The organism is Palleronia caenipelagi (genome assembly GCF_007004065.1).
GTDB classification, from domain to species: domain Bacteria; phylum Pseudomonadota; class Alphaproteobacteria; order Rhodobacterales; family Rhodobacteraceae; genus Palleronia; species Palleronia caenipelagi.
Genome location: NZ_VFSV01000004.1, coordinates 56,585 through 113,290 on the forward strand (window position 1 = coordinate 56,585; position 56,706 = coordinate 113,290).

A 56,706-nucleotide genomic window follows, 5' to 3' on the forward strand; every position below is an offset into this window, starting at 1 on the left:
GAATTCGACCGCACGACGAAGGTGGCCGAAGTCACGGTGGCGTTCCTCGCCGAGTTGACGTCTGCTGTGCGCAATGCCGAGGGCGAGATCGTCGAGGGCGACCCCAACGCCATTATCCGGCAGCGCGATGTGTGGACTTTCTCCCGCACCATGGGCAGCGACGATCCGAACTGGCAGCTGATCGCAACGGGCGGCTGATGCTGGCGCCGGAGCGTACATCGTCGTTTTTGGCGTTTCTGAATGCCATCCAAGGCGGTCTTCGGGCCGCCTTGTTTGCCCTGTGCATGGATCAAAGCGCCTGATGTCGCGCCGCCACCGTTCTCTCAGGCCTGAGGAAGAGGCCCTCTGGAAGCTGATTACGGACCGGACCAAACCGATGCATCCGGACCGAAAGCCTCCTGAGGTCAAGTCACCTATCAGAGCGAAGACTGAGGCCCCGGACGGCACACCCAGGTCTTCCGCCGCGCCGCCGCGCCCCATTGAGCCTTTTCAGCTCGGCAGTGACGCCCGGCATAGACCGGAGACCCGAATGGCGATGCCGGATATCGCCGAACAACTGGCCCGGACTCCCGTCCAGATGGATGCTGGCCGGTTTCGTAAGATGCGATCGGGCAAGCTGGAAGTTGAGGGCCGGATTGATCTGCATGGCCTGACCCTCAGTGAGGCCCATCCTCGCCTGATGTCGTTCCTTTTTTCTTCCCATGCGGCAGGGAAACGGCTGGTTTTGGTCATTACCGGAAAAGGGAAAGATCGGGATGACGGCACGGCTATCCCCGCCCACCGTGGGCTCCTGCGGCATCAGGTCCCGCACTGGATCACGACCGGTCCAGCGAAGAGCATTGTCCTTCAGGTGACCCCTGCTCACCGCCGCCATGGCGGCTCTGGTGCGCTCTACATCTATCTCCGGCGTCGATAGCGTTTCACGTGAAACGTTGACCCAACTTGCCTGACTTTTGGGGCGATAATGTGCGCCCTCAGCGCCCCTCTCCAACGTACGGAGGTGCTTTCTTGAACTCTGATGGCGCTTTGTCCAAGAGATCAGCTCCTGATTTGACTGCAAACCTAATGAAACTCCACGCTCTATCCGAGCATCGGAGCGATGTTCTCGCGTGCGATATCTCTTGGTGACAATGGACAGGCGATCGTATGCTTCCGGCATTCGGTCCTCGATCCAGGTGGTGAACTCGGGAGTGGACCGCGCGGCAGGGAGGCAGCCGACATGCAAAAGACCATATTCACGGGCACGATGCCGGCGCTGATGACCCCTTGCACTGCAGACAGGACGCCCGATTTCGACGCTTTGGTGCGCAAGGGCCGTGAAATGATCGAGGCAGGTATGTCGGCCGTGGTCTATTGCGGCTCCATGGGAGATTGGCCGCTCCTCACCGATGCCGAGCGCATGGAAGGGGTTGCGCGGCTGGTAGCGGCTGATTTGCCCGTCATCGTTGGCACTGGCGCGATCAATTCGCGATCTGCCGTGGTCCATGCTGCCCACGCGCAGGAGGTGGGTGCCGCCGGGCTCATGGTCATCCCGCGTGTACTGTCGCGTGGATCATCTGCCGCAGCTCAAAAGAACCATTTCAAGGCAATCCTCAGCGCCGCTCCGGACCTTCCGGCGATCATCTACAACAGCCCGGTCTACGGTTTCGCCACCCGGGCCGAATTATTCTTTGCCCTGCGTGGCGCGCACCCCAACCTCGTGGGCTTCAAGGAATTTGGTGGGAAGGACGATCTGCGCTATGCGGCCGAGCATATCACTTCGATCAACGACGGTGTCACACTGATGGTCGGGGTGGATACGGAGGTCTATCACGGCATCGTGAATTGCGGTGCGACAGGCACAATCACGGGGATCGGAACGGCTCTGCCCCGGGAGGCGCTGCTGTTAACGGCCCTCGCGCGGAAGGCCGCGGACGGTCACGCCGAGGCCCGGAGGCGCGCATTGGAGCTTTCGGAGGCGCTGGGGGTTTTGGCCAGTTTTGACGAGGGCGCGGATCTGGTCCTCTATTACAAGCACCTTTTGGTTTTGAATGGTGAGGAGGAATACCGGCATCATTTCTACGAGACTGATGCCCTGAGTGACGCGCAGCGCGGCTATTGTGAGCAGCAATACGCGCTCTTTCGTCGCTGGTTCACCGACTGGTCACGGCAAGGCGGGATTGTCGCGGAATGCATGTGATCGACAGCCACACCGGAGGCATGCCCACGCGGGTCATTCTGGACGGCGGTCCAGATCTGGGCTCCGGGGCTCTGGCCAGCCGGGCGCGACGGCTTGCGCGGGATCACCGCGCGTTCTGTGATGGTGTCTTGCGGGCTCCGCGCGGGCAACCGGGTATGGTCGGGGCGCTGCTCCTGCCGCCAGATGACCCGGATTGCGCCACAGGTGTTATCTATTTTGACGCTGGAGCGGTGCTTGGCATGTGTGGCCACGGCACCATCGGGCTGGGCGTCAGTCTGTCATTTCTGGGCCGGCTCAGTCCCGGCGCAATTCGTGTCGAGACACCGGTGGGCGTGATCCCCCTGACGCTTCTCGATAGAAACACCGTCCAATTGACCAATGTCGAAAGCTATCGGCTGCGCCAGAGCGTTCCGCTCGATGTGCCGGTATACGGTCGCATGACGGGTGATCTGGCCTATGGTGGCAACTGGTTTTTCATTGTCGATCCGAGTCCTGTTCCCGTTCAGCCATCGAATATTCGCGTGCTGAACGATCTGGCTCTTGCCATTCGCGATGCGTGCGAGTCAGCAGGGATTACGGGCGCGTCGGGGGCAAAACTGGATCACGTTGTCTTGCAGTGTCAGTCAGATGATCCAACCGTTCACGGGCGGAACTTCGTCCTGTGTCCCGATGATGAGTACGACCGCTCCCCCTGCGGCACGGGCAGTTCGGCGCGGCTGGCCTGTCTGGCCGCTGACGGGCGATTGGCTCCGGGTGAGGAGATCGTGCAGGAAAGCGTCATCGGCAGTCGCTACCGCCTTTCTTATCAGCCGGGTCCGATGGGTGGCATCTTACCCACCCTGACCGGCAGCGCGCATGTCATGGCCGAGGGTCGTCTGATCTTTGAGCCGGGTGACCCGTTTCGAGAAGGCATCCGCTATGCGTCCTGAAGCCAATATCGTGGTCCTCGGTGCCGGGATCATTGGCATCAGCACTGCGCTCGAATTGCAAAAGCGCGGTTTCGCCGTTCTGGTCATTGATCGCGATCCGGTGGGTATCGGCACCTCCTCTGGCAATGCGGGAGGCTTCGCGTTCAGCGATATCGAGCCGTTGGCTACCCCCGGCATCATCCGTAAAGCTCCGAAATGGCTGCTGGATCCGTTGGGGCCTTTGTCGATCCCGCCGCGCTATGCTTTTCGAATAGCGCCATGGATGATGCGGTTCTGGCGTGCAAGCTGGCGTGATCGCAGCGCGGCTTCGGCCGTGGCGCAAGCGGCCCTCATGGCACATAGTCGCGCGGCTCTGGAGCGACAGATTTCTGATGTTGAGGGCGAGGATCTGATTGAGCGACAGGGGCAACTCAACCTTTATGAGGGGGCAGCCGCATTCCGTCGCAGCAAACCGCTTTGGGAGGCGCGAGAGGCTCATGGCATCCCTTTCGCGCATCTTACCAGCCCTGAGGCGATTGCGGAGATCCAGCCCGGCCTCGACAGCCGTTTCACCCATGCCGCGTTCTCGCCCACATGGATGAACACGGTCGACCCCCGCCGCTGGCTGTGCCGTCTGGCGCACCGGTTTGAGGCGCGTGGGGGACAGATCATGCGCGGTGAGGTCCAGACGATCACTCCGATATCTTCGGGCATCCGTTTGATCGTTTCGGAGGGCGCTGTCGAAGCGTCCCGCGTGATCATTTCCGCCGGGGCGTGGTCCCATCATCTTGCACGACAGCTTGGCCACAGGATCCCGCTTGAGACGGAGCGTGGCTACAACACGACCCTGCCTGCGGGCGCGTTTGACTTGCGGACGTTCCTGACCTTTGGCGCCCATGGGTTCGTTGTTTCGCCGATCAATGGGGGCATTCGAGTGGGTGGCGCGGTAGAGCTGGGCGGGCTCGATCTGCCTCCGAATTACCGCCGCGCTGAAATGCTTCTGACCAAGGCTCGAAGCTTCCTGCCGGGGTTGAAGACCGAGGGCGGGACTCAGTGGATGGGGTATCGTCCGTCGCTCCCGGACAGCCTCCCGGTGATCGACCGTGCACCCGGTCTCCCGCAGGTCATTTACGCCTTTGGTCACGGTCACCTGGGCCTGACCCAGTCCGCAGGGACCGCGGAGCTGGTGGCTGATCTGGTGATGGAGCAAACACCCGCGATTAATCTGACTCCTCTTGCCGCGACCCGCTTCTAGCCTCTGACCGTGCTAATTCATCGGTGGCCTCTCAAAACAGAGGACACCGATGGTCCGGGCGTACTGATCGTCGGCGTGCAGGACTTCGTGTTGAATACACCCCCTGAGCAGGAGCACAGCATCCCCCAGTGCCATCTCTACGGTGAGCGTCCGTTGAACCCGACCTATCGCGTTTCGATTACGGAGGCTAAGTGTCCACGATCTCTAGTGGACACGATGAGGCACTCTATGAGCAGGCGGAAGAAGCTATTTTGGGCCGACGAGGAGAAGCGGGGATGTTGTCACGTTAACAGTTGCAGGTTTGCGAACTTGCCGAGATCGGCATGGTCGGCCCAGATGTCGACATCGCTTATCAGCTACAAACGCCACCGCTTTCCGCCCGAAATCATCGCCCACGCGGTCTGGCTCTACGTCCGTTTCAATCTGAGCCTGCGCGAAGTCGAGGAGATGCTGCTCGAGCGCGGGATCGACGTCTCATACGAGACCGTCCGACGCTGGATGGTGAAGTTTGGTCCCGGCATCGCCCGAAATTTTCGCCGCCGCCAGGCGCACCCGGGCGACTTTTGGCATCTGGACGAAGTCCGTGTGGAGATCTCGGGTCGTGTGTTCTGGCTCTGGCGCGCTGTGGATCAGGATGGGATGGTTCTGGACGAGATCTTGCAATCCAGACGTGACAAACGGGCGGCGAAACGGCTTCTGAAGTCGCTGATCAAGCGCTACGGAAATCCCCGGCGGATCGCGACGGACAAATTGAGATCGTACGGCGCGGCGAAACGCGAGGTGGCGCCCGGTCGCAAGCACCGGTCCCACAAAGGTCTGAACAATCGTGCCGAAAACAGCCATTTGCCGTTCCGCAAGCGAGAGCGATGCATGCAGGGATTCCGATCTCCGGGAGGCTTGCAACGATATGTGTCCTGCCACTCAGCCGTACGCAGCCGCTTCTCCGCTCCCGCCCGCCGCCGTTCCGCAGTTCAGATCAGATACCACCGCCTGGAAGCCTTCGACGCGTGGAAGGTCGCTGCGAGCATCGCTAGAACGGCGAACACAATCGCCTTCATGCGGCTCGCCACACTTAATGTGACAACACCGCCGCAGCAGTTCGCTCTGCCGGAAGCGCCCGTGTCGGTTCTTTGAGAACGTAGAATGGTCGGGGATCTTGTCCGAAAGATCGAGGCGGCAGAACCACCGGTACGCGAGGTTCAGATGGACCTCCTCGCACAGCCTGCGCTCGGAGCGGATCCCGAAGCAGTACCCCACCAAAAGCATCCGGATCAGTAGCTCAGGATCAACGGAAGGGCGGCCAGTTTGGCTATAGAAATCGGCGAGATGGGACCGGAGACCGCTCAGGTCGACGAACCGGTCAATCGATCTCAGCAGATGGTTCTGAGGGACGTGATCTTCCAGTGAGACCTCGTAGAACAGCGCCAGCTGCGCTTCCTGCCTCGGTCCCATCATCGCTGATCCTCCCGCTCTACAACAGAAGTGAATCAGCGAACGACACCTCAATCAAGCAAGAGTTTTTCAACAAAATACGCCAACTGCTGATATTGGTCGATTTCGCCCATCATCGCCCGAATGCCCGTCTCAGCATTTTCCAGACCGCCATCGGCCACGGTGGCAGTGACCTCGGCGACAATCGCTTCCTGTCGCGCCCAGGTCTCTGCGGTCAGGCGATCCGCTATGAACCCGGAGCAAAGGAACGCCAGCGGAATTCCGAGCGCCAGAAAAGCCCCGTACACCCCGAGGCTGCGGGGCACGCCGCCGAGTGGCCTCTCCCGACCGCTCGCCAGCACCGCGGCCCAGACGAGGCTGGCCCCGCGACCAAGGCGAACCCCACCGCGGCCAGCGGTCCCATGGCGACCGCCAGCACGCCCGAGACCAGCATCACCGCGAACACGACGCCCGCGATCCGCTCGATGGTGTCGTCGATGGGCTCCAGCACTTTCAGCGGTTGCGCCGATCCCTGCCCCACCACCGACACCCCGACCTCGACCTCCTGCGCTGAGGAGAGGAAGGCGTTGAGCGTCCGAAGGGTGACGTATGTCGCGGAGGCCCCGATCGAGATGCGCGTTGCATAATCCACCGCCCGGGTGGTGCTGGGCAGGGTCCGGGACGCGAACGCCGCCCCGATGGACAGGGCGGCGATCACGATCAGTGCGATGAGTCCGGCTTTGCGGCGGTCAGCCGTCGGCGCGGATGGTCGCGTTTTTGGGGTCATAGGGCGAGTCCTCGGTGACTTCGGCATCATAAAGCTCGCGGAACATCCGCACCTTGAGCTTCGTGCCCGGCACCGCGAGATCGGGACGGACATAGCCCATGCCGATAGATTTGCCAAAGGCCACGGAATAGCCCCCGGAGGTCAGACGCCCGATCTTTTCGTCCCCCAGATAGAGCGCCTCACGCCCCCAGGGATCAGCGTCCTCAGGTCCGTCAATCAGCAGCGTCACGCATTTTGAACGGATGCCGGTTTCTTTCATAGCCGCTTTGCCGTGGAACTCCTTGGACAGATCGACAAAGCGCGGCAGATCGGCCTCCAGCGGCGTCGCGTCGCGGCCCAGTTCGTTGCCAAAGGCGCGGTAGGATTTCTCCTGCCGCAGCCAGTTCTGCGCCCGCGCGCCGACCAGTTTGAGCCTGTGCTTTTCACCCGCGGCCATCAGCTGATCCCAGAGATAGCTTTGCATCTCGATCGGATGGTGCAGCTCCCAGCCGAGCTCGCCCGTATATGCGACGCGGATGGCATGGACCGGGCACATGCCCAACTCGATATCGCGCGCCGACAGCCACGGAAAGCGCTTGTTGGACAGGGCCGTCTCGGGCTCGGGGTCCTTGATCAGCTCCTTCAGCACATCACGGGATTTCGGCCCGGCGATGGCGAACACGCCCCACTGGGTCGTCACATCCTGCACAACCACCATCTGGCCGGTCTCGGCCATGAAGTCCTCGGCGGCCTTCATCAGGTAATCGTGGTCATAGGCCTGCCAGGCACCAGCGGAGACGAGGTAATACTCCGTCTCGCCCTTGCGCACGATGGTGTATTCGGTGCGCGTCGTGCCTGCGTCGGTCAGCGCGTAGGTCAGGTTGATCCGGCCGACCTTCGGCAGCTTGTTGCAGGTGAAGTGATCGAGGAAGGCCGTGGCGCCGGGGCCATAAACCCGATGCTTCGCAAAAGCGGTGGCGTCGACCAAGCCCACACCCTCGCGGATCGCTTTGGCCTCCTCGACCGCGTATTGCCACCAGCCGCCCCGGCGGAAGCTGCGCGCCTCGAAGTCGAAATTATCCGCCGCGTCGGTGGGGCCGTAATAGTTCGGACGCTCAAACCCATTCACGCAGCCAAACTGCGCCCCCAGCGCCTTTTGCTGGTTATAGACCGGCCCGGTGCGCAGGGGACGGCAGGCTTCACGCTCCTCATCGGGGTGGTGGAGGATGTAGACATGCTCATACGCTTCTTCGTTCTTCCGAGCGGCGTATTCCGTGGTCATCCAGTCCTGCCCGTAGCGCTTGGGATCGAGGGAGGCCATGTCGATCTCGGCCTCGCCCTCGACCATGAGTTGGGCGAGATAGTAGCCCGCGCCCCCGGCGGCGGTGATGCCAAAGCTGAAGCCCTCGGCCAGCCACATATTCCGCAACCCCGGCGCGGGTCCCAAGAGCGGGTTGCCGTCCGGCGTGTAGCAGATAGGGCCATTATAATCGTCCTTCAGCCCCACGGTTTCCGAGGACGGAATCCGGTGGATCATGGACATGTATTCCTCCTCGATCCGTTCCAGATCGAGCGGGAAGAGGTCGGCGCGGAAGCTGTCGGGCACGCCGTATTCGAACCGTGCGGGCGCGTTACGCTCGTAGGGGCCGAGGATCCAGCCGCCGCGCTCCTCGCGCACGTACCATTTCGCATCGGCATCGCGCAGAACCGGGTGCTCGCCGTTCGTCTTGCGGTATTCCACAAGCGCCGGATCGGGCTCTGTGACGATGAACTGGTGCTCGACCGGAATCGCCGGGGTCTTGATCCCGAGCAGTTTCGCTGTGCGCTGGGCGTGGTTGCCGGTGGCGGTCACCACATGCTCGGCCTCAACGACCATCTGCTCGTCGGTGGGCACGAGGTTGCCGCCCTTTTCCGCCATCTTCGTCAGAGTGACACGCCACGCGTTCCCGGTCCACTCGTAGCCATCCACCTGCCACTTGCGCTCGATGGTCACGCCGCGTTGACGAGCGCCCTTGGCCATAGCCATGGTGACATCGGCAGGGTTAATGTAGCCATCGGTCGGGTGATAGATCGCGCCCACGAGATCGTCGGTGTGGACCAGCGGCCAGCGTTCCTTGATCTGGCCGGGGGTCATCCACTCATAGGGCACACCCACCGTCTCGGCGGTGGAGGCATAGAGCATGTATTCATCCATCCGCTCCTGGCTCTGGGCCATGCGCAGGTTGCCGACCACAGAGAAGCCCGCGTTCAGCCCGGTCTCTTCCTCCAGCGTCTTGTAATACTTTATCGAGTAGTCGTGGATGTGGGTCGTCGCATAAGACATGTTAAAATACGGCAGCAGGCCCGCCGCATGCCACGTGGAGCCACTGGTCAGTTCGTCCCGCTCCAGCAGCACCACATCCTGCCAGCCCGCCTTTGCTAGATGATAGGCAATCGAGGCACCCACGGCACCGCCACCGACTACAAGAGCTTTCACATGGGACTTCATCGCCCGCCTCCCTATGACTTTGGGCCTGCTCTAGCGAGTCAGACGCGAAAGACGAAAGGTATGTCCGACGCAACGGTGCAAAAAACCGACATGGGGGCTCGGGTCTGTTTCTTTGATGCCTCTGAACAGTATGAAAAAGTGGCGTTTAATATGACAGACTTGCAGCAGTGCTAGGGCGCAGCTAAGACAATTTTACTGAACCTCAAAGTAGAAATGGTAACTCCATGAACAAGTTTATCGTGATTTTAGTGGCATTCACCACAATCGCCGGCTGCGGTGGCACCAGCACCAGAACAGCCGATGTAGGAAAAACGATTGTTTATCCTGACGGTAGCGGGGAATTCGTCTTTCATGGGGATCAGGCGGTCGGTCGCTGAAGCTGCCATCCTGACGCAACAGCCTCTCGCAGCACAGACGCTCGTCCTCTGCGAATCAAGCATAAGAGACTGGTGCGTTAACCAAATCTTCTTGAAGGGGTGATCGGGAAATATGCGATCGCCCCTTTTGCGTTAAACGGCCGCGTTCAGCCTCAGCGGCCCACATGCGCTGCAGAGCCGAGCAGAGGTTCTCTCGGCTCTCGCGGACAACCCAGAGTGCGCGACCACCAGACAGCGCAAGTGACATATCGCTACCTACGTCTCAGGGCGCGGCGCATCGGATCCATAGGGCGGCTTTTGCAGCGGCAGAGGCGGGAACCAGTCGGGCACGACCCCCTCGGACGCGCGGGTTTCCAACGGTGCTATCCAAGTGTCCGCGCGGAACAGATGGCGCTCAGTCTCCGTCAGGTCCACCTCGGGGTCGATCATTGGCTGGGCTGGGCGTCCGTTGAATGCCACGGTGTAGCGGGCATAGACCTCGGCTTCGGACCAGCCCACAACTGTGATCAGCCGATGCTCCAGCCAGATCGCAAACTCGCGGGACAGATCTGGCCGGGTCATCACGTAGCGCGCTTTTCGCTTACCAACGATGACGATGGGATCCAGAAAAACCTCCTCGCCTGTCTGAGGGTTGACCGCCAGATAGCCGCCCTCGGCCGCGCGGTCGTAAACCCGCATTCTCCAAGAGAACCGATGCCCCTCGCCGGTCCAGCCCACGAGGTTCGGAAACATCGCCTGCCGCACCGGCAGAAGCAGCTGGATCGCAAACCAGACGATCAGCAACGCCAGAAAGCCCATGCGCACGGGTGCAAATGCCGCGGGCTCTGTCCGCGTCGGAGCAGGATCTGTGCCGCCCACAACACCCGTGATCCGACGCCAGAGTTGCGACGGCCAGTCGGGGTCGAAAAAGATCAGCGTGATCGCGATGGTCAGCCACGGAAAGATCCCGATGTTGAACATGGCCGCGTTCGACATGTGAAAGAAAGTGTAGATACAGAACTGGGCCAGTCGCGTCTTGCGCCAGAGGAGCAGCGGCGCGCCGATCACATGCAATGCCACGACGCCCCATGACGCCAGAACGATCATCCCGTCACTGTCGAACAGCGGGCCGTAAAAAACGTCGCCCTGATTAGCGGGCAGCCATTTCAGCAGAGGTTGCCCCCGCAGCCAGTCATCCGTGATCTTTACCAGGCCGGCATAGATCAGAATGATTTCTGTTTGCAGCTTCAGCGCAGCAACGGGCCAGCGGGGGATCCACTCCGACCGTTTCACCAAACCGAACAGCGCATCAAGCGACCACATCCTGTTCGCTGGCGCGAGAGCCAGGAAAAACGCGTAAAGCAGCACCATATAGTTGTGGTTCAGGTACTGTGCCCGGTCGAGCAGGAAAAAGTACCCAAACGACAACAGGAAGGCCACGATTGCGACGCGATAGAACAGCCCCAGTGTCACAAGCGCCGCCGACAGCCCGACCACCCCCCAGGCGACGTAAATCCAAGGCTCGGGCAGCGGTTTGACGAAGTCGAAATACGGAAAGTTGACCGGACTCAGCACATAGTAGCGGTAAATGCGCTCCGCATCCACGTAGCGGAAGTAGTCCCAGACGAGGATCAGACCAAAAAGGATCCGCGTTACGGCGAGCGACTGACCGGAAATCGGCATCGAAAGCCACGCACGCAATCTGTCAGTTTTCTCGGAGAGGTGCATCTTGAGGCCGTCCCGCTTCGTGTTGGTCGTCGACTCAGGGGTGTAACCGACCATCCGCGACTTTCAACCGCAAAGGGTGCCGCCCCCTGCCCCGATGACAAGACCTCAAAATCTTGATAACGGCGTCGCATGACCAACCAGCACCTCCCTGATCCGACCGGCGCCGCGCCTCTGACCATCGTCTACGACGGGGATTGTCCATTTTGTGCCAGCTATGTGCGCATGGTGCGTCTACGGGAAACGACCGGGCCTGTCGAAATGGTGAATGCGCGGGAAGACCATCCCATCCTGTCCGAGATCCGCGCCCGCAACCTGGATCTCGATCAGGGTATGGTCGTGCGCTATGGGGATCAGTTCTACTACGGGTCCGACGCGATCAGCGCCATTTCACTGCTCTCCACGCGATCGGGCCTGTTCAACCGGGCCATGCGCGCGGTGTTTGAGCATCCGGGGCGTGCGCGGGTGCTCTATCCGTGGATGGTCAAGGGGCGCAACACGACGCTGCGCCTCCTGCGCCGCAAACCGATCAGCGCCTCCGTGGATCGCTGACCGGAGCGGCTCAGGCCCCGTAAGGTACCCAGATATTTTTGACCTGAGTGGCCCTGGCGAGGAAGTCGCGGCTTTGCCCTTCGGACCCAGCCCAATCGCGGGCGCCGTCGGCTTCGGTCCAGACCTGTTTGAGGTTGCCGGCGCTGTCTGCCTCGACCTGTTTGCGCGCGCTGCCCACATACCACAGGGCATCCACCCCGTCATGCTGGGCCAGCACCCGCGCCAGCTCATCGCGCGGCCCGGTGACGATGTTCACGACGCCCGCCGGGATGTCCGACGTCTCGATGACCTGATAGAGATCGGTGGCGCTGAGCGGGTGGGTCTGAGACGGTACCGCCACGACGCGGTTGCCCATGGCAAGCGCGGGCAGCATGAGTGACAGGAGCCCCGCCAGCGGCGCCTCCGTCGGGGCGACCACACCCATGACGCCCAGAGGCTCGTGCATCGCCAGCGTCACATGACCCGATACCGTGTTATGCACGGCACCGTCGAATTTATCGGCCCAGGCGGCGTATCTGAAGCACCGCGCAATGGCGGCCTCAACCTCCGCACGGGCGGTTTTCTCCTTCGTGCCGGAGGCAGTCAGGCGGGCGGTGAACTCCTCCGCCCGGGCCGAGAGGTTCTCGCCCAGATAATAGAGGATCTGCGCCCGCTGGTGGCCAGTCGTGTTCGCCCAGCCGCTGGCCTTGGCGGCAGCTTCGACGGCGTTGCGGATATCCTTGCGACTGCCGAGGGCGGCAAGACCAATGGGACCCTTCGCGCCATTCACCTGATAGACATAGCCGCTGTCGGGGCGGGCTTGCTTGCCGCCGATGAACAGCTTGGCCGTACGGTCCAGCGCGGCGCCGGTGGGGCCGCCGGGAACCGGGTCGAGGGCAGGCAGATCAGTCTCCTGACCCGTGCGGGCGGGGCTGCGCATATAGGCCGCCATGCCCTCGCGCCCGCCTTCGCGGCCATAGCCGCTCTCGCGGTAGCCGCCAAACCCGGCGGCGGCGTCGAACAGATTGGTGCCGTTGACCCAGATCACCCCGGCCTTCACCTGACGGGCGATGTCGAGGGCCTGTGTGATGCCTTCAGACCAGATCGACGCGGCGAGCCCGTAGCGGGTGTTGTTGGCCAGCGCCACGGCGTCATCGGGCGTGCGGAAGGGCGTGATCGTGACCACGGGGCCGAAGATTTCCTCGGTCGAGAGGACGGAGGCGGGCTGTGCGTTCGTGATGATGGTCGGCGGGTAAAAGCACCCCTCAGGCGCGGCGCCCTGGTGGATCTCCGCCCCCTCGGCGCGTCCCTGCGCCACCAGCTCCGCGATACGGTCGCGTTGCACGGGGTGGACGATGGCGCCGATATCGGTGTTTTTGTCCAGAGGGTTGCCGACGGTGAGACGGGCCATGCGGGCCTTCAGCCGTTCGGTAAAGCGCGCCTCAATGGCCTCGGCCACCAGCACCCGGGACCCGGCACAACAGACCTGCCCCTGATTGAACCAGATCGCGTCCACGACGCCCTCTACCGCAGCATCGAGATCGGCGTCCTCGAAAACGATAAAGGGGGATTTGCCGCCCAGTTCGAGCGTCAGCCCCTTGCCCGAGCCAGCGGTCTGGCGGCGCAGGATCTTGCCCACCTCGGTCGAGCCGGTGAAGGCGAGCTTGTCCACGCCGTCATGCCCCGCGATGGCCGCGCCGGTTGCGCCGTCGCCGGTGACAATGTTCAGCACCCCAGCAGGCAGGCCACATTCGGCGGCGATTTCGGCGAAGGCGAGCGCGGTCAGGGGCGTGTATTCGGCGGGCTTCAGCACCACCGTGTTGCCCGCCGCGAGGGCCGGGGCAACCTTCCACGCCAGCATCAGCAGCGGGAAGTTCCACGGGATGATCTGGCCACAGACGCCCCAGGGTTGCCGGTCCGGGAATTCCTCGGCCACCAGCTCGGCCCAGCCCGCATGGTGGTAGAAATGGCGGGCGACGAGTGGGATATCCGCGTCGCGGGATTCGCGGATCGGCTTACCATTATCGAGGCTCTCCAGCACGGCGAGAAACCGCGCGTGCTGTTGCACATGGCGGGCCAGCGCGTAGAGGTGCCGTGCCCGCTGATGGCCCTGTAGACCGGCCCATTTGGGCTGCGCCTTACGCGCGGCAGCCACGGCAGCGTCCACGTCGGCGGTGGTCCCCTGGGTCACGCGGGCGATCTCGCCGCCAGTGGCGGGGTTCGTGACGGCAAAGGTTTCGCCGGCCCCGGTGAATGTACCATCAATGAAATGGCCAAAGCCGGCCTCGTGCCGCCCCAGCCAGTCCTGCACGATGTCCTGCGCCTCGGGGGCGGGGCCGTAGTCCATATCGGTCATGATCTCGGAAATCTTCATCTGGTCCTCAGGACATGGCGTGGCGGTGCGAGGCGGCGTAGCGCCCGGTGACATGGTGTTCGAGCTGCCGCTCGATATCGCCCAGCATGGACGAGGCGCCAAAGCGGAACAGGTCGGGCTCCAGCCAGGGGCGGCCCAGCTCTTCCTTCATCAGCACCTGCCATTGCAGGGCTTCCTTGGCGGATTTGATCCCGCCCGCGGGTTTGAAGCCGATCTTATGCCCGGTCAGCGCTCCGTAATCGCGCAGCGCGCGGACCATGGTGAGCGAGACGGGGAGGGTCGCGTTGACACCTTCTTTGCCCGTGGAAGTCTTGATGAAATCGGCCCCCGCCTGCATGGCGACCATGGAGGCGGCGTAGACCTTCGACAATGTGCCGAGCTCGCCTGTGGCGAGGATCACCTTCAGATGGGCGTCGCCGCAGGCCTCGCGCATGGCCATGATCTCATCGTAGAGCGCCTGCCAGTTGCCGGTCAGCACGTGTTCGCGGGTGATGACGATGTCGATCTCATGGGCACCCTGCGCCACCGTCCACTCGATTTCCGCCAGCCGCAGGTGCAGCGGCATCAGGCCCGCCGGAAAGCCCGTAGCGACGGAGGCGACCGGAATGCCAGAGCCGTCCAGCGCCTCGACCGCGTGGGGCACCATGGTCGGGTAAACGCAGACCGCGCCCACCGTCAGGGGCATATTGCCTAGGTCAAGTCCCTCGCGAATATGGGAGGCCAGAGGGTTCCGGGCCTTGGCACAGAGGCGGTGGACCTTGCCGCGTGTGTCATCCCCGGCGAGCGTCGTCAGGTCGATCAGCCGGATGGCGTTCACCAACCATGCCGCCTGATAAGCCTTCTTCACCGAGCGGCGGCTGCCAAACCCGTCGGCGCGGCGTTCGGTCGCGGGACGATTGACCCGGATTCCCTCGAACATGGATGTGTCGAGGGGCATTCCCGGATTGCGGCTGGGGCCCTCGGTGTGTGGGGTGGATCTGTGAGACACCGTGCTCTCCGTGCTAACCTCTGCCCACTTAGCCAGACTGAGGCGATCCTGTCCAACAAGATGCGCCCTTGGTGACCTTGCGGCACTCATGAACTCGTGATCGCCATGAAAAGTGATTAAAGATGTACCTTTCCGTGAACCTATGTAGAGTTACACCTTACCGTTGAGTTGGGGACTGATGACCGCACCGCACCGCCTGATCCGACAGCTGATGTCAGACGTGAAAACGGCCCAAATCGGTCGACGGGAGTTTCTGGCCCGGGCCACCGCAACCGGGCTATCGGTCGCGGCTTCTTATGGCGCACTGGGGCTCCGGCCTGCCTCTGCAATTGAACGCGCTGCGCGCCGCGCAGGCGGTGCGATGCGGATCCAGCAGGATGTTCTGGAGTTGGGGGATTCCCGCGCTTTTGCCTGGCCGCAAATGGCAAATGTGGCGCGTGGCTGGCTCGATCCTCTGGTGCGTTACAACCGCGATGGAACCTTCACCCCGTTTCTGCTCGAAAGCTGGTCGGTCTCCGAAGATGCGATGACCTACGTTCTGACCATTCGGGAGGGCGTCACCTGGTCAGACGGCGCAGCGTTCTCCAGCGAGGATGTGGCTTATAACTTCGATCGCTGGTGTGATGGCACGGCGCCGGGCAATGCCATGGCCAGCCGCTTCGGCAGCCTGATCTCGGACGCGACCAACCGCGCGGCCCCTGGCGCTATCGAAGTTCTGGATGAGCGGCGGGTGCAGTTAAACCTCCGCTTCCCGGACGTCACGCTGATCGCCTCCTGCGCCGACTATCCTGCGCTGATCGTGCCGCAGGATTTCGATGGAAATGTGCTGAACGCCCGCGGGACCTCGGCGTTTCGGGTGACCGACTTTGAGGTTGGGCGACGCGCCGTTCTGGCGCGACGGACAGAAACGCCCTGGTGGGGAGCGGCTGCCCTCGGCGACGCAACCCTCGATACCGTCGAGTATCGGGATCTCGGATTGGCCGAGAGCGATTGGTTCACGGCAGCCGATCTGGGCGAAATCGACCTCGTGATGGAAAGCTCCGGCGACTTTTTCGACCTGTATCAGGCTATTGGTTGGCGGCCCACTGAAGCGTTGACGGCCAGCACAATGGTATTCAGGGGGCGGCAGGACGTGGTACCTTTTGACGATCGACGGGTGCGCAAAGCCCTGCAATTTGCAGCGAATAACGAAACCTTGCTGCAACTGGGGTATTGGGGTCGCGGTCGCATCGCCGCCCACGATCATGTGTCCCCGGTGCAGCCAGACTACGCGGATCTTGGTCCCGCAACCTACGACCCTGCCGAGACGCGCAGTCTGATGAAAGCGGCGGGAGAGCATGACACCGAATTCGAGCTGGTCTCTATCGACAGCGACTCGCGCCGAAAGACCGCTGATACGATGGCCAGCCTGTTGGCCGGCGCCGGCGTCCGGGTGCGGCGCAGGTTGGTCAGCCCCGAGGACTTTCGGATGAATTGGAAGGACTATCCCTTCTCCATCACCGATTGGGGGCATCGACCATTTGCGGTGCAGACGCTTGCTCTGGCCTATCGCAGCGGCGCAGCCTGGAACGAGTCCCGTTTCTCCAACGCAGAATTCGATGCGCTTCTGCTCAAGGCGCAGGGCACCCCGGATGCCCGGCAGCGCTCGGACATTATGGCGCAACTCCAGCGGATCCTGCGGGACGACGGGACCATCATCCAGCCCTTCTGGCGGTCATCTTTCCGGCATTCCAGCCCGACCGTGGTGAATGGCGACCAGCACCCAACCTTTGAGATTTTCCCCTATGAACTCGGCTTTTCGGCATAAGGCATCGCGGCGTCGCGTCGATTGGCGCCCGCGGGATGTGGGTATTTTCGAACACAAAGAGGAGCGGTTGTTGCTAAGGAGGGGCCTCGACGCATGGTCCCAGACTGCGCTGCATGAGGACTGAGTCCACCCACCGGCCGTGCTTGTATCCGACATTTTCAAACGTACCGACGTGAACAAAGCCGTGACGCCGGTGGAGCGCAATTGAAGCGGCGTTGCCGCTATGGCCAATCACCGCGATCATCTGACGCCACGGGCCGGCCTCGCATGTGTCAATGAGCGCGGAGAGGAGGCGGGAGCCAATGCCCTGCCCCTCAGCGCCGGGCGCGAGATAGATCGAGTCTTCGACCGTGTAGCGGTAGGCGACGCGGGGGCGATAGGGGCCGGCATAGGCGTAGCCGAGGATCCGGTGCGCCCGCATTGCGACCAGATAGGGCATTCCGGCCTCGGTCACCCTCGCGTGACGGGCGCGCATCTCTTCGACCTCGGGCGGTACGGTCTCGAAGGTCGCGAGACCGTTCAGCACGTGATGGCCGTAGATTTGCGTGATCTGCCCGAAATCCTCCGCCACGGCCTCGCGCAGACGGAGGCTGTCAGCCATCCGTGGTGATCTGGTAGCGGGCGGTCTGGGAGAAGGTCTCGCCTGGGCGCAGAGTGATGTCGGGCCAGTCCGGACGCCCCGGCGCGTCCGGCCAGCGCTGCGGCTCGATGGCGAGGGCGGCGTGGCGCGCATAAGGGTGGCCGTGGAGCGTTTCGATCGAGGGGTCGGTCTCGAAGGCGTGGAAGCCAAAGATCTGGAGCCCCGGCGCGTCGGTTGTGATCTCAAGCGCGAGGCCGGTTGCTGGTGAGGACAGGCGCAACGCAGGTCCGTCGCCATTCAGGCAGAAATTATGATCGATATTCGGGAGCTTCGCTGGTTGGAGGGTCACCGGCTGACGAAAGTCGAAGGGCGTGTTTTCGACCGAAGCGATCTCGCCCGTCGGGATCACATCGGCATCGGTGGGGGTGTAATGATCGGCGCCGATTGTCAGCTCCTGCCCGCCCCAGCCGGTGGGCGGTTGCATCGTCCAGTAACCGTGATGAGCGAGGTTCATCAGGGTGGTGTGGTCTGTGGCAGCCGTTTGGTCGTGGACCAGTGTGTCGCCGTCGAGCCGGTAGGTCGAGGTGATCCGCCGGTTGCCGGGATAGCCGCCTTCGCCATCGGGCAGATCGATGCTCAAAGTGACGCTATCGGGGGTAGTGTTGTCGATGGTCCAGATCTTGCGGTTCACCCCAGCCGCGCCGGAATGGAGGCTGTGGCGGCCTGCTTGATTGGCGTCAAACCCGTAGGTTTGGCCGTCGATCTCTGCTTCGGCGCCGCGAATGCGGTTGGCGACGGGACCCATGATCGTACCAAAATTCAGAAATGGGCCGTCATAGGCGTCGGCCCGGGACGGGCTGAGGACCAGCGGCAGATCCGGGTGGCTGGCATGGCGGACGTCATAGAGTGCGGCGCCAAAATCGAGCACGGCGACACGGAGCGTGCCATTGTCAAGGGTGATGCGCTGTACACTGTGCCCGTCGGGCAAGGTCCCGGGGAGGGTGTCGCGGGTCATGTCAGAGGGTCTCCCATGTGACGCCCGCAGGGGGCAGGGTCTGGCCCGCGACCTCTACCGGGGCGGGGCCGTAGTTAAACCAGAAGCGGTGGGTCGGTGTACGGCGGCTGCGCAGGCCCTCGGGCAGGGTTTCAGTGGACAGGCCCGCCGCATGGCAGAGATCCCGCAGGATCCGGGTCATGGCCGCGTCATCGGGCCATCCGGCGAGGTAATGCAGGTTGCCCGCGCGCAAAAGGGCCGGGGCACCGTCGGAGCGGGTCTCAAGAACCTCGGTGTCGCCCTCGATTTCCTCGACCCAAGTGCGGAACGTGCCACCTCTGGCCAACGGCCGGTCGGCGCCTTGGGGCAGGGTCTCCACATAAGCCACCCGCGCATCGAGGCCGGGCAGACCGGGGGGCAGGCCGTCTGGGATCGACATCTCGGGCGTCTTGGCGCCGGAGCGGGGGCCAAACAGCGCTGTGCCGGTGATCTGGTCTGTGAGGCCCTCAGGGACCGTGGCGAGGCCGGGGGCGAGGACCAGTTTGTAGCCCGATGGATCCGCATCGGGGGGCAGAATGTCGATATCGAGGCCCAGCCCGCGCAGCGCTTTGTAGACCGCGAAGACCAACCCGAAATAGCTGAAATCCTGTCCTTGCGGCTGTACCTCCCACGCCCAAACGGAGGCATAGTCGAAGATCAGCGCCACATCCGCCGCGGCAGTCTCGGCGTCGGGCATGGCTGCAATTTCATCCGCCACCTGCCGCGCCTCGGCCAGAGCGGGAGCGGGCGCGCTATCGGGGCGCAGGAGGCCCGCGTGGTATTGCTCCTGCGCCATCGGGGCCTGACGCCAGCGGAAATAGCAGACCGTTTCGGCGCCGTGGGCAAAGGCTTCCCACGCCCAGAGCCGGGCCATTCCGGGCAGCGGCGCGGGGTTGTGGGGCGCCCAGTTCACCGGGCCGGGCTGCTGCTCCATCACCCAGAGCCGCCCGCGTCCGACCGCGCGGTAAAGATCGTGGTGGAAGGCTTGCAGATCGGGGTGACCCTGCCGCAGGAACATCGCTTTTTCCGCGTCACTGGCCGGGGTCCGATCCATAAGAAAGCCCAACGGATAGCTGTCCCACGATGCGACATCGAGATCCGCGCCGACGTGGAAATGGTCGAAATCGAGCACCACGCCCATGTAGTTATGGATCAATGGTGCGTCGGTGAGGTCGCGCAGGATCTCGGTCTGGGCGCGGTTGAAAAGCACCACCTGATCCGAGGAAAAGCGCCGGAAGGCCAGCGCATGGGCGGGGTTGACCTCGGTCACTGTCAGGTTCGGCAGTCCGATCTGGTCGAAACTGTCGTAATCCATCGACCAGAAGACATTGCCCCACGCCCGGTTCAAGGCTTGCGGGCTCTGGTAGCGCTGGGCGCACCAGTCCTGAAAGGCTCGACGAGCAGCGTCGGAATAAGAGATCGTCGTGTCGTGGCAGCCATATTCGTTATCCGTCTGCCAGGCCGCAATGCGGTCATCGCGCCCATAGCGCTCGCCCAGCAGGCGCGTGATCCGGCGGCATTCGGTCAGGTAGCCCTGGTGGCTGAAGCAATAGTGCCGCCGGGAGCCGAACCCGCGCGGGCGTCCTTCGGCGTCAAAGGCCAGCATGTCCGGGTGCTTGTCCAGCATCCAGCGCGGCGGCGTGGCGGTGGGCGTGCCGAGGATGATCTTCAGCCCGTGATCGGCAAGAACCCCGATGGCGCGATCGAGCCAGTCGAACTCCAGCTTGCCGGGTTCGGGTTCCAGCCGCGACCACGCGAATTCTCCGATCCGCACCCATGTCAGGCCCGCCTCGGCCATACGATGGGCGTCCTCGGACCAGATCTTCTCGGGCCAGTGTTCGGGATAGTAGCAGGTGCCAAGCGTCCGGTCGGTCATGCGGGGCTCCGTCAGAGGTGAATGCGGTGTTCGGGCTGGCCTGTGACCGGCGTGGGGACGCGGAATGTGCGGCCATGCCCAGGCTCTTGTGTCAGGGTCGGCTCGTCGAGGCCGATGGCAGCCGAGGTGACATATAGTGCGCCGTCACCGAAGGCCGGGCAGGTGATCTGGGCTGCGGGCAGGGCAACGCGGTCGAGAATCTCGCCACTCGCCGGGTCGTGGCAAGTGACTTGTGATCGGCCCCAGCGGGCGATCCAGATCCGTCCCTCCGCGTCCACCACCGCCCCGTCCGGGCCACCTTCGCCGGGGACGGCGAACGCGGTCTCGGGCGCGCCCACCGGCCAGCCCTCCGCATCAATGCGCCAGCGCCGGATCTCGCCCGAAGGCGTGTCGGTGAAATAGGCGGTCTGACCGTCAGGTGCAAAGGAGATGGCGTTTGGGATGGTGATGCTGGGCAGGAGCTGCGTGACCTCGCCCCTGTGATAGCGCCAGATCGACCCGGCGCCGGTCTCGGCGCCGAGACCCATGGTGCCAATCCAGAAGCCCCCTGCCGGGTCCGCGCGGCCATCATTGCTGCGTGTGATCGCGGTGTCAGGCTCCAGCGGGACGAGAGGTGTCTGAGCGCCGCTGTCGAGGTCGAGCAGGGTCAGATCCCGGTCAGTGGCGACGATGACCTGGGTCTCGTCCACCCAGCCCAGCGCCGAGACGAAGCGGTCGAACTCGTAGCTGCGCAAAGTCCCCCCCTCGCGGGTCAGGACCCGGCGTGAGAGGATGTCGCACCAGTAGAATTGCCGCCGTGCCGGGTGCCAGAACGCCCCTTCGCCCAGCAGGCAACGCGTGTGGTCATGGACCTCCACGCTCATGCAAAGGCCGCGTCATGGGCGGCCACCATCTCCCGCGCCCGGGCCGCGACGTCGCCCGCGCTGTCGCCGGGGCGGTAGAGCGACGTGCCGATGCCAAAGCCCGACGCCCCGGCGGAGACCCACTCGCGAAAATCCGCAGGCCCAACGCCACCAACCATATAGAGCCGCGTTTCGGTCGGCAGAACCGCGCGAATGGCCTTCAACCCGTCGATGCCGAGGCGGAAGGCGGGGAAGACCTTGAGCGCCGTGGCCCCGGCCTTCAGCGCGGCAAAGCACTCGGTCGGCGTCAGCACACCCGGGTAGCTGTCGAGCCCGGAGGCCTTCGTCGCGGCGATGACTTCGGGGTCGCAATTGGGCGAGACGATCATCCGCCCACCCGCATCGCGCACGCGGATCACGTCCTCAGGCGTCAGCACCGTGCCCGCGCCGATCTGCGCCACGTCCCCATGGGCTTTGGCCATTGCCTCGACCGAGGCGAAGGGTGAGGGCGAGTTCAGCGGCACCTCGATCCGGGTGATCCCTGCGTCGATCAGGGCGCCCGCCACGGCTTCGGCTTCGGTCGGGTCAATGCCGCGCAGGATGGCGATGATCTGTCTCATAGGCTCGGTTCCAGCTTTTTTCGGGCGGCACGGAGGCCAGCCAGAGTGGCGGCGTCGCCCTGCGTGAGGATCGGGGAGACACCCTGCGCGCGCAGGGCCTCGGCGTAATGGGCGGTGAGCTTCGGCGCACCGATCAGGGCCACGGGCATGCCCAGCCAGTAGGGGCGCGCGGCGGCGAGTTCGGCGCCGACCAGCAACCCCGATAGGCGTGACCGGGCGGAGCGCGCGCTGTCGGGTGTCAGGAGCCCCTCGGCCCGCAGACCAAAGGCACGGGCCGCGAGGGCTTCGGGCCGTGACATGCCGTCCGAGACGGCCTCAAGGAAGGTCGCGGCGTCCCAGTCATCGGCCATGGAGTGACGCAGGACCGTGTGGGCGCCGAGGGCGGCAAAGATCTCGCCGGTCATGGCGGTCTGAAAGGACACGACCTCGCCCGCCGAGACCTGCACCCATTTCGTGTGGCTGCCGGGCAGGCACAGCACTCCATCGAAGTCAGGGTTCATCGCCTGGAAGCCCGCGATCTGGGTCTCTTCGCCGCGCATCACGTCCGGCGCGGGGCTGAGCTGCGACAAGCCCGGCAGCACACGGACATCAAGGCGCGGATCGGTGGCCGCGGCGCGGGTGACGTTGTCGGAGACGGGGGTGCAGGGCACTTGCCGGTAGGCGGCTTCGACCCAACCCTGCCGGGAGCCAACCATGCCGCAGGCCATAACCAGCGTACTCTCGCGCAGATCCCAATCCGCGATCAGCTCAGCCAATGCTGGCTCGAATTCGTCGCGCGCCAAACCGCCCATCCCCTTTGGCGAGGTTGCTTCGGCCAGCACACCACCATCCGCCCCCATGGCCCAGGCGCGCAGGTTCGAGGTGCCCCAGTCGACGGCGATCCAGTCGGGTGTCACAGCTTCTCTCCCTCAACGACCCACATGGTCGCTGGCCAACTCCACGGCAAGGCCAGCCCCGCCTGCATAAGCGTTGCGCCCGTGAGCTCAAGGGGGCCGTCCAGCAGAGCAGGCGCGCCCCGGCTCTGGGGTGGCCGGTCCTCGGGGTTCAGCAGCCGGACCCGATAGCGGGCGCCGGGCTCCAGCCCCGCCAGCCGCTGGGGCCGGGGCAGAGACTGGGCCGAACTCGCGTGCCGTCCGGCGAACAGCACGAACCGGCTGCCATCGGCGGCGATCTGCACTTCGGGCGTCACTGCCGGGTCGTCACTGTCGAGCGGTAGAGTCACGCCACCCATGCGCCAGTCGCGGGTCTCTTTGTACCAGCCGATGATCTGGCGCAGCGTGGCGGCCTCGTCCTCATTCAGTTCGCGCGGGTCCATCTCCATGCCCATATGGCGCTGAGCGGCGACCCAGCCGCGAAAGCTCATGGGCAGGATGCGCCCGGACGTGTGGCACTGGCGCGGCCCCACATGGGAGCCGGTGATCGCAGGCGGCAGGAACAAGGCGGCCTCGTGCTGGATCCGCAGCCGCTCGATGGCGTCGTTGGAATCCGACAGCCAGACCCGGTGGGTGCGCCCGAGAATGCCCGCGTCAATGCGCCCGCCCCCCGAGGCGCAGCTCTCGATCTCGACCGTCGGATGGGCGGTACGCAGGCGGTCGAGCAGATCATAAATTCCGTAGGTTTGGCGCGCATCCACCACCGGAAACAGGCGGTTATGATCCCATTTCAGGTAATCGATGGCGTTGTCGCGCAGCAGCGTGTCGAGAAGACCGAAGAGATGATCCCGGACGGCATCCTGTGACAGGTCGAGCGCATATTGTCCCCGCCCCGGTGTCTGATCTTCGGGACCCAGCAGCCAGTCTGGATGGGCGCGGAACAGGTCGCTGTCGCGGTTCACCATCTCCGGCTCGACCCATAGACCGAAGCTCATGCCAAGACTCTGGACATGCTCGATCAGCGGCGTCAGCCCGTCGGGCCATTTGCGCCGGTCCACCTGCCAGTCCCCGAGCGAGGTGGTGTCATCGTCCCGCCGTCCGAACCATCCATCGTCGAGCACAAAGCGCTCGGCCCCCAGCGCGGCGGCCCGGGTGGCGATCTCGGTCAGTGTCTCGGGATCGTGGTCGAAATAAACGGCTTCCCAGCAATTGTAATGCACTGGGCGCGGGCGCTCCGGGTCGGGCCAGGGCACCACGTGGTCGCGGAGATAGGTCTGGAAAGCACGGGCAATCCCGGCCTCACCCTCGATACTGCAGGCGATGATCAACGTGCCGGAGGAGAACTCTGTACCCGGCACCGGATCGCTGTCCCAGCTCCGCCCCATCTGCAGTTGCCGCCGCCCATCGGGCAGCTCTTCGGCGACAAAGCGATGCCCCCCGGACCAACCGAGATGCAGTGCGCGGGCGGTGCCCGAGGTCTTCGTGCAGCCGCGTGAGAGGATCAGCGCCATCGGGGGATGCTCGTGTCCCGACCGACCCTGCCGCGCTTCGCGCAGGCGTATGCCCTGGGACCATGGCGTGATCTGACGGTGAAACTCGCGGATCCACGACCCTTGCCAGTCATGGATTGCGTCGCTGTCCTGCGGCCCGGGCAGCACCGGGGCGGCGAGCCAGTGGCAGCTCACGGGGTGATCCGCGTTGAGGCGGGCTTCGGCGGTGATCACGTCGCCAGTGACCTGAAACCGGGCGATATAGGTCAGGCCCAGCGCGGGATCGGTGAAGCGCAGCGCCAGCCCGTCCTCCGTCTCTGCCCCGGCAAAGCGGAACCGGGGTTTCAGCGGTCCAGACCGGTCCGCGATCGACAGCCCCGGCTGCCCGGCAAAGCTTTGCCCCGGATCAGGACAGATCGACAGAGGCGCGACCGCATCCATGTTGCCGCTGCCGAGATCCGGACGCAGTGCGGCGGCGAGCGCCCCAATATCTTCACCCTCCGGCAGGGGCGGCCCCCAGTAGACGGCATCGGCCATCGCGTCGCCCGTTACGCGCAGAAGCAGGGTCTGCCCAAGGCTGTCGAGCCGCCAGTGCTGACTCATTTCACCGCCCCGAGGGTAAGCCCCGCGATGAAGTGGCGCTGCATGAGGAAGAACATCAGAACGGGTGGGAGCGCCGCGACGATGCTGCCCGCGCTCATCAGGTGATAGGCGGCACGGTACTGGGCGTTGAAGGACGTGATCCCGGCGGTGACCGGCTGGCTCTCGGGGCCTTGGGTCAGCACCACCGCCCAGAAATAATCGTTCCAGATGAAGGTAAAGATCAGCACGGCGAGCGCGGCCAGGGCGGGTTTCATCAGCGGCAACACAATGTACCAGAAGATCCGCCATTCCGCGACGCCCTCGACCCGCGCCGCTTCGATCAGCTCACCGGGGAGCTGGCGGATGAAGTTCCGCATAAACAGGGTGCAGAAGCCGGTCTGAAACGCAATGTGAAACAGGATTAGCCCGCGCTTGGTGTTGTAGAGGCCCAGATCAAGGGTCAGGTCCCGCACCGGCACCATAAGGATCTGGAACGGCACGAAGTTACCCGCCACAAACATGAAGAAGATCAGCAGGTTGCCGTTGAAGCGGTACACACCAAGAGCGAAGCCCGTCATCGCAGACAGGGCAACCGCACCGAGCACGGTTGGGACTGTGATCAGAACGGAATTCATCATGTAGCGCGGCATGTCCGACTGGAAAAATACCGCGCCGTAATTCTTGAACCCTTCGAAGGACGAAGGGATGCCCCAGTAATTCGCGTTGGTGAAATCCTCCGCGGGGCGGATGGAGAACACGGCGACGGCAATCAACGGCAACAGCCAGAGGATGAGCGCGATGGGCAACACCGACTTATAGGCGATCCGCGCGGTCGGGGAGGCTTTCTCAATAGGCGTTGGAAACATGGATCAAACCTCGGAACGGGGGGCGATTTTTTGCAGAAAAATCGGGGTCATCGCTGACGCTCCTCGCGGTACATGGACCACAGGAAGTAGGAGATGAAGCACAGCATAATCAGGAACAGCACCACCGCGATCGCCGCGCCGTAGCCCATTCGGAAGCCGTATTCGCTGAGCGCGACCTCAAACATATAGAAGGACAGCACCCGGCTCTCGCCGAAAGGTCCGCCATTGGTCATGATCGAGATCAGATCAAAGCTGCGCAGCGCACCAATGATCGTGACGACAAAAGCGATGAAGGTCGCGGGCTTGAGCTGCGGAAGGACCACATGCCAGAGCATCCGCCAACCCTTGGCATTGTCGAGCCTCCCGGCTTCGATCAACTCCGGGTTCACGGCGTTCAGCCCCGTAAGATAGAGGATCATGCAATAGGCCGTTTGCGGCCAGAGGCCTGCGGCGATGATGCCGTAGGTCACGTAGTTCGGATCGCCCAGCACATTCACCGGCCCGGCGCCGAACCAGCCGAGCATCACGTTCAGGAGGCCAAAGGCCGGGTCGTAGAACCAGGTGAACACCAGCCCGACCACCACCTGACTAATGACAAAGGGGAAGAAAAAGAGCGACTTGTAGATCCGGATCCCCGTCACGGTCTGGTTCAGGAACAGCGCGATGAAGAGCCCGGCGGGAATGGCGAGCAGGTAGAGCACCAGCCAGATAAGGTTGTTCCTCAGCGAGACGTAGAAGGCGGGGTCGTAATAGAGCTCTTCGTAATTCCGCAGGCCGACAGAGACCGGTTCCCCGAGGCCGTCCCATTGGGTGGTGGAGATGCCGATGGACTGGAAGATCGGCAGGATCACATAGACGGCAAAGAACAGGATACCGGGGGCCAGAAACAGCCATGGGGTGATGGCGATCTGGTTGCGGCGCCACCAGGAGCGGCGGGCCGGAGGGGCGGTCATCTGGGACATGGGGGCGCTCCGTCTGGTCGGTCGAGGGCTGCCAAATGGAGCGGGCGACCCTGCCGGGCCGCCCGCACGCTCATCCTTGGATTACTGGTAGATACGCTGGCGCGCACGCTCCAGATTGTCGAGGATCTGGTCGAGGCTGTCGGGCTGCACCATGAAGCGCTGGAAGCCTTCCATGGCGACCTTGGCCATCTCGGCTGGCGCATCACGGTCGAAGAACTGCGCCACGCCGCCGGAGCTGTTGGAGGACAGGACCTCGAAACCTTCCTTCAGGAACTTGTCGTCGTCCACCGAGCTGCCGCTGTTGACGGGCAGCTGACCCAGCGCGTCGCCCGCGTTGATCTTCGTCTGCACATCGGCAGAGGTGACGTATTTCAGGAACGCCTTGGCGGCCTCCGGGTTCTCGGCCCCCGATGGGATGTGGAACGTATCCGTCGGCGCGTCCTCGGCCAGCGCAACATCGCCATTGATCGCCGGGAACTGGTAGTAGTCGAGCTTGTCGTCATCAAGACCGGCTTCACGCAGCGGCGCCACGGCGAAGTTGCCCATCAGATAGGCACCTGCCTCACCATTGGCCATGAAGGGCAGCGCTTCCTGCCAGGAATAGGCCGTGTGGTTGTCGATATAGGCACCCATGTCGATCAGCTCCCGCCAGTTGGCGAAGGTCTGACGCACGCGCTCATCGGTCCATTCGACCTCACCGCCGGTCAGCGCCATGTGGAAGTCGAAGCCGTTGGTACGCATGTTCAGGTAGTCGAACCAGCCAGCGGCGGTCCACAGGAACTTGGTGCCGATGGTAAAGCACTTCACGCCGTTATCGAGCAGGGTCTGGCAGTTGCCCTTGAAGCTCTCCCAGTCGGTGGGCTCTTCGAGGCCGTACTGCTCGTAGAGATCTTTGCGGTAGTACACGCCCCACTGGTAGTAGGTATAGGGCACGCCCCACTGCTTGCCGTCGAGGGTCATGGCGCCTTTGGTCGAGGCCAGCTCTTCGGAGAGGGTGCCCTCCCAGACGTCCGACACGTCCATGAACAGACCCGCATCCACATAGGGCCGCATCCGGTTGCCGGCGTACCAGTTGGCTACATCCGGGGGATTGGCCGACAGGAAGTTGCGGATCTGGGTCTTGTACGCCTCGCGGTCGATGATGGTCAGCTCGACGGTCAGGTCATCGTGCATCGCATCGAAATCCTGAGCCAGCCCTTCCATAACGGCACGGGGCGCGGGGTTCGACATGTCCGAAAAGATCTTGAGCGTGCCCGAGAGCTTTTCCTCATGGCTCCCGGCCGACGCTGGCAGGGCGGCCATGCCGGCCAGCAGGGTCGCTGACAGCAAATGCGCTACTTTCATTTTAGTCCTCCCAATATGCAACTTTCTGAGCATTAGGTTCCATTTATCGAAACCAAGTTTTGCATGTTGAAAACGATACGCATCTTTTCTACCCTGTCAACCGGAAGAGGAGATGACATGGCGGCACCTGATGGCACCGTTGGAAAGGCGATGGACGTGCTTGAGCGCGTGGCCTCTTATGGTGGTCCGGTGCGCTTTGCGGATCTGTTATCCGAGGGTGGCTATCCAAAGGCCACACTGTATCGCCTCCTGCAAGTACTTGTGAACCAAAGGCTTTTGACAATCGACCGGGCAACGGGGAAATACGAGCTCGGGGTGCGGCTGGTGCGGCTGGCCCATCAGGCGTGGTCTCAGGCATCGCTCGCCCCGCTCGCGCGTCCCCATCTGGAGCATCTGGCGCAGGTCACAGGGCAGGCTGTCCATCTGGCTCAGCTTGACGGCGGGCAGGTACTGTACCTCGACAAGCTGAACCCGGCGCAACCCGTGGAGATGTTCTCGGCCATCGGGCGCGTGGGCCCCGCCTATTGTACCGGCGTCGGCAAGGCGATGCTGGCCTTTCTGCCCGGCGAGGCACTCGAGAGCGCCCTGTCGCAGCAAAGCTTTCACAGGTTCACCCCCGCCACGCTGGACCGGGCGGGGTTGCTAGCCGAACACGAGGCGATTCGGCGCGAGGGTGTGGCGTGGGACCGGCAGGAACACGAGCCGGGCATCACCTGTCTGGCGGCCCCGGTGCTCAGTGATGCGGGCCGGGTTCTCGGTGCCGTCTCGATCACCTCGGCGGGCGGAGGCGAAGCGCTGCTCGCGGCTCATACCGGGATCGTCAAAGACACAGCCGGAGCCATCGCGCGCGACGCCGCCGCGTGGCGGTTTCCGGAGCAATCGAAATTGAACGTAGCGGAATAGAGGGGGGAGCCATGTCAGGCGTCACGCTGAACGGAGCCATCAAGCGATACGGCGATGTGCAGGTCATCCATGGGATCGATCTGGAGATCGAGGACGGGGAGTTCGCAGTCTTCGTCGGGCCTTCGGGCTGCGGCAAATCCACACTTCTGCGTATGATTGCGGGGTTGGAGGAAACCAGCGACGGCACGATTCGCATCGGTCAGCGCGATGTGACCCGCGAGGATCCGGCCGAGCGCGGCGTGGCCATGGTGTTCCAGACCTACGCGCTCTACCCCCACATGACCGTACGCGAAAACATGGGCTTTGGATTGCGCATGACCGGCCATGACAAGGCTGAGATCAAGCGTAAAGTCGATGCCGCTGCGGAGGTCCTGCAACTGGAAAAACTGCTCGACCGCAAGCCCGCAGCGCTCTCGGGTGGTCAACGCCAGCGGGTCGCCATCGGTCGCGCTATTGTGCGGGGGCCAGAGGTCTTTCTCTTTGACGAACCGCTCTCGAATCTCGACGCAGAACTGCGAGTGGAGATGCGGGTGGAAATTGCGCGCCTGCATAAGGAGATCGGGGCCACGATGATCTACGTGACCCACGATCAGGTCGAGGCCATGACGCTGGCCGACAAGATCGTGGTGCTGCGCGATGGCCGGATCGAGCAGGTCGGCGCGCCACTCGATCTTTACCGCGACCCCGACAACCGCTTCGTGGCTGGCTTCATCGGCTCGCCCTCAATGAATTTCGTCGAGGCCCGCGCTGAGGGAGAGGGCTTCCACGCGCCCTTTATCGACCAGCTTCTGACGCTGCCGGTGCGCAAGCTGCCCGAGGGAAACAAAGCCACGCTCGGTCTGCGCCCCGAACATCTGGAACTCGACCACGCAGGCAGCGGTTTCACGGTGGAACTGACCGAGGCGCTGGGTGGAGTATCCTATGCCTACATCGTCTCGGATGCGACCGGAGAGCGGCTGATCGTCGAGGAACGCGGCGATGAGCGCTCCCATACGGGCGACAAGGTTGGCCTTCGGTTTGACCCTTCCCGGATCATGGCCTTCGACGCCGAAAGCGGGCTGCGCATCCGTTAAGGCCGCGAAATGGCTTGTTCAAAGCAGGTGCCGCGTGCCCGGTTTAGGACCGCGCGCGGCAGCCACCAGATCGCGGCCCTTTGAGAGACCGATTGATTGCCGGGTAGAGGGAAACGCGGCGACGACTGCTCCAATCGCAGCCCAGACCCCGGTCTTAGCGGTTTGAAGCGAGGTGGACAGAGGCGGTATCAAGCTGCCGATTTCCCTGATCCGACTGTCCACGAAGGCTCTGTTGACGCACGCCTCCGAGTCCCAAAGGCACTTTAGACGGTGTAAGGTTTGTATCTTGCCCTGAAGATCCTTGGCCTCCCCGGACAACGAATGATGCCGAAGGCTCCGCAGATATCGCGCCGCATTGCCGAGCGGCAACACGCGACAATCCGGCTCTACACAGGCGGCCAGTGTGGTCCAGCAGAGCACGTACTCATTATGTGTTAATGCCGGGTCAAAAGCTGCCCTGTGCATGAGAGCCGTCGGCGCATCCATTGCGGCACTCTGGAGTGAGCCGGTGAATGCCACCGGTCCGAAAGAACCGGCGAACGCGGTCTTTCGAGCGCGAGACACAGGTCACCATGGTCTCAGGGGTGTCGATGATCACACGGCGCGGGACCCCGCCACAGAAAGACAGCGTCTGGACAAAGGCATCCAGCACCATCTCGTGGGTTTCGCCGGGATGGGCCATGACAAAGGGCTTGCGGCTGTGGCACAGGCGGAAATGGGCAACCTTGATCTTCTGTTCGATACCGCCCAGCACAACCCTTTATTCGCTCTAGTCGAACTGCAGCGCGTCGCCAGCACCAAAATGCAGGGGGATGAACGCATCACCAGAACCGGCTTCGGCCTGCGTCAGATCGCGCACAACGCGCTGAACTGGAGAATAGGACCCAGTGTAACCTTCCACCACGAGCTGCTTATAGAGCTTCTGGGCTGTCCGTCGTTCATGTCGTGGGCGCTTCATAACCTGAACGAAAAGTTCCTGGAGCCGAAGATCGAACCCGTTGCACAGCTTGTGCCGAACCGCCGGCGCTTGGCGCTGGTAGCTCGGCGGGATCTCATCCTTCAAATACTTCTGGATCGTGTTCCGCGACTATCCCGCCGCCCGCGCCACAGATCGGATGCTGCGGCCTTCCCGCACTATCCATCGTGGGATCTTCGATACACTTTCCATCAATAACACCCGCTCTTTCCTCCACACAATTCTGCGCGGATGTTGACGAAAACAGGCGGGGTAATTTTACTCGTTCATAACCAACCCAAGTGCGTCAAATTTGGATGCCGGTTCACACCGAGGCCTGCCAAGGCTGATCGTCCCTTCATTTGGATCGCATCCGCGATACGCGTCTTCAGACGTCTCAGCAAAAACCCGTGAAAAGAGGTCATTGCTGGCTTTGCTTCGATTCTGGTGGACTCTGGTACTTGGGCGCCGCCGGCACGTCGAGACCAGAGTGCCGGCCCAGCGGTCACGCTATGTCAGCCAAGGACTTTGAGCCCGACCCCATAGACGCGCTGGGTCACGCGATTGGGCGCCTGCAAATACCGCACTGTGAGAGCCCGCAAGGTCCTCGAACGGAGACCACCAAAGCCTGGGGGAGAGGGATGTCTCGCAAACAGACGCATGTGGCCTTCAAGCCGCCTGACTTTCTGGGCAGTGATACGATCTGAACCGCCGTCATCGTAGGTGTAAAGCGGTGAGGTGAGGTGGACAAAACTCGCTCTTTTTACGAGGCGAAGATAGAGTTCCCACTCCTGAACCGCAGGCATCTCGGCATCGAATGGATTGGCCCGCAAAAGCTCGGTACGTGCAACGAGCCCACTGGTCCCACCCAGCGCGTTTTTCCACAGCAACATCTGGGGCGACGCTACCTCCGTCTTGTACCGGCGCCCGGAGGGGGTTTGATAAGCACACGTGGAGAAACCAGCCTTCGTCGACAATAGCGCCGTCACCTGTTTCTCGATCTTAACGGGGTGAAAGCAATCATCGGAGTCGAGAAACGCAACGTATTCTGATGTTGCGCGATCGACACCGACATTCCGCGCAGTCGGCGCACCGGACTGTCGCGGCAGTCGGACATAGGTCACATCCGGAAAGCCCTCGCGAACCACCGCTTCGGTATCATCGCTCGAATGATCATCCACGACCACAATCTCAGTGATTGGGTAGGTCTGCGCGAGAACCGACCGGAGAGCCCGGCTCAATTTCTCGCGACGGTTGTAGGTCGGGATCACCACCGTGACGGACGGGGTTGCGATTACCATATTATTCTGCTCACGCTCGCAAAAGAAGATCATTCTGGACGAAAAGCCGTCATGCCTGCAAGGGTGCGCTCGTCATGGCTCCCTCCACCGTCAGCATTTGAGCAGACGAGATGCTGCCGCAGCCGACAAGGGTGTCTTGGGTCAGGGCCGGTCGATTTCATAGCAGGAGCATAAGTCACAGCCCAAAAGATCAGCGGCGAACATCTCTGATAGTTTCTGGCTGCCGGATGCGCAGTTGGCTTGTCTTGAGTCATTTTTCCCAAACTCCCATGCCGAACCTCGCATCGATGACCGGCAGGTACTGAGTGAGGTTATGTGTGCTGCGGAGCAATATTGTGCCACCGGACAGGCGGCGCCGTACGGTCGGGGGGAAGGGCGTGGGAGGCCCTTCATCATCGCCGCGAAAATGCCTTTCTCGCTCCAGCGCTTCCAACGGTTGTACTCCGTTTTATGAGGGCCATATTCGTTGGGTGCGCCCCGCCATCTCAAGCCATTGCGATTGTTGAAGATAATCCCGCCCAATACGCGCTGGCCATCGACACGGGGCTTGCCAGGAGATTTCGGAAAGTAGGGTTCAGCCGCGCTATCTGCGCATCGGAAGGCCAGAAAAGACCAGACATGTCACCGCTCTATTTTCATGCGGTGAAGCAGAACGATCAGTTGATGTGAACTACTACCGGCTCGCGCCGGTAGCATCTTGTTTGGAGTACAACTCCGGATACTGAAGTATGATATCGTCGGTGACATTTCCGGACGTGGTCGAGAAGTATTCCCGGACCCGAAATCGCCTGCTCCAGTAGCGTTTGCGCACCTCTAGAAACTCCATTTGGATACGGCGCGACAAGCGTCCCTTGATACGCTGCATGACCTGCGACAGCGACAGCTTTGGCGGGATCGACAGAAACACATGAACATGATCGCGCGTCAGGGCGCCACCGAAGATATGGACCCCCTCTGATCGCAGCTCTGACGGATGGATATCCCGGACGCGCTCCCGCATCGGACCTTGTAAGACCTTGTGACGATGTTTCGTGCACCAGACTGCGTGGAACCTGTGGTAAAATCACGTGTACGCGGGACAGAAGATCATCAGGAAAAGCCGCTGAAGCCAACCGGCAGAAAGCCGGTGTTTTGGGTCTATTAGGTTGAAAATCAAGTTTTTACAGACACCACAGACTCTGAACTAAGTGGCTCCTTTTCCGGGATTGCACGCGCCCCCTGATCGGAACACGTGCCAGAATCGACGCCCTCAGACGCCTGTTCCGATTGGGCAGGTGACCCCCGTCCCGCCAATTCCGCAATACCCGGCGGGGTTCTTCGCCAGATATTGCTGGTGGTACTCCTCCGCAAAGTAGAAGTCCGGTGCATCGAGGATCTCAGTGGTGACCGGGCTATAACCGGCCTTTGACAAACGGTCGGCCATGCTCGTTTTGCTTTCTTCGGCGACGGCTCGCTGGGCGGGGGTGTAGGTATAAATCCCTGAGCGATACTGCGTACCCCGGTCGTTGCCCTGCCGCATCCCTTGCGTCGGATCGTGATTCTCCCAGAAGATCTTTAACAGGTTGGCGTAGGACGTGACATGAGGGTCAAAGATCACCCGCACGACCTCATTGTGGCCGGTCTTGCCAGAACAGACTTCCTCATAGGTCGGGTTCGGGGTGTAGCCCCCGGCATAGCCCACAATCGTCATCCAGACGCCCGGTGCGTTCCAGAACATCCGTTCGACGCCCCAGAAGCAGCCCATGCCGAACATGGCCTCCTGCATGCCCTCGGGCACATCATTGCTGAGCGGACGGTCAAAGACAAAGTGACGGGCGGCGGTGGGGATCGGTGTGTCACGCCCCGGCAGAGCGTCTTCGGGCTGGGGCAGGTCGAGCGGTTTGCGCAGAATGTTGAACATCGCTTGGGTCTCCAGATGCGTTTGCTCAGATATAGGAAGCCACTGGGCCCGGCGCTACTCGGCGCTAACAGAACAGTGATCACCGGCGCGGCGTTCGGCCATCGCTTGCCGCAGGATCTGCAAGGCGGAGGAGAGGAACAGCCCCGCCATAACAGTGGCCACCACGAGGTCTGGCACCGCGCTCGCCGTGCCCCAGACCCCCAGCGCCGCCAGCATCACCGCCACATTGCCGATGGCGTCGTTTCGCGAGCAAAGCCAGACCGAGCGCACATTGGCGTCGCCGTCCTTGTAGCGCATCAGGAGCAGCACGCTGGTCACGTTCGCCGCCAGCGCCAGCATCCCCACGACGCCCATCACCTCGGCCTCGGGCACTCCGTCCCCAAGGGCCCGCCAGACGGTGGAGCCAAACACCCAGGCGCCGACGCACAGTAGGCTGATTCCCTTGACCATCGCGGCCGTACTGCGGACCTGCAGTGACGCACCGATCACCGCCAGCGACAGCCCGTAGGTCAGCGCATCACCGAGGAAATCGAGTGCGTCGGCCTTTAGCGCTTGCGACCCGGCCAGATGTCCCGAGATCATCTCGACGAAAAACATCACCGCATTGATCGCGATGACCAACCAGAGGCGGCGCTTGTAATCGGCGGACATGCCGTCACATTTCGCCCCGCTGCCGCAGCTGCATGCCATGGCCTGATCTCCAATTTCCTCTGTATGGAGCTTAGGACGCCGCGCCCGTCGCGCCAAATCTATTCCGCGGGCTGGGCGCGGAACTGTGCTAGCCGCGTCTCATTGCCCGGCTCAGGATGGCGCGGGATCAGCAACGCGAGGGCCAGCGAGACCGAGGCCATTGCCGCCGCCAGCAGGAACACGCCGCCCGGCGAGACGACCCACAGGTAGCCCAGCAGGGCGGGCAGCACGACGGCGGCAATGTGGTTAATGGTAAAGGCCACGGCGGCGGTGGGCGCGATGTCGCGCGGGTCAGCGATCTTCTGGAAATAGGTCTTCAAAGCAAAGGCCAGCGCAAAGAAGATATGGTCGATCACGTAGAGCGCCGCCGCCAGCGTCACGCCCCAGCCGAAGTAGTAGACCCCGCCATAGGCGAGGAACACGCCGATCAGACCCACATACTCAAACACTAGCGCTGCGCGCTCCCCGTAGCGCCCCACCGCCCGGCCGAGGAGCGGGGCAAAGATCATGTTGGTGACGTAGTTAATCAGCAGGAGTGCGGTGACTTCGTGCACCTCGAAGCCGAACTTCTCGACCATCATGAAGCCCGCGAAGACCACGAAGATCTGCCGCCGCGCGCCGCTCATGAATTGCAGCGCATAGTAGAGCCAGTAGCGGCGGCGCAGGATGAATTTCTTCACTTGCGGCTCGGGGCTTTCGAATTGCGGGTAGGCCAGCAGGCAAATCAGCGCGATCACCGCGCAAGCGCCCCCGGCGATGCCGTAGACGACGGCGAATGACAGGTCGAAGGCTTTCCACGTGACGACCAGCAGCCCGTAGCTCATTAGCGCCGCGCCCGAGCCTACGGCAACGATCCAGCCCAGCACCTGCGGGGCCCGCGTCTTGTCGATCCATTGCAGTTGCAGGGACTGGTTCACCGTCTCAAAATAGTGAAACCCGATGGAGCTGAGCAGCGTCAGGGTCAGAATGCCGCCAAAGGTCGGGAAATAGGCTGTTGCCGCCGTGGCGACCCCCAGCAGGATCAGCGAGATAAGCCCCAACACCTGTTCGCGGATGAACATGATCAACAGGATCACCCCGATGGCGAGGAATCCCGGGATTTCGCGGACCGTATGCAGCCAGCCGATCTCCACGCCACTGAATCCCGCCACCTCGATGACGAAGTTGTTCAGCAGCGCCGACCATGTGGCAAAAGCCAGCGGCATGGCGAAGGCCATGAGGAACAGGAGGCTCTCGGGACGCCGCCAGCGCGGCAGGGTGTGAGCCTCGGAGAGGGAGACGGTACGCATCCGCGAGGATTACGCGCAACGCAGGGCCTTGGGAAGATGCGATCAGTTGCCGGGCAAGACCTTTCCGGGGTTCAGGATGTTTCCGGGATCGAGGGCCGATTTCAATACCCGCATGACCTCCAGCGCCACGGGATCCTTGTGCCGGGCCATGGCGGGTCGCTTCGTCAGACCCACCCCATGCTCGGCCGAGAAGGACCCACCGTGGCGGACGGCGGTGCTTTCGATGATCTCCATCGCCTGCGCATGTCCATTGAGGCCATCGCTGGGCCACACTGCGTAATGGACATTGCCGTCGCCCAGATGGCTGACGACCGCTTCGCGGCTGCCGGGGGCGGCCTCGGCCAGCGCGGCGCGGGTATCCTCCAGAAACGGCGCCACCTGATCCAGCGGCACCGAGACATCGCCCAACACCACCGGGCCATAGGCAGTCATCAACTCGCCTGCCAACTCGCGCCGGGCCCACATTTCCCGCCGCTGCTGCCCGTTCTGGGCGATCACCGCATCGAGCACAGTGCCGTCAGAGATCATCTCGCCGAGGATCTCCTCAAGATGCGCCTGCGCAGGCAAGGTACCGTTTTCATCCACCGTCGCATCCCGCCGCGCAGTGACCCCCAGTTCAAGAAAGACTGCATGGTCATGAATGTCATCAAAAGGCTGCCGACCGTCCGGCACGTGGGCCTGCCAGGCCTCCATGTAGCTCCGCGGCATGTATTCAAACGCCTCCACCGCGCCGCCCGTCTCCGCCTGTAGCCGGTTCAGCAGAGCCAGCCCATCTCCCAGATCATGAAGCGCAATCATCGCGGAGACATAGGCAAGCGGACGGGTGTGGAGCCTCATCACCGCGCCAGTGATGATCCCCAGCGTCCCCTCCGCGCCGATGAAAAGGTCTCGAAGGTCGTAGCCGGAATTATCCTTGGCCAGCGCGGACATCAGGTCCAGCACCCGCCCGTCGGCCAGCACGACCTCTAACCCGAGGCAGAGCGCCCGCGTGTTGCCGTAGCGCAGCACGTTCGAGCCACCCGCATTGGTGGACAGCACACCACCAATCCGCGCCGACCCCTGAGCGCCGAAGGTCAGCGGAAAGACAAGCCCCGCCGCGTCCGCTGCCTCGCGGAGCTGCGCCAGGATGACGCCCGAATCGACGATCGCGACGCGGGCCTCGGGGCGGATTTCACGGATCCGGTTCATCCGCTCCAGCGACAGAACGATGGCCTCCGGCGCGTGGGTCGCCCCGGTCAGGCCCGTCCGCCCCGCAGAGGCCACCACGGGCCGTTTCGCCGCCGAGGCCGCGCGCATGACGGCCGAGACTTCTTCGGTGGAGGCTGGCTTCACCACACAGAGCGGCGCGCTCTCATATTGCCCCGTCCAATCCTTTGCGTAGGGTGCTGCCGCCTCGCCCGTCAGGACATGAGCGCTCCCGGCAATCCCCTGCAAGTCTTCGATCACTGACATGCCCAGCTCCTCATTCCGGCAGAACCTTCACCCGCTTGCTCCGCGACGCAGCGCCGGAGACCAGCTCCAGCCGCGATTTCGGCAGACCGAGCGCCTTGGCCAATGCGACGATCACCGCCGCATTGGCTTTCCCCTTATCAGGCGGGGCGGTCACCTTGACCCGGATCACATCGCCCTCACGACGGATCTCCGGCTGACGCGCCCCGGGGGTGACTTTCAGCTCCAGAATGTGCCCGACCCGGACCAGATCCCTCAGCTGCTCCACCACGCCCTCCCCCGCGTTTTGACGAGAGAGTGCCACCGCGACGGGCGACCTGTCACCTGCCAATCGCATCCCGCCCCTTGATCTTGGCGCCTTTGCCGCCGACATCAGGGCAGAGAACCGAGGAGAGACCATGCCCACCGCGAACCAAGCCGCGCTCGATTTCCTGCTGACCCGCCGCTCGCGCCCCGCCAAGACGCTGACCGCGCCCTATCCGGACCGTGCGGCGCTGGAGCCCATCCTGCGCGCCGCCCTGCGTAGCCCCGATCACAAGAAGCTGGAGCCGTGGCGACTGATGGTGCTGGAGAAACCCGCGCTGGAGCGGCTTTCTGTGTTGGTGGAGCGGCTTGGCCCGGAAACCGGTCAGAGCGCGGAAGACACGGACAAGGATCGCGATGCCTATGCCCGCTCCGGCCTCGCTGTGGCGGTGGTTCTGAGCCCGGTGGAGCATCCGAAGGTGCCGGTGCAGGAGCAGGTCCTCTCCGCAGGTGCGGTCTGCTTGTCGCTGCTGAACGCCGCGCTGGCGTCGGGTTGGGGGGCAAACTGGCTCACCGGCTGGTCGAGCCATGACGCGACGTTCTGTGGCGAAGGGCTTGGCCTGCGCCCCGATGAGCGTCTGGCGGGCGTCATCCATCTGGGCAGCGAGCGCGCCGCCCCGCCCGAGCGCCCCCGGCCCGACCCGGAGGTGAAAATTACGTGGGTCTCTGAATGAAGATTGCCCGGGATATCGCGAGGGCGGTGGGTCAGCTCGCCGATCCGACCTTTCAGCGGGTGCTCTGGAGCGGGCTCGGGCTGACCGTGGCATTGCTCGTGGGCTTTGCGCTGGCGACGGTCTGGGGTCTGAACTGGCTCCTGCCCGATAGTGTTACCCTGCCGTGGATCGGAGATGTCACATGGCTCGACAACCTCGCCTCCGGCGTGTCTCTGCTGGGCGTCATGGTGCTGTCGGTGTTCCTGATGGTGCCAGTCGCCTCGGCGTTTATCTCGCTGTTTCTCGATGATGTGACCGACGCGGTAGAAGCGAAGCACTATCCCAGCCTGACCCCCGCCCCCCGCCTGAGTCTCGCCGAGGGGATCCGCGACGGCATCGGGTTCCTTGGCGTCCTGATCCTCGCAAACCTCGCTGCGCTGGTAGCCTATCTGGCCTTTCCGCCCCTTGCACCAGTCATTTTTTACGCGCTGAACGGGTTCCTTCTGGGGCGGGAATATATGCAGCTCATCGCAGCCCGCCGACTTGGCCGCGAAGGTGCACTGGCCTTTCGCCGACGCTATCCGTTGCGCATCTGGTCAGCAGGCGCGCTGATGGCCGTGCCGTTGACCGTGCCGGTGGTGAACCTGCTGGTACCGCTCCTGGGCGCCGCGACATTCACCCACCTGTTCCACCGGCTTCACTCGGCGCCGGTCCCATCCGGTCGAACCAGTCGAGATCCCGCACGGTGATGGTCCCTGACAGGATGACCCAGGCGATCACAGCCCATAGCACCGTGCCGATCACCGTGGTCTGAAGCGCTTTTTTCTTAAGCGGAAATCGTGCAGGGCTGCCCGCATGGGTGCCCGGAACGATCTCGTTCTCGTCCCCCTGTGTGCGCAGTCCGACCGGCAGCAGGATGAAAAACACCATGAACCAGATCACGGCAAAGAGCACAAAGGCTGATGTGATCGCCATGTCAGACCTGCTCCAGCTCGATCAGGCAGCCGTTGAAATCCTTGGGGTGCAGGAACAAGACCGGCTTGCCATGGGCGCCAATCTTGGGCTCGCCGGTCCCGAGCACGCGGGCCCCCTCGGATTTCAGCCGATCCCGCGCCGCGATGATGTCGTCCACCTCATAGCACATGTGATGGATGCCACCCGAGGGATTTTTCTCTAAAAAGCCAGCAATCGGAGAGCCTTCGCCCAGCGGGTAGAGCAGCTCGATCTTTGTGTTCGGCAACTCGATAAAGACCACAGTCACACCGTGATCGGGCTCGTCCTGCGGTGCGCCGACCTGTGCGCCGAGCGTATCGCGATACTGGGCCGAGGCTGCCTCCAGATCCGGCACTGCAATCGCCACGTGGTTCAGTCGTCCAATCATGCGCATCCCTCCTGTGTCTCTAAATGTCTAACGCAGGGCCATGCTGCACCGCAACATATGTCGTCGCGACAGGGTCCAATGGCCGCGCCATTTAAGGAATTCTTCAGACTTTGGACGGCAGTGTTCAAAGCAGGAGAGACGCGCACCATGTACCCCGCCACGCATCTGCATAGCCTCATTTCCGAGGAACATCTCGCCGTTCCGCCGCTGGACGGGATCACGGTCCTCGTCGTCGAGGACTGCCCCGCCATGAACGGGGTCATTCGGGCGGTCTGTACGCGCGCGGGCGCAAGGGTCCGGCAGGCGACCAATCTGCGCGCAGCATGGTTCCAACTGCGCAAAAATCATCCCGATGTCGCAGTTATCGACATCCAGCTTCCCGATGGATCAGGTCTGGATCTGGTACGTGGTCTGACAAGCACGGAGGGGCCGAAGTCAAACGTTCTGGCGATCTCGGCCTTTGCCGACATCGAACAGAATTGCCTGTCTTGCGGTGCAGACAGGTTCCTTCTCAAACCGTTCAACAGCCTGTCCGTCATCGCCGACGCGGTGCGGGATGTTGCATGCCCGGTTCAACGAAAAACCATCTCCGTCGGTGCCAGAGCTCCCGATCTTGATGCCTTAATCCGGGAATTAGACGAGACGACGAAGTGCCTTGCTGCGGGCGCACGCTCCAACTGCCGGATTGACCGGGTCATCGGTCATGCTCGCCTGATGTGCGAACGGATGAGCGACCCCGCGCTCACCGGAACTGTGCGGCGACTGGAGGCTCTGCAAAGATCCGGAGAAACCACCTGCCGCATTGCCGAGTTGTGGGATCAACTCGACTATCTACGGCACTACCTTGAGGCCTGCGCCTGAGACGCAGGCCTCCTCTCATGGGCCTCTTAGGACGGGTTCAGTCGCGTGGAAGAACCCGGAGACCCAGTTCCCGCAGCTGTTCCGGCGTCGGATCGGAGGGCGCGTTCATCATCAGATCCTGCGCCTGCTGGTTCATCGGGAACATGATCACCTGACGGATGTTCTGCTCGTCTGCGAGCAGCATCACCATCCGGTCAATGCCTGCCGCGCAGCCCCCATGCGGCGGGGCGCCGTACTGGAATGCGTTGACCATGCCGCCAAAGCGCTTGCGCACCTCTTCCTCGGAATATCCGGCGATCTCGAAGGCCTTGAACATGATCTCGGGGCGGTGGTTCCGGATCGCACCAGAGATCAGCTCATAGCCGTTGCAGGCGAGGTCGTACTGGTAGCCCAGCACGTCCAGCGGATCGCCGTCCAGCGCCTCCATGCCGCCCTGAGGCATCGAGAAGGGGTTGTGCGAAAAGTCGATTTTGCCCTCATCGTCCTTTTCGTACATCGGGAAATCCACGATCCACGCAAAGGCAAAGCGGTCGGTCTCGGTCAGGCCGAGCTCATCACCGATGACCGTCCGGGCGCGGCCCGCGACGGCTTCGAAATCCGACGGACGCCCGCCGAGGAAAAACGCCGCATCGCCAACGCCGAGACCCAGCTGCTGGCGAATCGCCTCGGTGCGCTCGGGGCCAATGTTTTTCGCCAGCGGACCGGCGGCTTCCATTTCGCCGTTGGCTTCCCGCCAGAAGATATAGCCCATACCGGGTAGGCCTTGCTCCTGCGCAAATTTGTTCATCCGGTCGCAAAACTTGCGGCTGCCGCCCTTGGGGGCGGGGATGGCGCGGATCTCGGTGCCGTCTTTCTCCAGCAGGTTGGCAAAGATCGCAAAACCGGAGCCACGGAATTGCTCGGAGACCACCTGCATCTCGATCGGGTTGCGCAGATCGGGCTTGTCCGTGCCGTATTTCAGCATCGCCTCTGCGAACGGGATGCGCGGGAACTCGGCATCCACCTTACGCCCGCCGCCAAAACGCTCGAAACAGCCACGGATCACCGGCTCGATGGTGGCAAAGATGTCTTCCTGCTCTACGAAGGACATCTCCATGTCGAGCTGGTAGAAATCGGTGGGGGAGCGGTCGGCGCGGGGATCTTCGTCGCGGAAACAGGGCGCGATCTGGAAATATTTGTCGAAGCCCGACACCATAATCAGCTGTTTGAATTGCTGAGGCGCCTGCGGCAGCGCGTAGAACTTGCCCGGATGCAGGCGCGACGGCACGAGGAAGTCGCGTGCACCTTCGGGGCTCGAGGCGGTGATGATGGGGGTCTGGAACTCATTAAAGTTCTGTTCCCACATGCGTTCCCGCAGATCGCGCACCACGTCCGAACGCAGCACCATGTTGTTGTGCAGGGTCTCGCGACGCAGGTCGAGGAAGCGGTAACGCAGGCGGGTTTCCTCGGGATAGTCCGGCTCGCCAAAGACCGGCAGCGGCAGCTCACCCGCGTGGCCGAGGACTTCGAGCCCACGGGCAAACACTTCGATCTCGCCGGTCGGGATCTTGGCGTTCACGAGGCTTTCGTCCCGGGCCTTCACGTCGCCGTCGATGCGAATGCACCATTCGGAACGCACCTTTTCCATCTCGGTGAAGGCGGGCGAATCGGGGTCGCAGATCACCTGCGTCATGCCGAAATGGTCGCGCAGGTCGATAAACAGCACCCCGCCATGGTCACGGACGCGATGCACCCACCCCGCGAGGCGCACATTGGCGCCCACATCGGCCTTGGTCAGATCGGCGCAGGTGTGGCTGCGATAGGCATGCATGGCTGGATCCTCTTTGCGGCAATTGGGCGCGATACACATGGGCGGGCGGCCCAAGTCAAGCGGATCGCGTGCTTCCGGAGCGAAACGGCGCGATTTTCCCGGCAGATCGGTGGAGGCGCGGGTTTGACAGGCCGGGATTTGCATATTTTTGGACAGGTGACGTCGAAAGGGTGCTCGCAAAAGGTCAGGGGTGACTTGCGCCCCCCGCCCCCATGCGTATAACCCCGGTCGATTTGCGCCGATGACCCTGGGGGACACCATGCCGAAACGCGACGATCTCAAATCCATCATGATTATCGGAGCGGGGCCCATTATTATCGGGCAGGCCTGCGAGTTCGACTACTCGGGCGCACAAGCCTGTAAGGCCCTGCGCGAGGAAGGTTACCGGGTCATTCTGGTGAACTCGAACCCGGCGACGATCATGACCGATCCGGGGCTGGCCGACGCCACTTATATCGAGCCGATCACGCCAGAGGTGGTCGCCCGGATCATCGCCAAGGAAAAGCCCGACGCGCTTCTGCCGACCATGGGCGGTCAGACGGGCCTGAACACGGCGCTGAAGCTGGAAGAGATGGGCGTTCTGGCCGAACATGGGGTCGAAATGATCGGCGCCAAGCGAGAAGCCATCGAGATGGCCGAGGATCGCAAGCTGTTCCGCGAGGCCATGGACCGGATCGGGCTGGAAAACCCGCGCGCCACTATCGTCTCCGCCCCCAAGACCGAAAAGGGGTATGATCTGAACGCGGGCGTGGCGAAGGCCTTGGAGGCGCTGGAAGATATCGGCCTGCCTGCGATCATCCGGCCCGCCTATACGCTGGGCGGCACCGGCGGTGGCGTGGCCTATAACCGCGAAGAATACGAGCATTACTGCCGCACGGGCATGGATGCCTCGCCGGTGGGTCAGATCCTCGTGGATGAGAGCCTGCTCGGCTGGAAAGAATACGAGATGGAGGTCGTGCGGGACCGCGCCGACAACGCCATCATTGTGTGCTCCATCGAGAATGTCGACCCGATGGGCGTCCATACGGGCGATTCGATCACGGTGGCCCCGGCGCTGACCCTGACCGACAAGGAATACCAGATGATGCGCTCGGCCTCGATTGCCGTGCTGCGGGAAATCGGGGTCGAGACGGGCGGCTCCAACGTGCAATGGGCGGTGAACCCCGCCGATGGTCGTATGGTGGTGATCGAGATGAACCCGCGCGTGTCGCGGTCTTCGGCGCTGGCCTCGAAGGCCACGGGATTCCCGATCGCCAAGATCGCGGCCAAGCTTGCAGTGGGCTACACGCTCGACGAGCTCGACAATGACATCACGGGCGTGACACCCGCGTCCTTTGAGCCGTCCATCGACTATGTCGTGACGAAGATCCCGCGCTTTGCCTTCGAGAAATTTCCCGGCTCCCAGCCTGACCTGACTACGGCGATGAAATCGGTGGGCGAGGCCATGGCCATTGGCCGGACGATCCACGAATCGATGCAAAAAGCGCTGGCTTCGCTGGAGACCGGGCTGACCGGCTTTGACGAGATCGCCATTGAGGGGCTGACCGACGAGACGTCTGATGCCGATGCGCGCACCGCGATCACCAAGGCGCTCGCCCGTCAGACCCCGGACCGTCTGCGCGTCGTGGCGCAGGCCATGCGTCACGGACTGTCGAATGACGACATCCATGCGGTGACGAAGTTCGACCCGTGGTTCCTCGCCCGCATCCGCGAGATCATCGAAGCCGAGGCGCAGGTCCGCGAAACCGGCCTGCCGCAAGACGCCCATGATCTGCGCAAGCTGAAGATGCTGGGCTTTACCGATGCGCGGCTGGCGACGCTGACGGGCATGGAAGAGACCGCCGTGCGCAAGGCCCGCCATGCACAGGGCGTCACCGCCGTGTTCAAGCGCATCGATACCTGCGCTGCCGAGTTCGAGGCCCAGACGCCCTATATGTACTCAACCTATGAGAGCCCAATGATGGGTGAGGTGGAGTGCGAAGCCCGCCCTTCGGACCGGAAAAAGGTCGTGATTCTTGGCGGTGGCCCGAACCGGATCGGTCAGGGCATCGAATTCGATTATTGCTGCTGTCATGCCTGCTACGCGCTCAGCGACGCGGGCTATGAAACCATCATGATCAACTGCAATCCGGAGACGGTCTCGACCGATTACGATACGTCGGATCGTCTCTATTTCGAGCCGTTGACCTTCGAGCACGTGATGGAGATCCTGCGCGTCGAGCAGGAAAACGGCACGCTCCATGGGGTGATCGTGCAGTTCGGTGGCCAGACGCCGCTGAAGCTGGCCAATGATCTGGCCGATGCGGGGATCCCGATCCTCGGCACTTCGCCCGATGCCATCGACCTTGCCGAAGACCGTGAGCGGTTCCAGGAAATGCTCCACGAGCTGGAGCTGCGGCAGCCGAAAAACGGCCTCGCGCGCTCCGACGAACAGGCGATTGCCATGGCGGCCGAGGTGGGCTTCCCGCTCGTGATCCGCCCGTCCTATGTGTTGGGCGGCCGGGCCATGGAGATCGTCCGCGACGATGACCACCTGCGCCGCTATATCCGCGACGCGGTCAGCGTTTCTGGCAAGAACCCGGTGCTGCTCGACAGCTACCTGTCTGGCGCGGTCGAGGTGGATGTGGACTGCCTCAGCGATGGCGAAAACGTCCATGTGGCGGGCGTCATGCAACATATCGAAGAGGCCGGCGTTCATTCCGGCGACAGCGCCTGCTGTCTGCCGCCGCACACGCTCTCCCGCGAGATTGTCGAGGAGATGGAGCGACAGGCCATCGCCATGGCGCGCAAGCTCGGCGTGGTCGGGCTGATGAACGTGCAGTTCGCGGTGAAGGACGACACGGTCTATGTGCTCGAAGTAAACCCCCGCGCATCCCGGACTGTGCCCTTCGTGGCCAAGGCCACCGACAGCGCTATCGCGTCCATCGCCGCGCGTCTGATGGCGGGCGAGCCGCTCACGGCCTTCCCGTCGCGCCCTGCCTATGCTGCCGATGCGTCACCGGACACCGCCCTGCCACTGGCTGACCCGATGACGCTGGCCGACCCGCATATGCCGTGGTTCTCGGTCAAGGAGTCGGTGCTGCCCTTCGCCCGCTTCCCCGGCGTGGACACGCTGCTCGGCCCGGAAATGCGGTCAACCGGCGAGGTCATGGGTTGGGACCGCGATTTCGCTACGGCTTTCCTAAAGGCGCAGATGGGCGCGGGTGTGGTCCTTCCGACATCCGGCACCGCCTTCCTGTCGATTAAGGAAGCGGACAAGACCGACCAGTTGGTCGAGACCGCTAGGATCCTCACCGAGCTGGGGCTGTCAATTATTGCGACCGACGGCACTCATGCTTTCCTCGCCGAGAACGGCATCGAATCTCGACCGGTGAACAAAGTCTATCAGGGCGGCCGGACCATCGTGGACGTAATGAAGGACGGTGAGGTCGATCTGGTGATGAACACCACCGAAGGTGCGCAGGCGGTTGAGGACAGCCGGTCCATGCGAGCCGTGGCTCTGAACGACAAAATCCCGTATTATACGACTTTGGCTGGCGCCCACGCCGCCGCGCAGGCGATGCAAGCCAAGCGCACAGATGAGATCGAGGTGCGCGCGCTGCAAGCCTAGGCTCAGGACCCATTGATTTCCGCCTGGTGGCGTGATTCACCGCTGCAAAATTGGCGGTGAACATGTCTGATCTTTTCTGGCTGACGGATGCGCAGATGGAGCGTCTTGAGCCCTTCTGTGCCAAGTCGCACGGCAAACGGGGGTAATCCCCCCCTATTTTAGGGGATGCGGAAGTAGAATTTTCTCGGCAGGATGAACGGGGAGATTCAGATGAAGAAAGCACGTCTTACCGAGGCCCAGATCATGTCTGTGCTGCGCCAGATGGAGGGCGGTGTGGCTGTTGCGGAGCTGTGCCGCGAGCACGGCATGAGCAGCGCATACCCCGAAGTTACGCTCGCACAAGCGCGGGATAAGGCGCGGCAGATCTAAGAGCAGATCCGTGATGGCATAGACCCCGTAGAAGAACGCAAAGTGGCTCGCTACCTGCTTATCGCAGCGCAAAGGCGCGGTCTGACATTTGCCGATGCGGTAGACCTCTACCTCGCTGCGAAGCTGAGGTGCTTTCTGGCGCGCGAGGCGTGGATGCCCCGGAGGATTTTGACTGGACGAGCGAGGGGCGCGGGACAGCGTTGGTCCGCTCTGTTGAGAAACTGATCGGCAACGCTATGCCGACTGGTACACTGCAATTGAGCGGCACCCCGTCACGAACGAAAAAACCAAACACATTCGTGCCACCATTTACGTCAAAGAGCGGGCCGAGAGCGAATTGGCATTCGGCGCCACACAGACGCTGGAACGGCAATTGGTGCAAAAGGTTCTTGAAGTCGGCATTTCCTGCGATGCGCAATCGCGTCTGGTCGAGATTTGCGCGATCCGAGGTGCTGGCCGTTCAGATCAATTTGTCTGTGCTGGTCGAGCAGCTCGCCAACGTTTTCGGATGCAAGCGCCGCAAGACCGACCCGATCCACGAAGAGACCTGGCGCATTGCGGCGCTGGAAACGCCGCATGGAGATGTCACGCTGCGCCTGATCCATGATCGAAACGCGCGCGCCCTGACCAACGCTCTGTCGCGGGAGGCCCGATCTGCGTGGCGACTGATCGTCACGGCAGAGGGCGCGCTGTCTTTACCGGATGTGACGACAGTTGCCCTGAAGGATCTGATCGAGATCGACGCGGGCACCGGCGCGCTGCGGGCAATTGCCGAACTTGCCGTGCTGTGCGGCGTCCCGGAGATTCGGCGCGGGGGCACCCGCCGCCCATGGCGCAGTTCCGAACCGGTCCGAAAGATCGTCAACGACGCCCTCAAGGCCGCCGGTCTGCAAGCCTTCGGCCCCCACGCCTTCCGACACCTGCACGCCCGGAATGCCGCGAAAACCTGCACCACCCCGGTGGAACTGGTCGCCGTCTCCCAAAACCTTGGCCACACGGACGTTCTGACCACGCTGCGCAGCTACGGTCAGATCACCCGCGAACGCCAGCACGCAATCGTGACCGGGGAACCGGAAGTAAGAGGCATCGATGACTGGTCTAGCCAATCTGACAGATTCAAGCGGGCGCAATGTGTGGGAACGAATGCGGGAGCAGTGATGGCTTATCGGCCAGATAACCATCAATAGCAGATGCATATCTAAAATGTCTGGCGGAGGCTGTGGGATTCGAACCCACGGGACGCTCTCACGCCCAACGGTTTTCAAGACCGCCGCATTCGACCACTCTGCCAAACCTCCGTCCAAGTTCTGAGTTATCGCGCTTGACCGCCGTATGGAAGGCCCCAAATTCGCGAGGCTGTGCCCTTGCGAGCCGCGGGTTCGGGGATGCATCCGAGGTCAAGCCCTGCTAGGAATTGAGTGAACGATCAGAACAGGACACCCGCCATGCGCCTCGCCCGCCTCGTCCCAATGCTTCTCCTCTGCCTCGCGGCGCTGCCCGCCTATGCGTTCGATACAGCAGCGCGCGCGGCATATGTCTATGACCTGACGACAAAGACCGTCCTGATGGCGAAAAACGCAGACGAGGCTTTGCCGCCGGCATCCATGTCGAAGCTGATGACTCTGAACATGCTGTTCGAGGCTCTGCGCGACGGGCGGGTGGACATGAACACGCAATTTGGTGTCAGTTCCAAGGCCCGCGCCATGGGCGGCTCGACCATGTTCCTGAACGAGCGTGACCGTCCCACGGTTGAAGAGTTGATTCAGGGTATCATCGTGATGTCTGGCAATGACGCCTGCGTTGTGGTGGCGGAGGGATTGGCGGGCAGCGAACAGTCCTTTGCCAAGATGATGACCGACCGGGCGCGAGATCTGGGTATGACCCAGTCGACATTTGCGAATGCGAGCGGCTGGCCCCACCCCAACCAACGTATGTCGATGCGGGATCTGGGCATCCTGGCGACCCGGCTCATCACTGAATTCCCAGAATATTACGGTTACTTCGCGCAGAAGGAATTTGCGTTCGATAACCGCGCCCCGAAAAACCGGTTCAACCGGAACCCGCTGTTAGGTCTGGGGATCGGCGCTGACGGGTTGAAGACCGGTCACACCTCCGAGGCTGGCTATGGGCTTGTTGGCTCGGCCGCGCAGGGGGACAGGCGGATTGTCTTCGTGATCTCGGGTCTCGACAGCGAGCGCGCTCGGGCTGAGGAAGCTGAACGGCTGGTGAATTGGGCCTTTCGGCAGTTCGTGGAGAAGACCATCGTGGGTGATGGCGAGCGCGTGACGACGGCGGATGTGTGGCTGGGTGACAGCCGGTCCGTGGATCTGGTGAGCCCGGAGGAGCACCGCATGCTCTTGCCCGCGCAGGCGCAGGACAGCATCCGCGCCCGTGCGCGCTACACCAGCCCGCTGGAGGCGCCGATCGCGGAGGGCGAAGAGGTGGCGACGCTGGTCGTCTCGATCGATGGGCTGCCGGACGCAGAGTTTCCGCTGGTCGCCGCCGAAGAGGTGGGCCGGGGAGGATTCGTACCCCATATCCGGACCGCGGCTTCGGTGCTGTTGGCCAAGGCGCTGGATGCCCGCAAAGGCGGTGAAACTGCTGAACCGGACGCAGAGCCCGAGACCACGGAGTGACCGGGACCGGCGTGTTTCTGAGCTTTGAAGGGATCGACGGGTCGGGCAAGTCTACGCAGGCCCGGCGTCTCGCCGCACATCTGCGCGATCAGGGCCGCGAGGTGGTTCTGACCCGTGAGCCGGGCGGGTCTCCGGGCGCTGAGGAAATCCGGCGGCTGGTGCTCGAAGGCGATGCGGAACGCTGGTCGGCGGAGACCGAACTCCTGCTCTTCACCGCCGCCCGGCGGGATCATCTGGAACGGCTGATTCAGCCTGCACTTGATCGGGGTGCTGTGGTGATCTGCGACCGTTTTGCCGACTCGACCCGGGTCTATCAGGGTGTGGCGCGGGCGGATTTGCTGGGGCTGGTGAACACACTCCATGCGCAGGTGATTGGGGTCGATCCCGACCGGACCTTTCTCATCGACATGGATCCTGAGGCAGCGCTCACCCGCGCGCTTGGACGGCAGGCCGGCGAAGACCGGTTCGAAAGCTTTGGCGTCGGTTTGCAGGAAAAGCTGCGGGCCGGGTTTTTGGCGCTGGCCGAACGCGCGCCGGAACGGTTTCGGGTGATCGACGGCAATCGTTCGGAAGATGCGGTCGCCGCCGACGTGATCGCCGCTCTGCCATGAGCGAGGACCTCGAATATGAGCCGGATCGTATACCCGGCACGCCCCATCCGCGACATACGCTGGAGCTTTTCGGGCAAGATGCAGCAGAGGAAGCCTTTCTCGACGTGTGGCGGTCCGGGAGGTTGCATCACGCGTGGCTGCTGACCGGCCCCATGGGAGTTGGCAAGGCAACGCTTGCGTGGCGCATCGCCCGGTTCCTCCTGTCGGACCCGGACGCCGGGGCCATAACGCTCGACATATCCCGTGACGAACCCGTCGCCCATCGGATTGACGCCCTGTCGGAGCCCGCCTTGTTCCTGATGCGCCCGACGGCGAACCCGGACACGGGCACCGAGCGGCGCGACATCACCGTGGATGTTTCCCGCAGGCTCAAGGGCTTCCTGCAGCTCTCTGCCAGTGGCGGCGGGCGGCGGGTGGTCATCGTCGATGCCGCCGACCAACTGAACACACAGGCCGCCAATGCGATCCTGAAACTCATCGAAGAACCACCCCCGCTGACGACCTTTCTGCTGGTCAGCCACATGCCCGCGCGGCTCCTGCCGACGATCCGGTCCCGCTGCCGGGTGCTGAAGCTCGGCCCCCTCACTCCCGACGACCTCGCGCGGGCGCTGGACGGGGCAGGCGTGACGAGCGACGCGAACCCCCACGCCATGGCGGAACTCGCGGGCGGGTCCGCCGGCGAGGCCGCGCGGCTGGTCCTTGAGGATGGACCGAGCCTCTACGCCGCTCTGGTGCAGCTCGCCTCGGGGATTCCGCAAATGGACCGGCCCGCCCTGACCCGGCTGGGCGATGGTCTGGCCGGGGCGGGGGGACGCGGTCGGATGGAGACGCTGGTGCGGTTGATCGGCCTCCTTTTGGGGCGTCTCGCTCGGACAGGGGCCGGTCATGCCCCCGCCGCGCAGGCCGCACCGGGCGAGGCGGAGATGCTGGAGCGCCTCTCCCCCGACTCGGCCGCTGCCCGCATCTGGGCGGAACTGGCGGCGGAGCTGTCACAAAGGCTGGCCCATGGGCGGGCGGTGAACCTTGACCCGTCGGGCTTGATTCTGGATACGGGCCTGAAGCTCAACGACACGGGCCGCGCCATTCTGCGCGGCGAGACCTATGGCCACTGACCCGCGCATCACCGACAGCCACTGCCATCTGGATTTCCCGGATTTTGACGACACCCGAGCCGAGGTGGTCGCCCGTGCGGTCGCCAATGGCGTGCACCGGATGGTCACCATCTGCACCCGCCTCGACCGGGTGGATCAGGTGCGCAGCATCGCCGAGGCCCATGACGCGGTCTGGTGGGCAGCGGGCACCCACCCAATGAGCGCCGGAGACGTGCCGCAGGTCAGCATCGAAGACCTGCTGACCCTCGCAGAGCACCCGAAATTCGTCGGCATCGGCGAAACCGGGCTCGATTACCACTACACCGCCGAGACGAAGTCTGCCCAGCAAGAGAGCCTGCGCACCCATATCGAGGCCGCGCGCCAGACGAAGCTGCCGCTGATCATCCATGCACGCGATGCCGATGAGGACATGGCGCGGATTCTGTCAGAGGAGCACGCGCGCGGGGCCTATTCCTGCGTAATGCATTGCTTTTCCTCGAGCGCAGAACTGGCTCGCGCGGCGCTGGATCTGGGGTTTTACCTGTCCATGTCCGGCATCGCGGCGTTCAAGCGTTCCGAGGAGCTGCGGGCGATCTTTGCCGAAGCGCTCGTGGACCGGATCCTGGTGGAAACCGACAGCCCCTATCTCGCGCCCCCGCCCCATCGCGGCAAGCGCAATGAGCCTGCTTATTCGGTGCACACAGCGCGGGTCGGGGCGGAGCTTTACGGCCTCAGCTACGAAGACTTCGCGGCGCAGACCGAAGAGAACTTCGCCCGGCTGTTCTGGAAGGCCGCATGACCCTGCGGTTCACCATCCTCGGCTGCGGCTCCTCGGGCGGCGTGCCGCGTATCGGGGGCGATTGGGGCCAATGCGATCCCACGGATCCCCATAACCGCCGCCGCCGCTGCTCGCTGCTGGTCGAGCGGATGGGAGACGCAGGCACCACCCGCGTCCTGATCGACGCATCCCCGGATCTTCGGGAGCAACTGCTCTCCGCCGAGGTTGGCGAATTGGACGGCGTCGTGTTCACCCACGCCCACGCCGATCACTGTCACGGGCTCGACGATCTGCGGATGATCGTCATCGCCATGCGCCAGCGGCTGAATATCTGGGCCGATGAGCCGACCATGGCCGCGCTGAAGCACCGGTTTGATTACGCGTTCGAGACGCCGCCCAATTCCGATTACCCACCGATCCTCGACGCGCATCTGATCGACGGCGATGTGACCATCGACGGTGCAGGAGGTGCGATCATCCTCACTCCGTTCCGCGTCGAGCATGGCCGCATCGACGCCCTGGGCTTTCGCATCGGCGGGCTGGCCTATCTGCCCGATGTCAGCGCCATGACCGACGATGCCTGGGCGGCGGTCAAGGATCTCGACGTCTGGATCGTTGATGCCCTGCGCCGTGCCCCGCATCCCTCTCACGCCCATCTGGAGCGCACACTGGAGTGGATTGCCCAGGCGACCCCCAAAAGCGCCATCCTGACCAACATGCACACCGATCTGGACTACGCCACGATCGATGCGGAAACGCCGGATCACGTGAGACCCGCCCATGATCTGATGCGCGTCACGCTTCCCAGCTCATGAACCAGCTCATCGACGTTATCCTGCCGGTATTTCTGGTCATCGGGGCGGGATACGTGGCTGTCTGGCGGGGCTGGTTCGCCGACAGCGCCATTGACGGGCTGATGAGGTTCTCCCAGCAATTCGCCATTCCCTGCCTCCTGTTCCGCGCCATCGCAACGCTGGATCTGGGGGCCGAGTTCTCCTGGCCGCTGCTCCTGAGCTTCTACACCGGCGCGGCCTCGGGGTTCTTCGCCGGACTCATCGGCGCGCGTCTTCTGGGGCGCGGTTGGGAAGACTCCGTAGCCATCGGCTTCTGCGGGCTGTTCTCCAACTCGGTGCTGCTGGGCCTGCCGATCACCGAGCGGGCCTTTGGCGCGGACACGCTGGCCTTTAACTACGCCATCGTCGCGGTCCATGCGCCGTTTTGCTACCTCCTCGGCATGACCACGATGGAGCTGGTCCGTGCGCGTGGCGAGAGCCTGCGGCGCCTGCCCCTGCGCGTCGGGCGGGCGATGTTCCGCAACGCATTGGTGCTGGGGATCTCGCTGGGCTTCATCGTCAACCTCTCCGGCGTCACGCTGCCGGGTGTCCTTGACAGCGCGCTCTCCATGGTGATCCGCGCCGCCCTGCCTTCGGCACTGTTTGCCCTCGGCGGTATCCTCTACCGCTACCGGCCCGAAGGCGATATGCGGGTGATCGCACTGATCTGCGCAACATCGCTGGTGCTGCACCCGACCGTGGCCTGGACCGTCGGTCAAATCCTCGGCCTTTCCACCGACCAGCTCCGCGCGGCAGTCCTGACGGCCTCCATGGCGCCGGGGGTGAACACCTATATCTTCGCGAATATGTATGACGCCGCCCGCCGCTCTGCGGCCTCCGGCGTGCTCATCGGCACCGCACTCTCGATCCTCACCGTCTGGGTCTGGCTGCTGATCTTGCCCTGACCTGGCGAAGCAGGTGACGTGCCCGCAGGATCACGGTAAAGCTGTCTCTAACCTGATAATAACCAGAGGGTCACATGCTGACCCCTCCCAAAGTGAAAAGTGACATCGTTCTGACATGGCCGAGACATCCGAGCAAAAGATCCGAGCACGTGAAATCTTCCCTGAACCTCAGATCCATGAAGCTGAGAATGTCAGGATGGTGTTCGGCCCGAAGGCAGGCCGGCGCAAACTGACCTTCGGGCTTTATGACGCCGTCGGAACACCACTGCCCTATGCGCAGATCAATACAACACTTGTGACCACGATCCCGTCGCAAGACCCACCGTCGGTGCAGCCGCCGGAGGTGATCGAGACCCCAGTCCTGTTTGCCGGTCTCGCCGAAAACCAGTTTGGACATGTCCTGACAAACGCGCTGGGGCGGCTTTGGGCGCTGGAGCACCTGCCTCCCGAGACGGAAATCCTGTTCATGGCCCGCCCGCTGGACTGGAATACCCGTTTTCCATTTGTCGAGCCGATCCTGCGCTTTTTCGGAATCACGAACCCGGTCCGGATTGTCAGCGGCGACGTGACCCTGCGCAAGGTCTATACCGCCACTGAAACCTACGGCGAGCGCTATAACGGTCGCGGGTCGGATGCGTTTTTCGACTGGCTGGAGCCCCGGATCAACCGCGGCGATCTGATCCCGGGCAGTAAGGCTTACGTCTCCCGCAGCAAACTTGGCGCCGACATGGGACGATATGCCTGCGAGGACATTGTTGAGGAGAACCTCGCAGCCGCCGGGTATGAGATCTTTCATCCGCAGGATCACAGCCTCGCAGAGCAGGTGGAAAAGCTCAGCCGAACGGAGAAACTAATTTTTTCCGAGAGTTCGGCGCTTCACCTCTATTATCTCGCGGCCCATCCCGGCCAGCATGCAGCGACCATTCTGCGACGGCGGGCGCTGCCAAAGCTGATCCTTGGCCAAATTCGCAATTCGCGTGCCGAAGAGCCAATTACCGAGATCAACGCGATCAAGCACGTTCTTTATCCACCGCGCACAGAAGATAACAGCAGTGTCGCGACGCTGGACTTTGATCAGTTGCACGATCAGTTGGTGCGCGGCGGATTTCTCGAAGACGGCGCCACTTGGCGCAGTCCAACAGAAGAGGAAGAAGCATTCTCGGTCAGGGCCGGGTTGCGCCCGAATGAGACTATGCTCAGCCTGAAAGAGTGGCGGGCCTATCTGGCCGACCTGCAGGACCAACGCAAAGAGCGGCAAGCGCGGCGGGAGCTGCGCCAAAAGCGCAAAGCGCAGCGCGAAAAGAACGCCTTGCGCAAACGCCGAAAGGCTATGCGGGAAAGGCAGGCTACCGCCGCGGCCCAACGGCAGGCTCCTCCACAGGGCGATAGTTAAGCTCTGGGAGTGTCGGGGTTGCGAGCTTACAGATGACAGGCACAGTGAGGCCGCCTCCCGAAGGCGCCACTTGGAAATCCTCCCCGCGCGCCAGTCAACCTGCGCTGGAACGGCGCAAAACGAAAAGGACCGCCGGATATCGGCGGTCCCTCGAATGTTCGGAGGTGGGCCCGGTTAGGGTCCGACCCAATCATGGTTCTTCTATCCGGGGGTTGCCCTCAGATATCGGCCCCCATAACTGTTCCGACCTCACACTCCTGCATCATTCTAGACACTGGACCACCTCCTTTCGTTAAATGCCGATAAGAAGACGGTGCCACATATTTCGCGTGTGTCAAAACATTTCACGCAGGATGTGGTGCAAATTTTTATGATCCGGTCGTTTGCGCGCTGGCTTCCCGCGGTTTGTGTCACCACGCGCTTTACGTCTCGGGGGCGGCCAACCGACTTTCGAGAAGTTCTCCGCGTTCATGCAGCAGAGGGTACGCGATCATGGCAAAGGCCGTGTTGAGGGATTTGAGCGCACGGATCAACTCGAGATGGATGGCGCTGGTCTCGATACTGTCGGCCATCCCGCGTTGCAGCCGGGACAGATGGCGCGATTGCAGATCTCGGGCGATGTCGCGGACTTTTTCCTTTTGCTCGACCAGTTCCCGGGCGAGGCCGGTATCCTCTGACATGAGCACAGTAATCCCGTGCTGCACGTTGCGCAAAACAATGTCGTGGAAATCAGTCAGCTCGCGCCCGCCTTCATCGGAAAAGCGCAGGTTTTCGAGGCTTTTGCGTCGGGCGAGATCGACAGACTTCCGCGCGATCATGTCGGCGCCGGCTTCCATGTTGGTGGCGATGGTCGACAGCTCGAAACTGCGGCTGGGCAATGTCCCGTCATCGCCCCGCCCCCGAATGCCAGCCAGATAGATCCGCAGATCGAGGGACATACGCTCGACGCGCTTGTATTCTTCGGCGATGGCCTGCGCGGTCGCCTCGTCATATCGATCAAACAGAGGCATGACCTGTCGCAGCATCACCTCGATCACGTGGCCCATCTGCACCAGTTCCCGCACAGCACAAGCATAGGCGCGGCGCGGCTGGTTTTGCAGCGCCGGGTCCAGTGCACTGACCGCCGTCTCGGCACTTCGGGGGGCTGAGTGTCCGGGCATGAGGCGTTCAGCCAGACGCGTCAGTGGGCCGACGAAGGGCAGACAGACAAGCAGGACGGCGACATTAAAGAGCACATGCAGGTGCAGCGCCTGCGTGCCTGCGCCGCCGCCAAGCAAGTCGGTGGGCAGCGCAAAGGTTGCCAGCGCCCAGAGGACAATCAGCGCGCCACCGCCCCGCAGGATGACGTTCAGCCAGACGACACGACGGACGGTCACATCCGAGTTCAGCGTCAGGAAAAACGCGATCATCGAGCCGCCCAGATTGGCACCAAGCACCATGGCGAAAGCGGCGCTCGGGGGCAGGAGACCTTGCGAGGCGAGCGTGGCGAAGAGCAGAACGGCCGCAACGCTGGCATGGACCAGCCACGCAAAGAGCGCAGCGATGATGAACGCCGTCAGCGTGTCATCGGCGAGATAGAGCATCGCCGTCCGGGCGCCCTCGCTGTCGATCAGCGGGTTGCTAGCGGCGCGGATCAGATCGAGCGACATGAAGATCAGCGCGAGACCGATCAGGATGCGCCCGATCTGGCGCAGCTCCCTGCTTTTGCTGCGCAAAAAGATCAGAACGCCGAGGAGCATCAGCACTGGCTGGACCGCTGCGAGGCTCGAATTGAGCAGGAGCGCGACGAGAGCCGAGCCGAGGTCGCCGCCGAGCACGATGGACAGGCCCGCCACACCGCTGATTGTCCCCGCCGACACGAACCCCGCCATCAGGACCGCAACGGCCGTCGAGCTTTGCATCAGGATCGCGGCGCCCGCACCGGCGCTGGCCGCTGCGAGGCGGCTCTGTGTGGAGCGGCGCAGCCAGAGACGGAGCTTTGCGCCGAAAGCACGCTCAAACCCGGTACGGACCAGCCGAACAGCCCAGATCAGCAGC

General features: G+C 63.0%; 50 protein-coding genes, 1 tRNA gene and 5 pseudogenes (2 of these 56 only partly in view). 24 read left to right on the top strand and 32 right to left on the bottom strand.

Annotation, left to right across the window (positions count from 1 at the left end):
- From FEV53_RS03155 to FEV53_RS03180, 6 genes are all read left to right on the top strand, one after another.
- Window positions 1-198: the 3' end of a Tim44/TimA family putative adaptor protein gene (locus tag FEV53_RS03155; RefSeq protein ID WP_142833372.1), read on the top strand. It extends 465 nt beyond the left edge of the window; only the last 198 of its 663 coding nucleotides appear in the window; its start codon lies off the left edge, out of view; it ends in the stop codon at window positions 196-198.
- A gap of 331 nt (window positions 199-529) precedes the next feature.
- Window positions 530-916: a Smr/MutS family protein gene (locus tag FEV53_RS21405; RefSeq protein WP_246100717.1), complete on the top strand. Its 387-nt coding sequence runs from the start codon at window positions 530-532 to the stop codon at window positions 914-916.
- 303 nt (window positions 917-1,219) lie between these two features.
- The gene (locus tag FEV53_RS03165; protein WP_142833374.1) at window positions 1,220-2,179 is read left to right on the top strand and encodes a dihydrodipicolinate synthase family protein; all 960 of its coding nucleotides are present in this window, start codon (window positions 1,220-1,222) and stop codon (window positions 2,177-2,179) included.
- Window positions 2,170-3,108 (top strand): 4-hydroxyproline epimerase, encoded by a 939-nt coding sequence (locus FEV53_RS03170; RefSeq protein WP_142833375.1) that lies wholly within the window; start codon window positions 2,170-2,172, stop codon window positions 3,106-3,108. Before FEV53_RS03165 ends, FEV53_RS03170 begins: the two co-directional genes overlap by 10 nt.
- Window positions 3,098-4,342, top strand: coding sequence for an NAD(P)/FAD-dependent oxidoreductase (locus FEV53_RS03175; RefSeq protein WP_142833376.1), 1,245 nt, complete (start codon window positions 3,098-3,100; stop codon window positions 4,340-4,342). Before FEV53_RS03170 ends, FEV53_RS03175 begins: the two co-directional genes overlap by 11 nt.
- A 336-nt stretch (window positions 4,343-4,678) precedes the next feature.
- The gene (locus tag FEV53_RS03180) at window positions 4,679-5,476 is read left to right on the top strand and encodes an IS6 family transposase (RefSeq protein WP_425465469.1); all 798 of its coding nucleotides are present in this window, start codon (window positions 4,679-4,681) and stop codon (window positions 5,474-5,476) included.
- Here FEV53_RS03180 and FEV53_RS03185 read toward each other — a convergent pair.
- The 3 genes and pseudogenes from FEV53_RS03185 to FEV53_RS03200 all read right to left on the bottom strand — a co-directional run.
- A pseudogene (locus tag FEV53_RS03185) lies at window positions 5,432-5,797 on the bottom strand (transposase); the annotation flags it as partial. The gene FEV53_RS03180 and the pseudogene FEV53_RS03185 overlap by 45 nt on opposite strands.
- Before the next feature lie 223 nt (window positions 5,798-6,020).
- Window positions 6,021-6,560, bottom strand: coding sequence for a hypothetical protein (locus tag FEV53_RS03195; protein ID WP_142833378.1), 540 nt, complete (start codon window positions 6,558-6,560; stop codon window positions 6,021-6,023).
- A complete protein-coding gene (locus tag FEV53_RS03200) occupies window positions 6,523-9,027 on the bottom strand; it encodes a GcvT family protein (protein WP_142833379.1) in 2,505 nt (834 codons plus the stop codon). Before FEV53_RS03200 ends, FEV53_RS03195 begins: the two co-directional genes overlap by 38 nt.
- 224 nt (window positions 9,028-9,251) lie before the next feature.
- On the opposite strand from FEV53_RS03200, the gene FEV53_RS20755 reads away from it, so the two are divergent.
- Window positions 9,252-9,404, top strand: coding sequence for a hypothetical protein (locus FEV53_RS20755; RefSeq protein WP_185962079.1), 153 nt, complete (start codon window positions 9,252-9,254; stop codon window positions 9,402-9,404).
- Window positions 9,405-9,659: 255 nt separating this feature from the next.
- Here FEV53_RS20755 and FEV53_RS22090 read toward each other — a convergent pair whose 3' ends face one another.
- A complete protein-coding gene (locus FEV53_RS22090) occupies window positions 9,660-10,202 on the bottom strand; it encodes a hypothetical protein (RefSeq protein WP_425465471.1) in 543 nt (180 codons plus the stop codon).
- 105 nt (window positions 10,203-10,307) lie between these two features.
- A pseudogene (locus FEV53_RS22095) lies at window positions 10,308-11,165 on the bottom strand (HTTM domain-containing protein); the annotation flags it as partial.
- A gap of 75 nt (window positions 11,166-11,240) precedes the next feature.
- Between FEV53_RS22095 and FEV53_RS03210 the strand changes: the two are divergent.
- Window positions 11,241-11,660 (top strand): DCC1-like thiol-disulfide oxidoreductase family protein, encoded by a 420-nt coding sequence (locus FEV53_RS03210; protein WP_142833381.1) that lies wholly within the window; start codon window positions 11,241-11,243, stop codon window positions 11,658-11,660.
- A gap of 10 nt (window positions 11,661-11,670) precedes the next feature.
- On the opposite strand, the gene FEV53_RS03215 is transcribed toward FEV53_RS03210, so the two are convergent.
- Window positions 11,671-14,013 (bottom strand): aldehyde dehydrogenase family protein, encoded by a 2,343-nt coding sequence (locus FEV53_RS03215; RefSeq protein WP_142833382.1) that lies wholly within the window; start codon window positions 14,011-14,013, stop codon window positions 11,671-11,673.
- 7 nt (window positions 14,014-14,020) lie between these two features.
- Window positions 14,021-14,950 (bottom strand): deoxyribose-phosphate aldolase, encoded by a 930-nt coding sequence (deoC, locus tag FEV53_RS03220; protein WP_142833475.1) that lies wholly within the window; start codon window positions 14,948-14,950, stop codon window positions 14,021-14,023.
- Between the two features lie 229 nt (window positions 14,951-15,179).
- On the opposite strand from deoC, the gene FEV53_RS03225 reads away from it, so the two are divergent.
- On the top strand, window positions 15,180-16,808 hold the full coding sequence (locus FEV53_RS03225) for an ABC transporter substrate-binding protein (RefSeq protein WP_142833383.1): 1,629 nt from the start codon (window positions 15,180-15,182) through the stop codon (window positions 16,806-16,808).
- A 73-nt stretch (window positions 16,809-16,881) separates the two neighbouring features.
- On the opposite strand, the gene FEV53_RS03230 is transcribed toward FEV53_RS03225, so the two are convergent.
- The 10 genes from FEV53_RS03230 to FEV53_RS03275 form a co-directional block, all read right to left on the bottom strand.
- Entirely contained in the window at window positions 16,882-17,409 is a 528-nt protein-coding gene (locus tag FEV53_RS03230; RefSeq protein WP_142833384.1) for a GNAT family N-acetyltransferase, read from the bottom strand.
- Entirely contained in the window at window positions 17,402-18,403 is a 1,002-nt protein-coding gene (locus FEV53_RS03235) for an aldose epimerase family protein (protein ID WP_142833385.1), read from the bottom strand. Before FEV53_RS03235 ends, FEV53_RS03230 begins: the two co-directional genes overlap by 8 nt.
- Before the next feature lies 1 nt (window position 18,404).
- Window positions 18,405-20,297, bottom strand: a complete 1,893-nt coding sequence (locus tag FEV53_RS03240) for a beta-galactosidase (protein ID WP_142833386.1) — start codon at window positions 20,295-20,297, stop codon at window positions 18,405-18,407.
- Window positions 20,298-20,308: 11 nt separating this feature from the next.
- The gene (locus tag FEV53_RS03245) at window positions 20,309-21,160 is read right to left on the bottom strand and encodes an SMP-30/gluconolactonase/LRE family protein (RefSeq protein ID WP_142833387.1); all 852 of its coding nucleotides are present in this window, start codon (window positions 21,158-21,160) and stop codon (window positions 20,309-20,311) included.
- Window positions 21,157-21,759 carry a 2-dehydro-3-deoxy-6-phosphogalactonate aldolase gene (locus tag FEV53_RS03250; protein WP_142833388.1) on the bottom strand — a complete coding sequence of 201 codons (603 nt, stop codon included), beginning with the start codon at window positions 21,757-21,759 and terminating at the stop codon, window positions 21,157-21,159. The genes FEV53_RS03245 and FEV53_RS03250 overlap by 4 nt, the downstream gene beginning before the upstream one ends.
- The gene (locus tag FEV53_RS03255) at window positions 21,756-22,655 is read right to left on the bottom strand and encodes a 2-dehydro-3-deoxygalactonokinase (RefSeq protein WP_246100718.1); all 900 of its coding nucleotides are present in this window, start codon (window positions 22,653-22,655) and stop codon (window positions 21,756-21,758) included. The genes FEV53_RS03250 and FEV53_RS03255 overlap by 4 nt, the downstream gene beginning before the upstream one ends.
- Complete coding sequence (locus tag FEV53_RS03260) at window positions 22,652-24,724, bottom strand: alpha-galactosidase (RefSeq protein WP_142833389.1); 2,073 nt, start codon at window positions 24,722-24,724, stop codon at window positions 22,652-22,654. The genes FEV53_RS03255 and FEV53_RS03260 overlap by 4 nt, the downstream gene beginning before the upstream one ends.
- Window positions 24,721-25,569 carry a carbohydrate ABC transporter permease gene (locus FEV53_RS03265; protein WP_142833390.1) on the bottom strand — a complete coding sequence of 283 codons (849 nt, stop codon included), beginning with the start codon at window positions 25,567-25,569 and terminating at the stop codon, window positions 24,721-24,723. The genes FEV53_RS03260 and FEV53_RS03265 overlap by 4 nt, the downstream gene beginning before the upstream one ends.
- Before the next feature lie 47 nt (window positions 25,570-25,616).
- Entirely contained in the window at window positions 25,617-26,531 is a 915-nt protein-coding gene (locus tag FEV53_RS03270; RefSeq protein ID WP_142833391.1) for a carbohydrate ABC transporter permease, read from the bottom strand.
- Between the two features lie 81 nt (window positions 26,532-26,612).
- Entirely contained in the window at window positions 26,613-27,833 is a 1,221-nt protein-coding gene (locus FEV53_RS03275; RefSeq protein WP_142833477.1) for an ABC transporter substrate-binding protein, read from the bottom strand.
- A gap of 159 nt (window positions 27,834-27,992) precedes the next feature.
- On the opposite strand from FEV53_RS03275, the gene FEV53_RS03280 reads away from it, so the two are divergent.
- Together FEV53_RS03280 and FEV53_RS03285 are read left to right on the top strand one after the other, a co-directional pair.
- The gene (locus FEV53_RS03280; protein ID WP_142833392.1) at window positions 27,993-28,778 is read left to right on the top strand and encodes an IclR family transcriptional regulator; all 786 of its coding nucleotides are present in this window, start codon (window positions 27,993-27,995) and stop codon (window positions 28,776-28,778) included.
- An 11-nt stretch (window positions 28,779-28,789) separates the two neighbouring features.
- Entirely contained in the window at window positions 28,790-29,851 is a 1,062-nt protein-coding gene (locus FEV53_RS03285; protein WP_142833393.1) for an ABC transporter ATP-binding protein, read from the top strand.
- Between the two features lie 445 nt (window positions 29,852-30,296).
- On the opposite strand, the gene FEV53_RS03290 is transcribed toward FEV53_RS03285, so the two are convergent.
- The 10 genes and pseudogenes from FEV53_RS03290 to FEV53_RS03335 all read right to left on the bottom strand — a co-directional run bounded on the left by FEV53_RS03290 (window position 30,297) and on the right by FEV53_RS03335 (window position 37,703).
- The gene (locus FEV53_RS03290) at window positions 30,297-30,605 is read right to left on the bottom strand and encodes a transposase family protein (protein ID WP_142833394.1); all 309 of its coding nucleotides are present in this window, start codon (window positions 30,603-30,605) and stop codon (window positions 30,297-30,299) included.
- 15 nt (window positions 30,606-30,620) lie between these two features.
- The gene (locus FEV53_RS21175) at window positions 30,621-30,809 is read right to left on the bottom strand and encodes a hypothetical protein (RefSeq protein ID WP_142833395.1); all 189 of its coding nucleotides are present in this window, start codon (window positions 30,807-30,809) and stop codon (window positions 30,621-30,623) included.
- Between the two features lie 512 nt (window positions 30,810-31,321).
- Window positions 31,322-32,107 (bottom strand): glycosyltransferase family 2 protein, encoded by a 786-nt coding sequence (locus tag FEV53_RS03300; RefSeq protein WP_185962083.1) that lies wholly within the window; start codon window positions 32,105-32,107, stop codon window positions 31,322-31,324.
- Between the two features lie 381 nt (window positions 32,108-32,488).
- A pseudogene (locus FEV53_RS03305) lies at window positions 32,489-32,727 on the bottom strand (transposase); the annotation flags it as partial.
- A gap of 53 nt (window positions 32,728-32,780) precedes the next feature.
- A pseudogene (tnpA, locus tag FEV53_RS03310) lies at window positions 32,781-33,170 on the bottom strand (IS200/IS605 family transposase); the annotation flags it as partial.
- A 186-nt stretch (window positions 33,171-33,356) separates the two neighbouring features.
- Window positions 33,357-34,007 (bottom strand): peptide-methionine (S)-S-oxide reductase MsrA, encoded by a 651-nt coding sequence (msrA, locus tag FEV53_RS03315; protein ID WP_142833397.1) that lies wholly within the window; start codon window positions 34,005-34,007, stop codon window positions 33,357-33,359.
- A 54-nt stretch (window positions 34,008-34,061) separates the two neighbouring features.
- Window positions 34,062-34,697 carry a cation efflux transmembrane domain-containing protein gene (locus tag FEV53_RS03320; protein WP_142833398.1) on the bottom strand — a complete coding sequence of 212 codons (636 nt, stop codon included), beginning with the start codon at window positions 34,695-34,697 and terminating at the stop codon, window positions 34,062-34,064.
- A gap of 59 nt (window positions 34,698-34,756) precedes the next feature.
- Complete coding sequence (locus FEV53_RS03325) at window positions 34,757-35,986, bottom strand: MFS transporter (protein ID WP_142833399.1); 1,230 nt, start codon at window positions 35,984-35,986, stop codon at window positions 34,757-34,759.
- Between the two features lie 42 nt (window positions 35,987-36,028).
- Complete coding sequence (locus tag FEV53_RS03330) at window positions 36,029-37,438, bottom strand: FAD-binding oxidoreductase (RefSeq protein ID WP_142833400.1); 1,410 nt, start codon at window positions 37,436-37,438, stop codon at window positions 36,029-36,031.
- Window positions 37,439-37,448: 10 nt separating this feature from the next.
- Window positions 37,449-37,703, bottom strand: a complete 255-nt coding sequence (locus tag FEV53_RS03335; protein ID WP_246100719.1) for a DUF167 domain-containing protein — start codon at window positions 37,701-37,703, stop codon at window positions 37,449-37,451.
- Between the two features lie 130 nt (window positions 37,704-37,833).
- On the opposite strand from FEV53_RS03335, the gene FEV53_RS03340 reads away from it, so the two are divergent.
- Together FEV53_RS03340 and FEV53_RS03345 are read left to right on the top strand one after the other, a co-directional pair.
- A complete protein-coding gene (locus FEV53_RS03340) occupies window positions 37,834-38,412 on the top strand; it encodes a nitroreductase family protein (RefSeq protein WP_142833402.1) in 579 nt (192 codons plus the stop codon).
- On the top strand, window positions 38,409-39,140 hold the full coding sequence (locus tag FEV53_RS03345) for an EI24 domain-containing protein (RefSeq protein WP_142833403.1): 732 nt from the start codon (window positions 38,409-38,411) through the stop codon (window positions 39,138-39,140). Before FEV53_RS03340 ends, FEV53_RS03345 begins: the two co-directional genes overlap by 4 nt.
- Here FEV53_RS03345 and FEV53_RS03350 read toward each other — a convergent pair.
- The gene (locus FEV53_RS03350) at window positions 39,067-39,366 is read right to left on the bottom strand and encodes a DUF1467 family protein (protein ID WP_142833404.1); all 300 of its coding nucleotides are present in this window, start codon (window positions 39,364-39,366) and stop codon (window positions 39,067-39,069) included. The two genes, FEV53_RS03345 and FEV53_RS03350, sit on opposite strands and share 74 nt — an antisense overlap.
- Before the next feature lies 1 nt (window position 39,367).
- Entirely contained in the window at window positions 39,368-39,772 is a 405-nt protein-coding gene (gene mce, locus FEV53_RS03355; RefSeq protein WP_142833405.1) for a methylmalonyl-CoA epimerase, read from the bottom strand.
- Window positions 39,773-39,919: 147 nt separating this feature from the next.
- Between mce and FEV53_RS03360 the strand changes: the two genes are divergently transcribed.
- On the top strand, window positions 39,920-40,633 hold the full coding sequence (locus FEV53_RS03360) for a response regulator (protein WP_185962084.1): 714 nt from the start codon (window positions 39,920-39,922) through the stop codon (window positions 40,631-40,633).
- Window positions 40,634-40,670: 37 nt separating this feature from the next.
- On the opposite strand, the gene aspS is transcribed toward FEV53_RS03360, so the two are convergent.
- Window positions 40,671-42,443 carry an aspartate--tRNA ligase gene (aspS, locus tag FEV53_RS03365; protein ID WP_142833407.1) on the bottom strand — a complete coding sequence of 591 codons (1,773 nt, stop codon included), beginning with the start codon at window positions 42,441-42,443 and terminating at the stop codon, window positions 40,671-40,673.
- A gap of 259 nt (window positions 42,444-42,702) precedes the next feature.
- On the opposite strand from aspS, the gene carB reads away from it, so the two are divergent.
- The 3 genes and pseudogenes from carB (at window position 42,703) to FEV53_RS03385 (ending at window position 47,609) form a co-directional block, all read left to right on the top strand.
- Window positions 42,703-46,053: a carbamoyl-phosphate synthase large subunit gene (gene carB / locus FEV53_RS03370; protein ID WP_142833408.1), complete on the top strand. Its 3,351-nt coding sequence runs from the start codon at window positions 42,703-42,705 to the stop codon at window positions 46,051-46,053.
- A 210-nt stretch (window positions 46,054-46,263) separates the two neighbouring features.
- Window positions 46,264-46,371: pseudogene (locus tag FEV53_RS20765) on the top strand (transposase); the annotation flags it as partial.
- 440 nt (window positions 46,372-46,811) lie between these two features.
- Window positions 46,812-47,609, top strand: coding sequence for a site-specific integrase (locus FEV53_RS03385; protein ID WP_142833409.1), 798 nt, complete (start codon window positions 46,812-46,814; stop codon window positions 47,607-47,609).
- Between the two features lie 21 nt (window positions 47,610-47,630).
- Here FEV53_RS03385 and FEV53_RS03390 read toward each other — a convergent pair.
- A tRNA-Ser gene (locus FEV53_RS03390) sits at window positions 47,631-47,720 on the bottom strand.
- Between the two features lie 147 nt (window positions 47,721-47,867).
- On the opposite strand from FEV53_RS03390, the gene FEV53_RS03395 reads away from it, so the two are divergent.
- The 7 genes from FEV53_RS03395 to FEV53_RS03425 all read left to right on the top strand — a co-directional run bounded on the left by FEV53_RS03395 (window position 47,868) and on the right by FEV53_RS03425 (window position 54,669).
- Window positions 47,868-49,058, top strand: a complete 1,191-nt coding sequence (locus tag FEV53_RS03395) for a D-alanyl-D-alanine carboxypeptidase family protein (protein WP_142833410.1) — start codon at window positions 47,868-47,870, stop codon at window positions 49,056-49,058.
- Window positions 49,055-49,669 (top strand): dTMP kinase, encoded by a 615-nt coding sequence (tmk, locus tag FEV53_RS03400; RefSeq protein WP_142833411.1) that lies wholly within the window; start codon window positions 49,055-49,057, stop codon window positions 49,667-49,669. Before FEV53_RS03395 ends, tmk begins: the two co-directional genes overlap by 4 nt.
- The gene (locus FEV53_RS03405) at window positions 49,666-50,781 is read left to right on the top strand and encodes a DNA polymerase III subunit delta' (protein WP_142833412.1); all 1,116 of its coding nucleotides are present in this window, start codon (window positions 49,666-49,668) and stop codon (window positions 50,779-50,781) included. Before tmk ends, FEV53_RS03405 begins: the two co-directional genes overlap by 4 nt.
- Window positions 50,771-51,559: a TatD family hydrolase gene (locus FEV53_RS03410; protein ID WP_142833413.1), complete on the top strand. Its 789-nt coding sequence runs from the start codon at window positions 50,771-50,773 to the stop codon at window positions 51,557-51,559. The genes FEV53_RS03405 and FEV53_RS03410 overlap by 11 nt, the downstream gene beginning before the upstream one ends.
- Window positions 51,556-52,353: an MBL fold metallo-hydrolase gene (locus tag FEV53_RS03415; RefSeq protein ID WP_142833414.1), complete on the top strand. Its 798-nt coding sequence runs from the start codon at window positions 51,556-51,558 to the stop codon at window positions 52,351-52,353. Before FEV53_RS03410 ends, FEV53_RS03415 begins: the two co-directional genes overlap by 4 nt.
- Window positions 52,350-53,276 carry an AEC family transporter gene (locus FEV53_RS03420; RefSeq protein ID WP_142833415.1) on the top strand — a complete coding sequence of 309 codons (927 nt, stop codon included), beginning with the start codon at window positions 52,350-52,352 and terminating at the stop codon, window positions 53,274-53,276. Before FEV53_RS03415 ends, FEV53_RS03420 begins: the two co-directional genes overlap by 4 nt.
- A gap of 115 nt (window positions 53,277-53,391) precedes the next feature.
- On the top strand, window positions 53,392-54,669 hold the full coding sequence (locus FEV53_RS03425) for a glycosyltransferase 61 family protein (protein ID WP_142833416.1): 1,278 nt from the start codon (window positions 53,392-53,394) through the stop codon (window positions 54,667-54,669).
- Window positions 54,670-55,091: 422 nt separating this feature from the next.
- Here FEV53_RS03425 and FEV53_RS03430 read toward each other — a convergent pair whose 3' ends face one another.
- A protein-coding gene (locus FEV53_RS03430) for a Na/Pi cotransporter family protein (protein ID WP_142833417.1) crosses the window boundary here: on the bottom strand, window positions 55,092-56,706 show its 3' portion. 50 nt of this gene lie beyond the right edge of the window; the window shows 1,615 of its 1,665 coding nt (coding positions 51-1,665); the start codon falls outside the window, past its right edge — the gene reads right to left on this strand; it ends in the stop codon at window positions 55,092-55,094.

Coding starts and splice junctions, on each gene's coding strand:
- FEV53_RS21405 (WP_246100717.1), top strand. CDS start 530: ATGGCGATGCCGGATATCGCCGAACAACTGGCCCGGACTCCCGTCCAG.
- FEV53_RS03165 (WP_142833374.1), top strand. CDS start 1,220: ATGCAAAAGACCATATTCACGGGCACGATGCCGGCGCTGATGACCCCT.
- FEV53_RS03170 (WP_142833375.1), top strand. CDS start 2,170: ATGCATGTGATCGACAGCCACACCGGAGGCATGCCCACGCGGGTCATT.
- FEV53_RS03175 (WP_142833376.1), top strand. CDS start 3,098: ATGCGTCCTGAAGCCAATATCGTGGTCCTCGGTGCCGGGATCATTGGC.
- FEV53_RS03180 (WP_425465469.1), top strand. CDS start 4,679: ATGTCGACATCGCTTATCAGCTACAAACGCCACCGCTTTCCGCCCGAA.
- FEV53_RS03195 (WP_142833378.1), bottom strand. CDS start 6,560: ATGACCCCAAAAACGCGACCATCCGCGCCGACGGCTGACCGCCGCAAA.
- FEV53_RS03200 (WP_142833379.1), bottom strand. CDS start 9,027: ATGAAGTCCCATGTGAAAGCTCTTGTAGTCGGTGGCGGTGCCGTGGGT.
- FEV53_RS20755 (WP_185962079.1), top strand. CDS start 9,252: ATGAACAAGTTTATCGTGATTTTAGTGGCATTCACCACAATCGCCGGC.
- FEV53_RS22090 (WP_425465471.1), bottom strand. CDS start 10,202: ATGGGCTTTCTGGCGTTGCTGATCGTCTGGTTTGCGATCCAGCTGCTT.
- FEV53_RS03210 (WP_142833381.1), top strand. CDS start 11,241: ATGACCAACCAGCACCTCCCTGATCCGACCGGCGCCGCGCCTCTGACC.
- FEV53_RS03215 (WP_142833382.1), bottom strand. CDS start 14,013: ATGAAGATTTCCGAGATCATGACCGATATGGACTACGGCCCCGCCCCC.
- deoC (WP_142833475.1), bottom strand. CDS start 14,950: ATGCCCCTCGACACATCCATGTTCGAGGGAATCCGGGTCAATCGTCCC.
- FEV53_RS03225 (WP_142833383.1), top strand. CDS start 15,180: ATGACCGCACCGCACCGCCTGATCCGACAGCTGATGTCAGACGTGAAA.
- FEV53_RS03230 (WP_142833384.1), bottom strand. CDS start 17,409: ATGGCTGACAGCCTCCGTCTGCGCGAGGCCGTGGCGGAGGATTTCGGG.
- FEV53_RS03235 (WP_142833385.1), bottom strand. CDS start 18,403: ATGACCCGCGACACCCTCCCCGGGACCTTGCCCGACGGGCACAGTGTA.
- FEV53_RS03240 (WP_142833386.1), bottom strand. CDS start 20,297: ATGACCGACCGGACGCTTGGCACCTGCTACTATCCCGAACACTGGCCC.
- FEV53_RS03245 (WP_142833387.1), bottom strand. CDS start 21,160: ATGAGCGTGGAGGTCCATGACCACACGCGTTGCCTGCTGGGCGAAGGG.
- FEV53_RS03250 (WP_142833388.1), bottom strand. CDS start 21,759: ATGAGACAGATCATCGCCATCCTGCGCGGCATTGACCCGACCGAAGCC.
- FEV53_RS03260 (WP_142833389.1), bottom strand. CDS start 24,724: ATGAGTCAGCACTGGCGGCTCGACAGCCTTGGGCAGACCCTGCTTCTG.
- FEV53_RS03265 (WP_142833390.1), bottom strand. CDS start 25,569: ATGTTTCCAACGCCTATTGAGAAAGCCTCCCCGACCGCGCGGATCGCC.
- FEV53_RS03270 (WP_142833391.1), bottom strand. CDS start 26,531: ATGTCCCAGATGACCGCCCCTCCGGCCCGCCGCTCCTGGTGGCGCCGC.
- FEV53_RS03275 (WP_142833477.1), bottom strand. CDS start 27,833: ATGGCCGCCCTGCCAGCGTCGGCCGGGAGCCATGAGGAAAAGCTCTCG.
- FEV53_RS03280 (WP_142833392.1), top strand. CDS start 27,993: ATGGCGGCACCTGATGGCACCGTTGGAAAGGCGATGGACGTGCTTGAG.
- FEV53_RS03285 (WP_142833393.1), top strand. CDS start 28,790: ATGTCAGGCGTCACGCTGAACGGAGCCATCAAGCGATACGGCGATGTG.
- FEV53_RS21175 (WP_142833395.1), bottom strand. CDS start 30,809: ATGAAGCGCCCACGACATGAACGACGGACAGCCCAGAAGCTCTATAAG.
- FEV53_RS03300 (WP_185962083.1), bottom strand. CDS start 32,107: ATGGTAATCGCAACCCCGTCCGTCACGGTGGTGATCCCGACCTACAAC.
- msrA (WP_142833397.1), bottom strand. CDS start 34,007: ATGTTCAACATTCTGCGCAAACCGCTCGACCTGCCCCAGCCCGAAGAC.
- FEV53_RS03320 (WP_142833398.1), bottom strand. CDS start 34,697: ATGGCATGCAGCTGCGGCAGCGGGGCGAAATGTGACGGCATGTCCGCC.
- FEV53_RS03325 (WP_142833399.1), bottom strand. CDS start 35,986: ATGCGTACCGTCTCCCTCTCCGAGGCTCACACCCTGCCGCGCTGGCGG.
- FEV53_RS03330 (WP_142833400.1), bottom strand. CDS start 37,438: ATGTCAGTGATCGAAGACTTGCAGGGGATTGCCGGGAGCGCTCATGTC.
- FEV53_RS03340 (WP_142833402.1), top strand. CDS start 37,834: ATGCCCACCGCGAACCAAGCCGCGCTCGATTTCCTGCTGACCCGCCGC.
- FEV53_RS03345 (WP_142833403.1), top strand. CDS start 38,409: ATGAAGATTGCCCGGGATATCGCGAGGGCGGTGGGTCAGCTCGCCGAT.
- FEV53_RS03350 (WP_142833404.1), bottom strand. CDS start 39,366: ATGGCGATCACATCAGCCTTTGTGCTCTTTGCCGTGATCTGGTTCATG.
- mce (WP_142833405.1), bottom strand. CDS start 39,772: ATGATTGGACGACTGAACCACGTGGCGATTGCAGTGCCGGATCTGGAG.
- FEV53_RS03360 (WP_185962084.1), top strand. CDS start 39,920: ATGTACCCCGCCACGCATCTGCATAGCCTCATTTCCGAGGAACATCTC.
- aspS (WP_142833407.1), bottom strand. CDS start 42,443: ATGCATGCCTATCGCAGCCACACCTGCGCCGATCTGACCAAGGCCGAT.
- carB (WP_142833408.1), top strand. CDS start 42,703: ATGCCGAAACGCGACGATCTCAAATCCATCATGATTATCGGAGCGGGG.
- FEV53_RS03395 (WP_142833410.1), top strand. CDS start 47,868: ATGCGCCTCGCCCGCCTCGTCCCAATGCTTCTCCTCTGCCTCGCGGCG.
- FEV53_RS03405 (WP_142833412.1), top strand. CDS start 49,666: ATGAGCGAGGACCTCGAATATGAGCCGGATCGTATACCCGGCACGCCC.
- FEV53_RS03410 (WP_142833413.1), top strand. CDS start 50,771: ATGGCCACTGACCCGCGCATCACCGACAGCCACTGCCATCTGGATTTC.
- FEV53_RS03415 (WP_142833414.1), top strand. CDS start 51,556: ATGACCCTGCGGTTCACCATCCTCGGCTGCGGCTCCTCGGGCGGCGTG.
- FEV53_RS03420 (WP_142833415.1), top strand. CDS start 52,350: ATGAACCAGCTCATCGACGTTATCCTGCCGGTATTTCTGGTCATCGGG.
- FEV53_RS03425 (WP_142833416.1), top strand. CDS start 53,392: ATGGCCGAGACATCCGAGCAAAAGATCCGAGCACGTGAAATCTTCCCT.